The 46,193-nt window shown below is 59.0% G+C and carries 42 protein-coding genes and 1 pseudogene; 27 read left to right on the forward strand and 16 right to left on the reverse strand.

Annotated features, from left to right (window positions below; all coding sequences use genetic code 11):
- Both FHX09_RS27385 and FHX09_RS27390 read left to right on the forward strand, forming a co-directional pair.
- The coding region (locus tag FHX09_RS27385) for a DUF4082 domain-containing protein (protein WP_184450932.1) at positions 1-345 on the forward strand (345 nt) is incomplete at its 5' end.
- 101 nt (positions 346-446) lie between these two features.
- On the forward strand, positions 447-1,631 hold the full coding sequence (locus FHX09_RS27390) for a GTP-binding protein (RefSeq protein ID WP_132589558.1): 1,185 nt from the start codon (positions 447-449) through the stop codon (positions 1,629-1,631).
- Between the two features lie 316 nt (positions 1,632-1,947).
- On the opposite strand, the gene FHX09_RS27395 is transcribed toward FHX09_RS27390, so the two are convergent.
- Entirely contained in the window at positions 1,948-2,742 is a 795-nt protein-coding gene (locus FHX09_RS27395; protein WP_132589560.1) for a TIGR01458 family HAD-type hydrolase, read from the reverse strand.
- Positions 2,743-2,868: 126 nt separating this feature from the next.
- Between FHX09_RS27395 and FHX09_RS27400 the strand changes: the two genes are divergently transcribed.
- Positions 2,869-3,795, forward strand: a complete 927-nt coding sequence (locus tag FHX09_RS27400; RefSeq protein ID WP_184450933.1) for a cation transporter — start codon at positions 2,869-2,871, stop codon at positions 3,793-3,795.
- A 14-nt stretch (positions 3,796-3,809) separates the two neighbouring features.
- Here FHX09_RS27400 and FHX09_RS27405 read toward each other — a convergent pair whose 3' ends face one another.
- Positions 3,810-4,247: a VOC family protein gene (locus FHX09_RS27405; RefSeq protein WP_132589564.1), complete on the reverse strand. Its 438-nt coding sequence runs from the start codon at positions 4,245-4,247 to the stop codon at positions 3,810-3,812.
- Between the two features lie 222 nt (positions 4,248-4,469).
- On the opposite strand from FHX09_RS27405, the gene FHX09_RS27410 reads away from it, so the two are divergent.
- From FHX09_RS27410 to FHX09_RS27445, 9 genes and pseudogenes are all read left to right on the forward strand, one after another.
- A complete protein-coding gene (locus FHX09_RS27410) occupies positions 4,470-4,928 on the forward strand; it encodes a hypothetical protein (RefSeq protein ID WP_245505438.1) in 459 nt (152 codons plus the stop codon).
- A gap of 471 nt (positions 4,929-5,399) precedes the next feature.
- Entirely contained in the window at positions 5,400-6,788 is a 1,389-nt protein-coding gene (locus tag FHX09_RS27415; RefSeq protein ID WP_184450938.1) for a diguanylate cyclase, read from the forward strand.
- Between the two features lie 206 nt (positions 6,789-6,994).
- Positions 6,995-7,437 (forward strand): annotated as a pseudogene (locus FHX09_RS30180) (N-acetyltransferase); the annotation flags it as partial.
- Positions 7,438-7,733: 296 nt separating this feature from the next.
- On the forward strand, positions 7,734-8,660 hold the full coding sequence (locus FHX09_RS27420; protein ID WP_132589568.1) for a helix-turn-helix domain-containing protein: 927 nt from the start codon (positions 7,734-7,736) through the stop codon (positions 8,658-8,660).
- Between the two features lie 106 nt (positions 8,661-8,766).
- Positions 8,767-10,278 carry an alpha-N-arabinofuranosidase gene (locus FHX09_RS27425; protein ID WP_184450940.1) on the forward strand — a complete coding sequence of 504 codons (1,512 nt, stop codon included), beginning with the start codon at positions 8,767-8,769 and terminating at the stop codon, positions 10,276-10,278.
- A gap of 245 nt (positions 10,279-10,523) precedes the next feature.
- Positions 10,524-11,624: a sn-glycerol-3-phosphate ABC transporter ATP-binding protein UgpC gene (ugpC, locus tag FHX09_RS27430; protein ID WP_132589572.1), complete on the forward strand. Its 1,101-nt coding sequence runs from the start codon at positions 10,524-10,526 to the stop codon at positions 11,622-11,624.
- Entirely contained in the window at positions 11,617-12,552 is a 936-nt protein-coding gene (locus FHX09_RS27435; protein ID WP_132589574.1) for a sugar ABC transporter permease, read from the forward strand. The genes ugpC (FHX09_RS27430) and FHX09_RS27435 overlap by 8 nt, the downstream gene beginning before the upstream one ends.
- On the forward strand, positions 12,549-13,400 hold the full coding sequence (locus tag FHX09_RS27440) for a carbohydrate ABC transporter permease (protein WP_132589576.1): 852 nt from the start codon (positions 12,549-12,551) through the stop codon (positions 13,398-13,400). Before FHX09_RS27435 ends, FHX09_RS27440 begins: the two co-directional genes overlap by 4 nt.
- A gap of 67 nt (positions 13,401-13,467) precedes the next feature.
- Positions 13,468-14,793, forward strand: coding sequence for an extracellular solute-binding protein (locus tag FHX09_RS27445; RefSeq protein WP_132589578.1), 1,326 nt, complete (start codon positions 13,468-13,470; stop codon positions 14,791-14,793).
- Positions 14,794-14,891: 98 nt separating this feature from the next.
- Here FHX09_RS27445 and FHX09_RS27450 read toward each other — a convergent pair whose 3' ends face one another.
- The 6 genes from FHX09_RS27450 to FHX09_RS27475 form a co-directional block, all read right to left on the reverse strand.
- Positions 14,892-16,097: an MFS transporter gene (locus tag FHX09_RS27450; protein WP_132589580.1), complete on the reverse strand. Its 1,206-nt coding sequence runs from the start codon at positions 16,095-16,097 to the stop codon at positions 14,892-14,894.
- Between the two features lie 92 nt (positions 16,098-16,189).
- A complete protein-coding gene (locus FHX09_RS27455; protein WP_184450942.1) occupies positions 16,190-17,626 on the reverse strand; it encodes a M81 family metallopeptidase in 1,437 nt (478 codons plus the stop codon).
- Positions 17,627-17,634: 8 nt separating this feature from the next.
- Positions 17,635-19,554 carry a beta-N-acetylhexosaminidase gene (locus FHX09_RS27460; RefSeq protein ID WP_184450943.1) on the reverse strand — a complete coding sequence of 640 codons (1,920 nt, stop codon included), beginning with the start codon at positions 19,552-19,554 and terminating at the stop codon, positions 17,635-17,637.
- Between the two features lie 25 nt (positions 19,555-19,579).
- The gene (locus FHX09_RS27465) at positions 19,580-20,356 is read right to left on the reverse strand and encodes an SDR family oxidoreductase (protein ID WP_132589586.1); all 777 of its coding nucleotides are present in this window, start codon (positions 20,354-20,356) and stop codon (positions 19,580-19,582) included.
- A 27-nt stretch (positions 20,357-20,383) separates the two neighbouring features.
- Entirely contained in the window at positions 20,384-21,247 is an 864-nt protein-coding gene (locus FHX09_RS27470; RefSeq protein ID WP_132589588.1) for a MurR/RpiR family transcriptional regulator, read from the reverse strand.
- A 20-nt stretch (positions 21,248-21,267) separates the two neighbouring features.
- Complete coding sequence (locus tag FHX09_RS27475; RefSeq protein WP_132589590.1) at positions 21,268-21,657, reverse strand: RidA family protein; 390 nt, start codon at positions 21,655-21,657, stop codon at positions 21,268-21,270.
- A 111-nt stretch (positions 21,658-21,768) separates the two neighbouring features.
- Between FHX09_RS27475 and FHX09_RS27480 the strand changes: the two genes are divergently transcribed.
- From FHX09_RS27480 to FHX09_RS27495, 4 genes are all read left to right on the forward strand, one after another.
- Positions 21,769-22,254: a hypothetical protein gene (locus tag FHX09_RS27480; protein ID WP_132589592.1), complete on the forward strand. Its 486-nt coding sequence runs from the start codon at positions 21,769-21,771 to the stop codon at positions 22,252-22,254.
- A 20-nt stretch (positions 22,255-22,274) separates the two neighbouring features.
- On the forward strand, positions 22,275-23,735 hold the full coding sequence (locus tag FHX09_RS27485) for a M81 family metallopeptidase (protein WP_132589779.1): 1,461 nt from the start codon (positions 22,275-22,277) through the stop codon (positions 23,733-23,735).
- Between the two features lie 15 nt (positions 23,736-23,750).
- On the forward strand, positions 23,751-24,851 hold the full coding sequence (locus FHX09_RS27490) for a D-TA family PLP-dependent enzyme (protein WP_184450945.1): 1,101 nt from the start codon (positions 23,751-23,753) through the stop codon (positions 24,849-24,851).
- 107 nt (positions 24,852-24,958) lie between these two features.
- Positions 24,959-25,255, forward strand: a complete 297-nt coding sequence (locus FHX09_RS27495; RefSeq protein WP_007798758.1) for a hypothetical protein — start codon at positions 24,959-24,961, stop codon at positions 25,253-25,255.
- A gap of 28 nt (positions 25,256-25,283) precedes the next feature.
- Here the strand turns inward: FHX09_RS27495 and ugpC (FHX09_RS27500) are convergent, their stop codons facing one another.
- The 6 genes from ugpC (FHX09_RS27500) to scpA form a co-directional block, all read right to left on the reverse strand.
- A complete protein-coding gene (gene ugpC / locus FHX09_RS27500; protein ID WP_132589596.1) occupies positions 25,284-26,417 on the reverse strand; it encodes a sn-glycerol-3-phosphate ABC transporter ATP-binding protein UgpC in 1,134 nt (377 codons plus the stop codon).
- A gap of 94 nt (positions 26,418-26,511) precedes the next feature.
- Complete coding sequence (locus FHX09_RS27505) at positions 26,512-27,741, reverse strand: ABC transporter substrate-binding protein (protein WP_183722560.1); 1,230 nt, start codon at positions 27,739-27,741, stop codon at positions 26,512-26,514.
- A 33-nt stretch (positions 27,742-27,774) separates the two neighbouring features.
- Positions 27,775-28,635, reverse strand: a complete 861-nt coding sequence (locus FHX09_RS27510) for a carbohydrate ABC transporter permease (protein WP_132589600.1) — start codon at positions 28,633-28,635, stop codon at positions 27,775-27,777.
- Positions 28,632-29,516, reverse strand: a complete 885-nt coding sequence (locus FHX09_RS27515; RefSeq protein WP_007798769.1) for a sugar ABC transporter permease — start codon at positions 29,514-29,516, stop codon at positions 28,632-28,634. The genes FHX09_RS27510 and FHX09_RS27515 overlap by 4 nt, the downstream gene beginning before the upstream one ends.
- 13 nt (positions 29,517-29,529) lie before the next feature.
- On the reverse strand, positions 29,530-30,687 hold the full coding sequence (locus FHX09_RS27520; RefSeq protein WP_132589602.1) for a Gfo/Idh/MocA family oxidoreductase: 1,158 nt from the start codon (positions 30,685-30,687) through the stop codon (positions 29,530-29,532).
- Positions 30,688-30,947: 260 nt separating this feature from the next.
- Complete coding sequence (scpA, locus tag FHX09_RS27525) at positions 30,948-33,086, reverse strand: methylmalonyl-CoA mutase (protein WP_132589604.1); 2,139 nt, start codon at positions 33,084-33,086, stop codon at positions 30,948-30,950.
- 370 nt (positions 33,087-33,456) lie between these two features.
- On the opposite strand from scpA, the gene FHX09_RS27530 reads away from it, so the two are divergent.
- From FHX09_RS27530 to FHX09_RS27560, 7 genes are all read left to right on the forward strand, one after another.
- Positions 33,457-34,455 (forward strand): LacI family DNA-binding transcriptional regulator, encoded by a 999-nt coding sequence (locus tag FHX09_RS27530; protein ID WP_132589606.1) that lies wholly within the window; start codon positions 33,457-33,459, stop codon positions 34,453-34,455.
- A 38-nt stretch (positions 34,456-34,493) separates the two neighbouring features.
- Positions 34,494-35,789 (forward strand): sugar ABC transporter substrate-binding protein, encoded by a 1,296-nt coding sequence (locus FHX09_RS27535; RefSeq protein WP_132589608.1) that lies wholly within the window; start codon positions 34,494-34,496, stop codon positions 35,787-35,789.
- 74 nt (positions 35,790-35,863) lie between these two features.
- Positions 35,864-36,796 (forward strand): sugar ABC transporter permease, encoded by a 933-nt coding sequence (locus FHX09_RS27540; RefSeq protein WP_132589610.1) that lies wholly within the window; start codon positions 35,864-35,866, stop codon positions 36,794-36,796.
- The gene (locus tag FHX09_RS27545) at positions 36,789-37,673 is read left to right on the forward strand and encodes a carbohydrate ABC transporter permease (RefSeq protein WP_184450947.1); all 885 of its coding nucleotides are present in this window, start codon (positions 36,789-36,791) and stop codon (positions 37,671-37,673) included. The genes FHX09_RS27540 and FHX09_RS27545 overlap by 8 nt, the downstream gene beginning before the upstream one ends.
- 3 nt (positions 37,674-37,676) lie before the next feature.
- Entirely contained in the window at positions 37,677-39,386 is a 1,710-nt protein-coding gene (locus FHX09_RS27550) for a glycoside hydrolase family 32 protein (protein WP_184450948.1), read from the forward strand.
- A gap of 149 nt (positions 39,387-39,535) precedes the next feature.
- On the forward strand, positions 39,536-39,805 hold the full coding sequence (locus FHX09_RS27555) for a cyclase (RefSeq protein ID WP_184450950.1): 270 nt from the start codon (positions 39,536-39,538) through the stop codon (positions 39,803-39,805).
- A gap of 232 nt (positions 39,806-40,037) precedes the next feature.
- Positions 40,038-41,063: a hydroxyacid dehydrogenase gene (locus tag FHX09_RS27560; RefSeq protein ID WP_132589618.1), complete on the forward strand. Its 1,026-nt coding sequence runs from the start codon at positions 40,038-40,040 to the stop codon at positions 41,061-41,063.
- 459 nt (positions 41,064-41,522) lie between these two features.
- Here FHX09_RS27560 and FHX09_RS27565 read toward each other — a convergent pair whose 3' ends face one another.
- Positions 41,523-42,422 (reverse strand): LysR family transcriptional regulator, encoded by a 900-nt coding sequence (locus FHX09_RS27565; RefSeq protein WP_132589620.1) that lies wholly within the window; start codon positions 42,420-42,422, stop codon positions 41,523-41,525.
- 126 nt (positions 42,423-42,548) lie between these two features.
- Here FHX09_RS27565 and FHX09_RS27570 point away from each other — a divergent pair, with 126 nt between their 5' ends.
- The 4 genes from FHX09_RS27570 (at position 42,549) to FHX09_RS27585 (ending at position 45,409) form a co-directional block, all read left to right on the forward strand.
- Entirely contained in the window at positions 42,549-43,028 is a 480-nt protein-coding gene (locus FHX09_RS27570) for a carboxymuconolactone decarboxylase family protein (protein ID WP_132589622.1), read from the forward strand.
- 60 nt (positions 43,029-43,088) lie between these two features.
- On the forward strand, positions 43,089-43,841 hold the full coding sequence (locus FHX09_RS27575) for an SDR family oxidoreductase (RefSeq protein ID WP_184450952.1): 753 nt from the start codon (positions 43,089-43,091) through the stop codon (positions 43,839-43,841).
- Positions 43,842-43,902: 61 nt separating this feature from the next.
- Entirely contained in the window at positions 43,903-44,322 is a 420-nt protein-coding gene (locus FHX09_RS27580; RefSeq protein WP_184450954.1) for a cupin domain-containing protein, read from the forward strand.
- 76 nt (positions 44,323-44,398) lie between these two features.
- Complete coding sequence (locus FHX09_RS27585) at positions 44,399-45,409, forward strand: mechanosensitive ion channel family protein (protein WP_183722541.1); 1,011 nt, start codon at positions 44,399-44,401, stop codon at positions 45,407-45,409.
- On the opposite strand, the gene FHX09_RS27590 is transcribed toward FHX09_RS27585, so the two are convergent.
- Positions 45,392-45,880 (reverse strand): Rrf2 family transcriptional regulator, encoded by a 489-nt coding sequence (locus FHX09_RS27590; RefSeq protein ID WP_184450956.1) that lies wholly within the window; start codon positions 45,878-45,880, stop codon positions 45,392-45,394. The genes FHX09_RS27585 and FHX09_RS27590 overlap by 18 nt on opposite strands.
- Positions 45,881-46,193 lie beyond the last annotated feature (313 nt).

Raw genomic sequence — 46,193 nt, forward strand, 5'->3', positions numbered from 1 at the left:
GTCGACCTGTGGACCACCGCAGGCACCAAGCTCGCCACTGCCACCTTCACCAACACCTCGGCGAGCGGGTGGCAGACGGTGAACTTCGCGACCCCCGTCACGATCACCGCCAACACCACCTATGTCGCCTCCTACCACACGACCGGCGCCTATGTGGCGACCGATGGCTTTTTCACCAGCGGCGTCACCAGCGGTCCGCTGACGGCCCTGTCAAGTGCCGCCGCCGGTGGCAACGGCGTTTATGCCTACGGCGGGTCCGCCACCGCGGGTCTCTTCCCGACGAGCACCTTCGATTCAGCGAACTACTGGGCCGATGTGGTCTTCCGGCCGCAGCTCGCCGCATGAGGCATCGGACGAGATTACGGGTAGGCTCCGGACGCGAGTGATACAAAGCAGATTCTTGCGGTGGCAACGTCGTTCCGAAGGGCGACATTAAAGGGATGACGATGAACAGGACAGAAAGGCTACCGGTGACCGTGCTTGCCGGTTTTCTCGGGGCTGGCAAGACAGCGCTTCTCAGCCACGTGCTGGCCAATCGCGAGGGTCTGCGGGTTGCCGTCATTGTCAACGACATGAGTGAGGTGAATATAGACGCCAGTCTCATTCGAGATGGCGGCTGCAACCTGTCGCATACGACGGAGACATTGGTTGAGCTGAGCAATGGCTGCATATGCTGCACCCTGCGGAACGACCTCTTGACGGAAGTGCGGCGACTGGCCGAGGACGCGCGATACGACTATCTGTTGATCGAAGGGACTGGCATTGCGGAGCCACGCCCTATCGCGGCAACCTTTTCGTTCCGCGACGAGAACGGGGTTTCCCTCTCCGATTTTGCGAAACTTGACACGATGATCACCGTAGTCGACGCTGCGAGCCTTTTAGCCGACTACAGTAGCGCCGATCTCCTGCGTGACCGTGGCCTGGAGCGGGACAGTCAGGACCGGCGGACATTTGTTGATCTCTTGGTCGACCAGATCGAATTTGCCGATGTTGTGGTGATCAACAAGATTTCGGACACGACCGAGGAAATTCGCGCCGAGGTCCGCAAGGTGGTCGCTGCACTCAATCCGGATGCGCGCCAGGTGGAAACCGATTTCGGCAGGATTCCTCTTGCGAGCGTCCTCAACACCGGCCTCTTCGATGAGGCGAAAGCGGCTGCGCACCCGCTGTGGCACAAGGAGCTGTACAGCTCAGGCGCCCATGTTCCGGAGACAGAGGAATACGGGGTGTCGAGCTTTGTGTACCGCACAAGACGTCCCTTCGATCCGATGCGGTTTCGAGCATTCCTGGATGAGCCCTGGCCGGGCGTAATTCGCGCCAAGGGCCATTTCTGGCTTGCCACGCGCCCGCGTCATGTGGGGCTCATGTCGGCTGCCGGCGTGCAGCGGCGCTGCGAACCCATGGGGCTCTGGTGGGCGGCCGTTCCTTGGCAAGATTGGCCGAGCCATACGCAGTTTCATGAGCATCTGAAGAGCCAGTGGGACAGCGTCTGGGGCGATCGTCGCCAGGAGCTCGTGTTCATCGGTGTGGACATGGACGAGACAGGCGTCCGTGTCGCGTTGGACGGTTGTCTGGCCAGCGCCGATCCGCAGGACTGGTCCGCACTCGAAGATCCGTTTCCGGCCTGGTAGCGCGGGCAGCGCTGCTCGACATTGGCCTCGGCCTCGTCGATCTCGCAGTCTCTCCTGACCGGCACCGCGCAGCGTCGAACTGCTTGAGGACCTTGTAGCGAAGCACAGGCCGCCGGACCTGCCGTCTTCGACATGGGCCCCGAAGGCCGCGATGCGTCTTGGCCGCAAGGTTCTCGAGGAACAACACATTCATCGTCCCCTTCAGGCCGACATGTTGCTCGCCGATCTCTCCCCCGGCCACTGTGACGATCGGCACGCCTGCGACACCGGCCTCGTCGCGTGTCAAACCAGACAGCGCCGGCAGGCTGCGTTGATGTCAATCGCCCTTAGCAGACATTCCCAGGATGAGCTGGGTGGCCTCCTCGATACTTGCGACGATAGCCGTCGGTCGTGGTTCGACCTGCCTCTCGTCTCCGGCGCGGTATTTCCCCGTTCGAACCAGGATACCCGCGCCGATCCCCGCCCTAAGTGCTCCGGCAACATCGCTCTCGACGTCGTCCCCTACCATGGCGACATCGTGCGGGCGGCAGCCCATGCTTTCCACCGCTGCGGTGAAGAAATCTCGAGACGGCTTGCCAAACAGAATGGCTTTGGTGCCGGCGGCATATTCGAGCGCCTCGACGAAGGCGCCCGCGTCCAGGCTCAAAAGGCCGTCGTGATCCTTGAAAGCGCGATTGCGGGCCAGTGCCAGGAATGGCGCACCCTTCTGCAGCTTGCGGAAGGCCGCGTTCAGACTGTCATAGCCGAAGGCTTGTGCAGCATCACCGATGACGACAGCGCAGGGACCCGAGGTGCTGCACTCGGCGAAATCCTCTTCAAGGTCCGGATGAACCAGCAGATGCGGCGCGTATCCGTTCTTTTTCAGCCAAGCACAGGCAGCCGCAGCGGGGGCGAACAGTCTGTGCAGCTCAACCTCGATGCCATGAGATCGGAGATGTTGCGCAAGTTGGCGTTTGGATTGCCGCGTCGTATTGGTCACGAACCGGACAGGCAGGCCGGCCGATTCAAGGCTCACGATACACTGTGCTGCTCCCGGCAAAACCCTGTCGCCGTCGAGCAGCACGCCGGAAACGTCAAGAAGGACACCCTTGACCATAAGATAAGACTGCATGAGGGCGGCGCGTCGGTCAACGCACAACAAAGCAGGCGACGGGTCCGAATGGCTCCGGACGTCTTCACCATCGGTCCGGAAACGATAGAACGAATGCGGTGCCGTGCCATCGTGGGGGAAATGCGGATGTGGAGTGAGCAGGGTTTTTTACGCATTTCGATCGCTGCCACGGTTGTGGTTGCTGCGCTCGGTGTCGTCTTCGGCATATTGTCGGGCTCGTTTTCCATCGCCTTCGATGGCGTCTATTCGCTGGCGGACGCGGCAATGACGGGGCTCGCGCTGTGGGTTTCGAGCCTGATCGTCAAGTCGGCGCAGACCGATGCGCTCTCCGGCAGAATTCGCAACCGCTTCACCATGGGCTTCTGGCACCTGGAACCGATCGTCCTCATGCTCAACGGCTGCCTGCTCATGACGGTGGCAGTCTATGCGCTGATCAACGCGATCATCAGTATCCTCAACGGCGGTCACGAACTGCATTTCGGTGTCGCGATCGCCTATTGCGCGGCGACATTGCTCGTCTGTGTGGCCATGGCCGGAATGGGCATCAGGCTGAACCGCAGCCTGCAATCGAATTTCATATCGCTCGATATCACGGCCTGGATCATGTCCGGCGGGATCGCGCTCGCATTGCTGATTGCTTTTCTGGTCGGCCTTGCCGTCCAACCGACGCCCGCTGCCTGGGTCGCCAATTATGTCGATCCGGTCGTCCTGACGCTCGTCTGCCTGGTGATGATCCCGCTTCCGATCGGCACCGTCTGGAAGGCGCTGACGGAAATCCTGCTGATCGCGCCGGCCGATCTGAAGGACCATGTCGATGAGGTTGCATTGGAGACGGTTCGCCGCCTTGGTTTCCTCTCCTACCGCGCCTATGTCGCTCGCGTCGGCCGCGCGACGCAGATTGAGCGCTACTTCATCGTTCCAGAGGGCCTGCCGCCCAAGACGGTGGAGGAATGGGATGCGCTGCGCGACGAAATCGGTGCGGCAATCGGCGACGAGAGTGCCAATCGCTGGCTCACCATTGCCTTTACCGCCGATGTCGAATGGGCGGAATAGACGCCTTACTGCGCTCAGCAGAGTTCTTGGGCGAGTCCGATGAGAATCCCTTCAGGCCCACGGATGTAGCAGAGCCGATACGCGTCTTTATACTGGACCACTTCGCCTACGAGCTGCGCGCCGCGCGTGCGGAGCCGTTCAAGCGTCTCGTCGATGTCGTCCACTGCGAACATGACGCGGAGGTAGCCTAGGGCGTTAACCGGGGCTTTCCGGTGATCTGCGACGACAGGCGGCCTGATGAAGCGGGAAAGCTCGAGCCGGCTGTGGCCGTCCGGTGTGCGCATCATGGCAATCTCGACCTGCTGATCGCCCAGTCCCGTGACACGTCCGGCCCATTCTCCTTCGATCACGGCCCGTCCTTCGAGCTCGAGGCCAAGTTCGCGAAAGAAATCAATCGTCCCGCCGAGGTCTTCGACGACGATTCCGACATTGTCCATCCGCTTGAGGGCCATGTTTCCAATCTCCAAGGTGTCGTTTCAATCTGCAAGGTGTCGCCTCGTCTAACAAAGGACGTTTGAGGCAACCCAACACCGACAGCCATCTACGCCCAATTCGTTGTTTTCCACATCAGAAGCTTGAACCACGGGCCGCCTCAAATTTCCGCCCCGTTGTCAAACGGTCTCTAAGATCTGTCGGCTATCTGGTAAGCCGCGCTTGATGGTGATCAAGGGTAAATGTCTAGACGCAGCAACATCCAAACATGTCGCGTACGAAAACCGGTACCGTTTGGTACTTTTTTACTTGCTAGTAAGGCAGCGCGAAGTAGAGAGGTGCAAGTCGCCTATAACGAGGGTCGTATGGTCACCGCTATTTCGAATTCGTCGACATCGACAACGTTGCTTTCGACATCAGCTTCTTCATCTTCGTCGGACGATGCAGCGAGCATCAAGCAAGAGATCGCCAGCAAGAAGGCCGAACTTGCCAGCACGAAGGACCAGAACGAAGCGCAAGCACTGCAAGGCGACATTTCAACGCTTGAGGCAAAATTGGCCAAACTGGAGAAGTCTTCGAATACAGCCTCTGGCCAGCAGGGCGGCGGCCAGCCGCCAAGGCTCTCTGGTGAAGGTGACCGCATCGGAACCAAGAACTTTGATGACGACAGCGAATTCGGCGAGCGGGTTGCTTACGTCTGATTTCAACGCTCCCGCTCTAAAAGCAGAGCGCTTTGGTGACGAATTCGCCCCCGCCACCCTGCGCCTGACCGGCGGACAGATCGCCGGCTGCAGTGCGGTGCGAACGTGAAAACGTCCGCCAAAGCCGCTGGAAACCGGCAAAGGAATAGTTCCTTTCCCCAGACGATGACCGGGCCTCGGTTGCCTCTATCGGCATGGTGTGGAACACAGTCAGCCCCGCAACTGCGCCAACTCACTCGACTTCGATGGTATTTGGCGACCCCGAAGGAAAGGTGCACGGATTGCTCGCGCGCAATCTCAGTGAAAAATTGGCACGAGAAAGATTGAAACTGAGGCTCTTTCTTCACGACTTCTAAATTAAGCGCGTGCATAGGTCATCTGCAAATGGCGGGTGGTCACACAAGCCAAGAGCGCCGGGTTTTTGGATTGCGCGGCGACCTTCCGCGCAAGAAACGCTGTTCGTTGAGAAAAATGCCCAGACAAATCGATGCCACCCGGCAATTCTTCTTCAGGGTCATTCTGCCACTTGTGCTGCTGACCGCACTGCTGCTCGTTGGTTCGGCTGGCGGTTTGATCTGGCTCGCAAACTTTCAGACGAAGACCGCGATCAGTGAACAGGCACGATTGGCGCGTGCCGCAATTGACGTTCACGGCAAAGCCCTTGCCAAGGGAGCGTCAGATTATGGCCATTGGGATGAAGCCGTCGTTGCAATCGTCGATAACTTCGATTTTCCCTGGATCGACGGCAATATCGGCCACGCCGGCGAGGATAGCTACGGCTTAGCAATGTCGTTCGTGCTGGATCCAGAAAATCGCACCGTTTACTCTTATGTCGATAAAAAAGGCGGGGCGGTGGATGCCCGGTCTCTGTTATCGAACGGCTTCAACGAGATTGTTGCGCGCACTCGTGGCGGCGATCGCGTCAGCGCGACGTTTGGCCTGGTCAGCGCCGGAAATGAACTCGCTATGGTGGCGGTAGCGCCCCTGCGTCCTTTCGTTGACAAGACACGGCCTCAGGATACGGGCTATCTGGTTGTGTTTGTGGACGTCTTGACCGCAGCCCGCCTGGCCGACCTTGGAAATACCTATCTGCTGCCCAATCTGAGACTTGCCGATATTGATGACGAGAGTGTAGACCCTCGTGCGCGAATCCGCTTTTCCGACGAGATAAAGGCGACGGCCCGCTATCTGGCCTGGGATCCTGCGCGTCCCGGTGATGCGCTCTTGCGAACGGCCGGACCGATTCTTGTCATCACCTTATGCGCCTTCGTGGCTCTGTCGGTATTCGTACTTCGCTATTCGGGAGAGGCGGCACGGCTGATCCGCAGCAGCGAGGCGCGCGCCATGCGCGACGCACTTACGGGCTTGCCCAATCGCGTGCTGCTGCTTGATCGCCTGGATCGCCTCATTGGCCATCTGAAAAGCCGCCAGCCGGGCGTAGCCCTCATGTATCTTGATCTGGATGGCTTCAAAGCGGTCAATGACGGGCACGGCCATGCGGCCGGCGATGAGCTTCTCTGTCAGGTCGCGGAGCGGTTGCGATCGCTCCTTCGCGAGCAGGATACGGCGGCCCGCCTCGGGGGCGATGAATTTGTGGTGGTGATGCCGGGGCTGACAAACCGTGACGAGTTGCGGACACGTGCAAGCAGGATCATCGAGACTTTGCGATCCCCCTACAGGGTGACGGACACTGTCGTCGAAATCGGTGTCAGCATCGGTATCGCAGTCTCGCCCACCGACGGACGAGAAGGCGCCGATTTGTTACAGAAGGCCGATCAGGCGCTCTACCTGGCCAAATCCAGTGGCAAGGGAACAGCAAGATTCCACTCGGATAAGGCCCTTCAGGTGGTCGGCGGCTAGCGCATTTTGTGTAGGAAGTCGTCATGGAGCAGGTGCTGGTTCGCATGAGCCCTGAAGGATTCGCCGAATTTATGGAAGTCCTATCTCGTAAGGCAGCCCCAGGTCCCGAGATGGTGGAGCTTGCCAGGCGGCCCGCGCCTTTGGAACCTGGCTACGTGGCGAAGCGGTAAGACGTCTCGCCATCGGCTCGCGCGCTTACCACCACGCATGACGTTTCTAACTTCTCCTGCGGAAAACCCACGCTCGATCGCTGGTTGAAGACGCGCGCGCTCACCAATCAGCAAAAGGGCTTCACGGCCGTTCTCGTAGTCCACGAAGCCGGCCTGGTGGTCGGATGTTGTGGCCTTGCCCCTACAGCTGTGGTTGCCTCTATCTTGCCGCGCTCAATTCGCACGGGCCAACCACCCGATCCGGTTCCCTGCCTGCTTCTCGGTCAACTCGCTGCCGTCACGGCATGGGCGGGGTGCGGCATTGGCGCGGGTCTGGTCAAGCACGCCCTCCAGCGTTCGGGCCTTGATGGTCAACGCCATCGACGACGAAGCCGCTGAAATTTTGGCGGCGGCGAGGTTTCACACCTTCGAAGGATGATTGGTTCGTGCTCTTCCGCTCCATCGCAGACATCGCCGCATCGCTCGGAGACTTCGGCTAACCGTTCAATGGCGGCCCCGTCCTGATCCGTGTGACTTGCCTCCGCAGCGCACGCGCCCGTAACCTCGCCTCATACGGCAGCGCGCAGCAAGGCGCTTTGCGTATTCAAGCCGCTTCATGTCCCAGGCCGACGCAAGACAGCCCAGGCAGATAGAGTTGCCTGGAGGCCCGCCCTGATGCGTTTTCCTGCAGAACACGCCTGTGGTCGCTTCTGATCAATCAATCGCGATCGTCCAATTGATAACATCACATTTTCTGATATAAAACAACGATTGTGTTGTCGTAGATCGGAGTCCCATGAGCCGCAACTTTCTTGTCGTCGAGCCAGAAGAGGGGATGCCTATCCTCAAAGGGCTCGCATCTCCGGCTCGCATCGCCGTATTGAAGCTCCTGCACGAGAGGGGGGCGATGAACGTCAACGAAATTGCTGATATACTTGACCTGCCGCAGTCCAGCGTATCGACCAACGTGCAGATGCTCGAAGAGGCCGGGCTGATCCAGACGGAAACCCAGAAGGCACGCAAGGGCAACCAGAAGGTCTGCCGTAGCGTTTACGATGAGATTCTCGTCGTCTTCAAGAACGAAATCAAGGAAACCAAACCGGACGCGATCGAGGTGTCGATGCCGCTTGGGCTCTATACGAGCTTCGAAGTGACGGCGCCTTGCGGGCTCTGTTCAGCCGATGGCATCATCGGGCTACTCGACGTTCCCAATACATTCCTCGATCCGGACCGGATGAAAGCCGGGCTCATTTGGTTCACGCGAGGCTACGTCGAGTATCAGTTTCCCAACAACGCGCGACTGACGAATACCAGCATCCGCGAGATTGAGTTCGTGATGGAACTGAGTTCCGAGGTTCCTGGCACCAGCGCCGACTGGCCCTCCGACATCACCCTCGCGGTCAACGGTACCGATATCGGAACCTGGACGTCTCCGGGTGATTTTGGCGACAAACGTGGGGTTTTCACGCCCGACTGGTGGAAGCTGAAGGGTTCGCAGTACGGCAAACTGAAGAACTTCCGCATCAATGACGATGGCGCTTTCGTCGATGGATTGCGCATTTCCGATGTAACCCTTGCCGATCTGAAGCTGGACGAACACCATTCAGTCCGTCTGCGCATCGGTGTGCGCGACGACGCCAAGCATCCCGGTGGCATCAACATCTTTGGCCGCGGCTTCGGCAACTACGATCAGGACATTCTGCTGCGCCTGAAGACTCGATGAGTCTATCCGATTTTCTGAATTTTACGCTTGACCGCGCCTCGGGGTTCCGCTTTATTGATCTCAAATTGTGATATAAATCACAAAAGACGATACAGTGGAGGACACCATGAGGGCTGCGGTTACAGCGCACAGTAAATACACGATCTCTGACATCGATCCGCGCCTTTATGGCTCATTCATCGAGCACCTCGGTCGTGCCGTTTATACCGGCATCTACGAGCCTGATCATGCGACTGCTGACGAAAGCGGCATGCGCAAGGATGTCATCGAGCTCGTCAAGGAACTGAATGTTCCGATCGTGCGCTACCCCGGTGGCAATTTCGTGTCTGCCTACAATTGGGAAGACGGCATTGGCCCCAAGGAAAGCCGCCCGACGCGCCTCGATCTTGCTTGGCACACCTGCGAGAGCAATCAGGTCGGCATCCACGAGTTTGCCGATTGGTGCACGTCGGCCAACACCGAGATGATGCTTGCCGTCAACCTCGGCTCGCGCGGCCTCGATGAGGCGCGCAACTTCCTCGAATACGTCAATCATTCCGGCGGCAGCGAGTGGAGCGACAAGCGCATTGCCAATGGCCGCAGCCAGCCCTGGGACGTCAAACTCTGGTGCCTCGGCAACGAGATGGACGGCCCTTGGCAGATCGGCCACAAGACGGCGGACGAGTATGGCCGGCTAGCGCATGAGACTGCCAAGGCCATGCGCGCCTTCGACAACTCGCTCGAACTCGTCGTCTGCGGGTCGTCGAACGCACATATGCCGACCTATCCGGAATGGGAAGCAACCGTGCTCGACCACACCTACAATGAGGTCGACTACATCTCGCTGCATATGTATTTCGAAAACCGTGCCAAAAACACGGCCAACTATCTCGCTCGTAGTATCGAGCTCGACAATTACATCGGAACGGTCGCAGGCGTAATCGACTACGTCAAGGCGAAGAAGCGCTCCTCCAAGAACGTATACATCTCGTTCGACGAATGGAATGTCTGGTACCACTCTAAGGAGCGCGACAAGGCAACGCTTGCCGGCGCAAATGGTTGGCCGCATGCGCCGGCCCTCCTGGAGGATGACTATAACTTCGAGGACGTGCTGCAGGTCGGCTGCATTCTCAACACCTTCATCAACCGTGCGGATGTCGTCAAGATTGCCTGCTTGGCGCAGCTCATCAACGTAATCGCTCCGATCATGACGATCCCGGGTGGTCCGGCATGGCGCCAGACGATCTTCTATCCGTACTATTTCGCCTCCGTCTACGGACGCGGGACGGCACTGAAGCTGATGGTCGACAGCCCGACCTACAAGGTCGACGATCTAGGCGATGTTCCCTATCTCGACGTCTCAGCCGTGCATGATGCGGACAAGAAGACGGTGACCTTCTTCATCGTCAACCGCCATGGCACGGAGACGCTCGATCTCGACGCCAGCCTGCTCGAATTCGGTATGCTGCGGGTGATCGACGACCAGGTCGTCGCGCATAGCGATCTCAACATCACCAACACCGCCGATAAGCCCGACAATGTCGTGCCGAGGGCCGTGACCGGTTCAAGCATCGTCGACGGCAAGCTCAGCGCAAAGATCGCGCCGCTCTCCTACCGGATGATCCGCCTGCAAGTGTAATCTAAATCCTGTTTTCGGATACGTATCAAACGATATGTTGACAAAGCAATTGTATGATTTAACGTCAGCACACCGGTCTTGACGTGCCACTGGGAGGAAAAGATGGGAGCGAGCGCTTCTGTTTTGGCACTATCACTGACTGAGGGAGGTCCGTTTGTCATAGCGGACGCTCTTTCGGTGGAAGCATGCCATCTGCGTGTTCATATCGGTATTTCGGGTTCCGCCTGCAATTCAGGAGCAGTCGGATGACCGCCAATATTGAAATCCAGAATGTCACCAAGCGCTATGGCTCGATGACCGTCTTGGACGGCTTGTCGTTGTCAATCAAGGCGAACGAATTCCTGGTTTTCCTTGGCCCTTCCGGGTGCGGCAAGTCTACGCTTCTTCGCATGATCGCGGGCCTTGAAAGTGTGGATGGCGGGACGATCTCAATCAATGGCGAGCGCATCGATACACTGCCGCCCGGCCAGCGCGACATCGCCATGGTGTTCCAGTCCTATGCACTCTATCCGCATATGACGGTGGCCGACAACATGGCCTTCGGATTGCGCAACATCAACGTTTCGGCCGATGTGATCTCCGCGCGCATTGCAGAGGCGGCTCGCATGCTCGAGATCGGCCACCTCTTGGAGCGCAAGCCGGGCCAACTTTCCGGCGGTCAGCGTCAGCGTGTCGCCATTGGCCGCGCGATCGTCAAGGAACCAAAGGCCTTCCTCTTCGACGAGCCGCTATCGAACCTCGATGCGGCGCTGCGCGTTCGCACCCGCGTCGAGCTTGCACAGCTGCGCCATCGGGTCAGATCGACAATGATCTTTGTCACGCACGACCAGATCGAGGCCATGACGCTGGCCGATCGCATCGTCGTGATGAACAATCGGAAGATCGAGCAGATCGGCACGCCGATGGAGATCTATTCACGCCCGGCAAGTCGTTTCGTCGCCACCTTTGTCGGGTCGCCGACCATGAACTTCCTGTCCGTCGGCCTCTCGGAAGAAAATGGTTTCCTGCGTGCCAAACTTCCGGATGGCACGCAATTGCAGACGGCGATCCGTGCAGGTGGGGTCAAGGCCGGCGAACATTCGCTCGGCATCCGTGCCGAGGCCGTCAAGCTCGCCAATGGCGTCGCAGCAACGACGACGGGGAAGGTGGATGTATTGGAACGCCTCGGCGACCGGACGCTTCTCTATACCCGTCTCAAGGATGGCAGCGCAGTCGTTGCCGAGGACATCGGCAACAGTCGCGTCATGATCGGCGACGAGGTGGCACTGGTGCTCGATGGAAGTCGCGCGCATCTCTTTGATGATGCCGGTCACGCCTGGCACAATGAGGAGGCCGGTCATGGCTGAGGCGGCACTTTCCTCCGCCCGGTCTGCCGCTGGCATCACTGCCCGGCAGAAAGTGCAGAACATCAATGCGCCACTCTGGCGAAACGCACTCTTCGTGGCGCCCTACCTCTTCTTTTTCGTGACCTTGCTTGTCGTGCCGCTGTTCTGGGGCATCTGGCTCAGCCTTCACAAGGCTGACGCCTTCGGCGTCGGCCGCTTCGTCGGGGTCGATAATTACATCCGGCTCTTCAGAGACAGGGTCTTCATCCAGGCCGTCGGCAATACCTTCTACTTCGTGCTTCTGACAGTGCCGACGCTTGCTATCTTGGGTCTGCTTTTGGCGCTCGCCCTGAACCGAAAGACGAAAATGGCAGCCGCGCTGCGCGTCGTCTATTTCTCGTCCTCCGTCCTGTCCGTGACAATCGTCACGCTGATATGGCGTATCGTCTTTATCGGCAACTTCGGCCTGCTTGCCACCATCTACGGTTGGTTCGGCGTGCCAGCGCCGGCCTTTTTGTCCGACCCGAACCTCGCCATGATCGGCATAGCGATTGCCACTGTCTGGTGGTGCATCGGCCTGCCAATGATGCTCTTTCTCTCGGCACTGCAGCAGGTGCCGGCAGAAATCTATGAAGCAGCGGCCCTCGACAATGCCAGCCGCTGGCGAACGCTCTGGTACATCACGCTCCCTTCGATCCGGCGGACTTTCGTGCTCGTGCTGATCATCCAGGTCGTGCTGCAGTTCCAGCTCTTTGGCCAGGCAAAGCTGATGACGCTCGGTGGCCCGAACAACGTGTCGAAGCCTATCGTGCTTTACATCTACGAAGCTGCGTTCAGGCAGTGGGACCTCGGTCTCGGTGCCGCCGCCTCTGAAATCCTCTTCATACTGATCCTGATTGCTGCGATGGCGCAGTACTTCATCTCGCGACGCAAAGGAGAAGAAGGATGAGCGCTTTATCCGGTGGAAACATGGTCGGCCGCTCGAGCGGTGATCGCGTGGTTCTTCTCCTGGCACTTGTCTGCGCACTGATCATGATGGCGCCGGTGCTGTGGGTGATCGGACTATCCCTCAAGGACAACAAGGAGCTGATGGCGGACATGAACTCCGTCTTCCATGCGCCTTACACGATCAACAACTATATCAATATCCTGGCAACATCGTCGGTATTCCGCTGGATATTGAACAGCATCATCGTTGCCGGCGGCTTGACGATCTTCACGCTTTGCCTCTCGTCGCTTGCAGGCTACGGCTTCGCACGTCTGAACTTTCCGTTCCGTAACACGCTCTTCATCATCGTGTTGCTCGGACTTGCGATCCCTGAGCAGGCGGTGCTCATCGCTCGTCATCAGATTTTCTCCTGGCTGAAGTTTCACAACACCTATCACGGTCTGATCCTGCCAGGATTGTCGGCACCCTTCGGCGTGTTCCTGATGACGCAGTATTTCAGGGCCATCCCGAAGGAACTCGACGAGGCAGCACTGCTGGACAATGCCAGCCGTTTCAAGATCTTCTGGAAGGTGCTGCTGCCGTTGACGGTTCCCGCGCAGGCGACGCTCGGCATCTTCACCTTCCTTGGTGCCTGGAACGATTATCTCTGGCCGCTGATCTCCGGCACCAGGAAGGAAATGTATACTCTGACGATCGGTATCGCCTCGACGCAGACCAATTTTGCGCAGTCGGAAGGTCTCGGCTTTCTGATGTCGCAAGCGGTCTTCGCCGGCGCCCCGATCCTCGTTCTCTACCTGTTCTTCCAGAAATACATCGTCACGGCAGTGTCTGGCGCCGCCGTGCGCTGACGTCGAAACCGGCTCCCGGGGAGGGGGCCTAGCCAAGGGTCGCAGATCCAATGAGGAGGAGATGGAAATGACACATACTTTGAGAAAATACATGCTGGCGGCGGCCTCGGTGATCGCGCTTGCCGGCGCAAGTCCGGCCTTTGCCACCACCGAACTGACGGTGCAGCGCTTCTTCGGGGCTTGCGACGCCGATTTCGGTACCAACACCGACGTCAGCAAGGCCGTTGGCGAATGCGGCATCATCACCTCGCTCATCAACAAGTTCAACGCGGACAATCCGGATGTGCATGTGACGGTGACGACCGTCGAATGGCCAGGCTACGATCAGCTAACCGCACAGTTCGCCGCCGGCGATCCGCCTGACATTGTCACCATCCACCAATCGGTGCTCGCCGATTATCAGGCCAAGGGCCTGCTGATGCCGCTCGACGAGGTGCTGAAGTCCGTCGGTGTTGCGGCCACTGACTTTACCGACGCCAGCTTGAATGGCGTGACCAAGGACGGAAAGATCTACGGTCTGCCGATCGACAACTGGACCATGCTGTATCACATCAACATGGACCTCTTCAAAAAGGCCGATCTCGTCAATGCCGACGGCACGCCGAAGCTGCCGACGAGCGTCGACGAGCTCTTGGCTCAGGCTAAGCAATTCAAGGAAAAGACCGGCAAGCCTTACTTCGTCCAGAATCTCGCCAATGAAGTCGCGCTTTATACGCGCAACCTCTACACTTACCTGTTCCAGCAGAATTCAGACTTCTTTGCCGATCCGAAGCAGGTCAAGATCAATACGCCCGAGGCCAGGAAGGTCCTTGAGATGTACAAGGCGGTCTACGACAACGGCTACACGACCAAGGATCTGGACTACGCCGCTGGCATCAACGCCTTCCTCGCAGGCGAAGGCGGTGTTCACCTGAACGGGACCTGGGTCATCGGTGACTACACGGCATCATCGGAAAAGTCCGGCACAGCGCTCAACGCCGGCGGCTATGCCGTCTATCCCTATCCGCAGCTCTTCCCGGGCAAGAAGGCGCAATACGCCGACGGCCACAGCTGGGCCGTCTCGCAAAAGGACCGATCCGAGGAACAGACCGCTGCCATCGGGAAGTTCTTGAAGTTCTTCCATGACAACGATTTCGACTGGTCACGCACCGGCCATTTGCCGGCCGTCAAGGCGGTGTTGAATTCTGATCAGTTCAAGGCCCTACCGCATCGCGACACGATTTCGGCGATCGCCACGCTCGGCACGCCGCTTCCGTCCACCGTCCAGCGCCAGTTCGCGATCCAGGACATCATCGGCCAGGAAATGAGCGCAGCGATCACCGGTCAGAAGGAGATCGACGCAGCCCTCTCCGACATGGAACAGCGCATCAACGAGCTGCTCGCCAACATCTGAGGCTCATACTCTCTCCCGAGCCTGAGAGCAGATGCCCGCCGCCGGTCTCGCGGCGGGCATTTTCGGTGACGTGGCTGACGGTTAAAACATTGATCGTCTCAGCGCCGTCGTTTGGTTCCATCGAAGAAGAGCAGCAGAAAAAGGCCCGAGAGGCCGGCCACAGCACCGATGATTGCCGTTCCGGAATAGCCGCCGCCGAGGCCGGTGCCGATCGCAAAGAGGAGCGCGCTCAGCCCCGCGCTCAGGAAAATGTTGACGGATATCAGCGCACTGCCGAGACCCGGCCGCTCAGCAATCAGATCCTGCAGATAGGTGATCGGGATGCTGATGAGCGCCGCGGCGCCGATTCCACTGACGAGCGTCAACGCATAAGCATGCCATGGCGCGGACGCAAGGCCGAGCAGTACGAGGTAGACGACGTAGATGATCGTACCGATCGCCAGGGCCGTGACGGGGTTCATGATCCGTTGGGCACGGCCCCAGACGACGATAAAGACGACTTCGAGGAAGGCGACGATGCCGACCATGATCCCGACATCGCCAACGGTCCCATGCGCGGCTCCGGTAACGATCAGCGGCAGGATGGCGCCGTTAACATGAAGAGTGCTGCTGATCAGCGACACCGCGATCACACGAATGAAGACACGTGGCGAGATGACTTCTGCAAGCGCAGCAAGATAGGAAAGATGGTGTGTGGCCGCCTTGTCCGTGCCGTTCTGGCGCGGCAGGAAGGCTGCGATCAGGCCAAGACACACCATGCAGGCGAGGCTCGCAAAGAGATAGGCCGGCAGCATGCTTGTCGATCGCGACAGAAATATTCCGACAAGGCCCGGCACAAGTACCCAGGAGAGCGAGATCATCGCCCGCACACCTGAGTTCACCGTTGCCACGTCGCCGCGTGGCATCCCGTTGGTAGTGGCGCGTACATTGGCGAAGAGCAGGGAATTGAGTGCGTTGTAGATCGGCAGCAGCAACAAGGCACTGACGACGAACGTTGCCTGCGCGGGAAAGAGGTAGACCGCGCCGTAACCGAAGATACCAAAGACGGCGACCGTCACCATCAGCGACCGATACTCGCCAAGTCGGTCCGCGAGATTGCCAAGGAGAATGCTCACGGTGACGTTGACGGCTGCGGCGGCAAATATCAGCGCCGAGTAGAGGGTGTTGCTCAGACCCAATTCGCGAATGCCAATAACCGATTGGTACGGCGAGGTTGCCGCTCCGGCAAAGCCAAACGCAAAGATAGCAAGCATGCTGACCCGGATCGTCGGGTCGCGGAAAACATCGGGGAGGAGACGGCTCATGACATGTATCGTGCGGCGACAGGTCACCGGGTATTGCGGATGAAGGCGCCTTGGCAGCTTTGGCGTGAGGCCGAAGCCTGCTAAGCGATGGATCAGTCTTGCCAGCGCGCCGAAAGGCGCACATGTGGTTCGTATTCGAAGTTACGATCGAACGGGAAGATCGGTCGAGCGCGTCGGTTACTGACCAAGCCTTCGATGTCCTGGTTCACGACGCCCCCGGTCAATGCCATCAGGTTCGGATTGGCGATCGGCGCCAGTTCCGGGGAAAGATAACCGGACTTGACCACAAGCACCCGCACTGACTTCGGATCGAGCCCGAGCCGCTCGAAATCCGCTATATTGTGATAAGGACGCCGCCGTGCCGCGAGCACCACGGTCATGCCCGCAGTGCTTATGACCGCCTGACGCTCGGCGGCCGGGCCCGGGTCATCGAGGAAAAGGACTTCCGCTTCGATCTTGACAGGCGAGCTCGACACGTCGAGGGCTGCGCCGATGCGGAGTCCGATCCTTGCACCCTTGCCGGCTGCAAAGCATGCCGCGACGGCCGGTGGATCGGTGATACCGGCAACCAGCGCTCCTTCAAGTCCACGTGCCAGCAGTGCTCTCAGCACGTCGGCCCGGTCGCCAACGCCGCCACCTGTCGGGTTGTCACCGGAATCTGCCAGGATGACAGGTGCTGTCGAGGCGTTCACCACAATGTCGAGCATGGCGTCGAGCGGACCGGTAACAGGACCAAAGACAAAGTGGTCGCGCGCATTCCAATAGGATAGTGCGATCTCTTCTGCGGCTGTGACGGCCGCTTGCTTGTCCGTCGCTGTGACGACTGCGCAGGCGGTCGCCCGAGGTTCATCCGCCCACACATAGCCGATCATCAAATTGGCATCGAGGATGCCCTCGCGCTGATCGATTGCAGACAGTGCTTTGTACAGGCGCCTTGCGGGCTCGTCTTCGCTCGACGTTCGCTCGCCCGGCCAGAGAACCGGCACCGGAGCCCAGGCCACCCCTGGCCGCGTGCCCGATCTTAAGGTATCCACCAGCAGCGACCATGCACGCACCATCGTTTCGCGCACATCGATGTGCGGCGCGGTCCGGTAGGCCGCGAATATGTCGAGCTGGTCGACGATCCTCTGGCTGACATTGCCGTGCAAATCATAACTCGCTGCGATCACGCAATCAGGACCGACGACAGAGCGGGCAGCGGCAATCCAGTCACCCTCAGCGTCGTCCATTGCCTCGACATTCATCGCGCCGTGCATCGCAAGGTAGAGGCCTTCGAGCGGCAAGGCAGCTTTCAGCCGGTCAAGAAACTCGGTTTTGAATGCCGCGTACGCCACCCTGGAGATCGGCCCCCCGGGCACTGCGCGCGCATGCAAGAGCGGTAGGTGCTCAACCCCATCGGCTTTCAAAAACCCGAAGTAGTCCGAAGCCAGGAGATCCCCGCCGCGCAGAACGCGAAAGTCCTCGACTGTCATCAGCACCGGCGAATAGGTGCTGCATTCCGTGTGAATTCCGCCCACTGCAATCCGCATTCTCGGCCTCACAATTTCGGGCTCAGAGGCACGATCGCAGCGAAGCGATTCCAGTCCTTCATCGCCCGTGGCGTCCATGCGGCTTCGGCAATCGCCGGCAGGCGTGGGAAAACAAGCCGGTTGAAGTAGCCGCGTGACAGGAAATGTTCCGACCAGATGCAGGCCTGGACGCCCTTCATCTTGTCCTTCAGGTCCTCCGGAAAGTCGCCCTCAGCTTCATAGGCGTAGGTATGCGCCGGCGGCACGGTTCCGGCCCAACTTGCGCCGGGCTCCTGAAACGCCTCCGCCTGAACCATGTCGAGATAATAGGCCTGGCCGGGAGTCATGACGACCTCGTAGCCTTCCTTGGCCAGGTCGATGCCAACCTGCGGGTTCTCCCAGGCCATCAGCAGTGTGTCCTTGGCTGCAACACCGCCACCATGCGCCACTTCGTTCCAACCGGCGAGCTTACGGCCGCGCGCCGTCAGCATGTCCTTCACACGCTTGAGGAAATGGGATTGCAGTGCGAACGTGCCTGAGATTGCCTCCTTCTCCATCAATGCCTTGGCAAGCGGAGAGGCAAGCCACGAACCGTTCGCCACCTCGTCACCGCCGATGTGGAGGTAGGCGGAGGGAAACAGCTCGACCATCTCGTCGAGCACTTTTTCGAGAAATTCGTAGGTCAGTGGCACCGCGGGATTGAGCGCATTGTTCGGATATCCCTGTACGGAATGATAGCTCTCCGGCGCTTCCTGGCCGTCGGTCAGACCGGGCAGTGCCGTCAACGTCGCCGTGCTATGACCGGGGATATCAATTTCGGGGATGATCTCCACGTTCAATTCCGCAGCATGGCCGACGATGTCGCGCACATCAACCTGGGAGTAGAAGCCGCCGACAGGTTCGGCAGCGTTGCCAAGCTGCGGCAAGAGAGGCTCGTCCGGACCGCGAAGGACGCCTGTCGTCGTGAGTTCGGGATAAGCCTTGATTTCCAGCCGCCATGCCTCGTCGTCGGTCAGATGCCAATGGAAGATATTGAGCTTCAGCCAGGCGAGGATGTCGATCAGCCGCTTGATGTCGGCTGTCGGATAGAACTGACGCGAAACGTCGAGATGGCAGCCGCGCCAGCCGTATCGCGGCCGATCCGAAATCGTACCGGAGACCGGAAAGCGAAACGTTTGCGGCTGGCTGCGAGCCCCATGCAAGAGCTGCGCAAGCGACGTCAGTCCATATTGACGCCCAGCGGCATCGGCAAATGACAATGTGATGCGCGTGGCCTTGAAGCCGAGCTTGTAGCCTTCAGGGGCAACCGTCGTATCGAGCAGAAACTGCAAGGGCCGTCCCTGGGCCGAGGCAGCGAGATTGAACGGCGCATGATCACTCTCGAACAGACGATGGCAAAGGGAAAGCACCGTCGAGACTGCCCGCAGATCGTCTGTCGACGATCCTTCCGCGGGATAGAGAACGACGGGGAAATCCCAGCCTGGCTCGGCGTCGATTTCCGCCGGCCAGGGCTGCAATGAGAACGGCAGTGAAAGCTTGCCTTCAGGAAGAAGGACCGGCGGCGGCTCGTTCACGCGTCCTTCAAGAAGCAAATCGGAAACGGCAACCGTGATGTGCTTGCCATCCTGAAGCGTCACATAGGCGGACTTCGCACCATCGGTGCAATGGCGAGCCGGCCGGTGCAGGCCGCTGACCGTAAAAGTCCAGCTCTTTCCCGGCTCGAGAAGAAAGCCCTGCGGCGGAGCAAACTCATGGAAATTGGCGTTGCGACGCAGAAAGGTTGCGTTCCCACAAGCCTTCGCATCGATGACGCGCGTCAGCGAGGTATAGACCAGCGTGAAGCCAGAAAGCGCGACCTCGCAGAGATTGAAAAGGGAAAAGCTAAAGCGGCCGTTCGGACCACCATCGGGCTGCCACGAACTCTCCAGGCGAAAAGGCGCCAAAGTCATATCGGTTCCTCTCTTAATATGTCTCTTAATAGTGCTCGGACTGCGAGAATGTCCGAGCGATCTCAGCCTGACCGGCAGTCAGCCCGCAATCCACCGGCAAGCAGACGCCGGTAATCGCGGCAGCCTGCGGTCCGGCAAGAAACGCCACGGCGTTAGCGACATCGCTAGGGTCGACGACCCGCTGGAGCGGGTACCAGCGGCGAGCCTCTTCGAAGACGTTGGGGTTAGTGGCTGCACGCGCCTCCCATGCCTGCGTACGTACAGTGCCGGGCGCAACTGCGTTCGAACGGATACCGAGCTTTCCGTATTCTACCGCCACCAACTTGGTGAAATGCAGCAATCCCGCCTTCGCTGCGCTATAGGCGGGGTGGCCAAAGACGTTCATGCCGTTGACGGATGCGATGTTGATAACCGAGCCCTTCGACGCCTCGAGCAGACCTTCGACGGCGCGGAAGCACAAGAAGGCAGCCTCGAGATTAAGCGCATTGTCCATCCTCCAAATCTCGGGCGTGGTATCGTGGAGGCTGACGGCGCGTGCGGCCCCTGCATTGTTGACCAGCGTACGAACCGAACCAAACGAGGCGGCCTGCTTTGCCATTTCCGCGACGCTTGCTTCGCTGGTCACATCGCAGCCGTGCGCGGCAAAGTGCTCGACTGGCCCCAAAGCGCGGGCGGCCTTCTCGGCGGCAGCAACGTCGATGTCGACCATCAGGATGACATCGTGATCTTCCGCAAGCCGCTCAGCAATAGCCCGTCCAATATCGCCCGCAGCACCGGTTACGATCGCTACCGTCTGTGTCATTTTGCATCCCTTTTTGGCATGGAATTGTTAGTCCCCGAGCAGTTGCCGGTCGTCGCCATCGCGGTGGGCAACGAGCTGTTGCTTGATGCGACGCAGGGCCACCGCGGCCTTTGGTTGGATCGCGTAAGCAACGAGGCTGGCGAGAATATCGACGACAGCCAGATAGGCGATCCGCGTCGAGGTGGGCCGGAAGATATTGCTTCCTTCCTGTAGGTCGATAGGAACAACAATTTCCGCTACTTGCGCGACCGGGCTATTACTCTGGGTGAGCGCGATCGTCGTCACCTTGGACTCACGCGCAAGCGCGAAAGCGCGTACGAGCTCGGTGTTTCGCCCGGTGAAGGACGACCCGATCAACACGTCGGTCGACTTGGCGGCAGCGGCCATCATCAATTGCATGCCATGGTCGGAGCTTGCCGTCACATGCAAGCCGAAGCGAAACAGGCGGTTTTGCAATTCGCTGGCAATCATGGACGAGTTGCCGCCGGAGCCGAAGGCATAAATCATGTCGGCGCGCGAAAGCCGTTCAGCAGCCAGTTCGATTGCAGCAACGTCCAGCGAACGATGAAGCAGGAAAAGTGCGTTCTGTGCCTTGGTGATAATGTCCTGCGCGACATCACCGGGGTTGGTGCTTTTGGGCTCCGGCTTCAGGTAACGCATACCGACATAGGCTGTCCTTGCGAGCTGGACCTTAAAATCGGAAAAGCTCTCGCAGCCTAATCGCCGGCAGAAGCGCGTGACCGTCGGCGGCGACACATCGGCCTTTTCAGCAAGCTCGATGATCGAGGCGTTGACCGCAAACTCGAAGTCATTGAGGAGGATATCCGCGATGCGGTTTTCCGAGGGCGAAAGCCTGGCCTTCTCTTCTTGCAATGTCGAGAAAATGTCCATCCCGCCCTCCGTCGTTTGCGCTACTGGTCCTTCGGCCTATACGCTACGCAGTCGATTTCGACCTTGCAATCGACCATCATCGACGACTGAACACAGGCCCTTGCCGGCGGGTGTTCGCCGAAATACTGCTGGTAGATCGCATTGAAGGTCCAGAAGTCGCGCGGATCATCGAGCCACACGCCGCAGCGCACCACGTGCTCAACGCCGTATCCGGCTTCTTTAAGAATCGCCAGCATATTCTCGATCGTCTTGTGCGTCTGCGCGACGATATTTCCATCGATGACTTCGCCATTTTCCATGGCAACCTGCCCCGAGACATAGAGCCAACCGTCGGCTTCGACGGCACGCGCAAAGGGCAGGGGCTTACCGCCGGCACCTTTTTGAACCGTGCCATAACGCTTGATGGACATCGATCGATCCTTGCAAATTATTTTCGTATTAAGTTGACAAATGACCATAGAAAGCAGAATTTGACCAGTGAAAACTGCCATTAATGAAAAGAATTTCAATCCGGGGGAGATATGCGCGATCCGTTCAAGAACCCATTTCCTGCGTCCGACGTTACGCGGCACTCGATCTGGGAGATGCTGGTTTCCCGTGACATCGATGCATTCCTCGCCGCCGACTGGTCGATGGTGGAGCATGATTTCGTCGAGGAAGGCTTTATCGGGATCGATGGGCGCAAGCAGGTAAGCCCCGACAACTGGCGTCTGGCATTTCCGACGCTATCGGCCTATCGCGACGAGTGGCTGCGCCAGGCAAACGACTTTGCGACGCAATCTTTCGCTGAAGATGCCCGCACCGCGATCTTTGCGACCACCACGCTTGAAGACATCGAGGTTGAGGGCGACATGGCGCTGGTGCGCAAGAAGTTCGACGGTGGGCTCACCAAGGCCGACGGTACGCGTGATGTGATGCAGTGGCAGACGCTCTACTATTGCCGCCTGCATGAAGATCGCTGGAAGATATGCGGCTTTACCGGCTACCTGCCGAACCCGATGGGCTGATCAACACAAAGGCCGAACCCTTGCGCATATTCACGGCGGCGCTCGCAACCGAGACCAATACCTTTTCTCCTATCTGCGTCGATCGGCGCGCGTTCGAGGCGTCTCTGTATGCGCCTCCCGGCCAGCATCCGCAAACCCCAACCCTGTGCTCGGCGCCCATCACGGTTGGGCGCCGGGTCTGCGCAGAGAAGGGATGGGAGCTGATCGAGGGTACGGCCGCCTGGGCTGATCCGGCCGGACTGGTGAACCGATCGACCTACGAGGGTCTGCGCGACGAGGTGCTGAACCAGCTCAGGGCTGCTATGCCGGTCGATGCCGTTGTCCTCGGTCTGCACGGCGCCATGGTTGCGGCCGGCTACGAGGATACGGAAGGTGACATATTGGCGCGCGTGCGCGAGATCGTCGGGCCGGACATCCTCGTCTGCGCTGAGCTTGATCCGCACAGCCACCTCACAGCCAAACGGCTCGCGGCCGCAGATTTCTTCGTCTACTTCAAGGAGTTCCCACACACCGACTTCGTCGATCGAGCCGAGGACCTCTGGCGGATTGCCGTCGAGACCCTGGAAGGCCGGCTGGCCCCTGTCATGTCCGTATTCGACTGCCGGATGATCGACGTCTATCCGACCTCGCGCGATCCGATGCGATCCTTTGTCGACAAAGTCATGCGCCTCGAGAAGGAAGACGCAGACATCGTGTCCATCTCGGTCATCCATGGCTTCATGGCGGGTGACGTACCGGAGATGGGGACCAAGATGCTTGTTGTCAGCAACAACAAGCCGAAGAAGGGCGAGGCCTTAGCGCGTGAACTCGGCCTCGAGCTGTTTTCCAAACGCGGCACCTTCATCATGCCGCAGATCGACGAAATTGAGGCTGTGACGCAGGCCGTCGCTGCAACCTCCTGGCCCGTGGTCATCGCCGACGTTTGGGATAATCCCGGCGGCGGCACCGCCGGCGACGCTACCGTGCTTCTCCAAGAGCTCTTAAATCGGAAGGTAAGTGACGCCGCGATCGGCACGATCTGGGATCCGATGGCTGTGCAGATCTGCATGGCGGCGGGGCAGGGCGCCGAGATTCCATTGCGTTTCGGCGCAAAGTCTGCACCCGGCACCGGCAACCCGGTGGACGGTGTCGTCAAGGTGGTGAAGCTCGTCGAGAACGCACAGATGCGGTTCGGTGAAAGCTATGCGCCGTTCGGGGATGCCGTGCACATCACGCTCGACGGCATCGATATCATCCTGAATTCGACGCGCGCCCAAAGTTTCGATCCAAGCCTTTTCTCCGTCATGGGGATCGATCCGACGTCCAAGAAGATCCTGGTCATCAAGTCGACCAATCATTTCTACGCCTCCTTCTCGAAAATCGCCGCGGACATCATTTACTGCTCGGCCGGAACGCCTTATCCCAACACTCCAGCCAAGACAGCCTATCGTCGGGCGCCGAAGAATATCTGGCCGATGGTCGCCGACCCTCACGGCCGCTAACGCGGAGAGCGTCATATGCAGGAAAATCCGTTCGCCGTTGTCGCCAAGCCGGGCGACAGGGTCGCCGATCTCTCGACGCCGCGGCCAATCATCGACGAGGATCGGCTGGCGGCAAACATCGCCCGCACGCAGGCCTACATGGATAAGCACGGTCTGGACTTCCGACCGCATATCAAGACGCACAAGATCCCAGCGCTCGCCGCCGAGCAGATCGCGGCGGGTGCGAAGGGCATCAACTGCCAGAAGATCAGCGAAGCGGAAGTCTTCGCTGCGGCCGGCTTTGAAGACATCCTGATTACCTTCAACATTCTCGGCCCGCAAAAGCTCGAGCGTCTTGGCGCGCTCAACGCGCGGATCTCCGGTCTCAAGGTGGTTGCCGATAGCGCGGTGACGGTCGATGGTCTGTCCTCCTATTTCGCATCCTCTAAGCCATTGACTGTTCTCGTAGAATGCGACACCGGCGGCGGGCGCTGCGGCGTCCAGACGCCGGAAGAAGCACGAAGCCTGGCAAAGCGGATCAACGACTCCCCGGGTCTTACGTTCGGTGGCCTCCTTAACTACCCAAAGCCCGCCTCCGCTGAGGCGGTGCAAGCCTTCCTCAGCAAAGCACTCTCGCTCCTAAAGACCGATGGGATCGCGTGTCCAATCGTTAGCAATGGCGGCACGCCCAGCCTCTTTGAGGCGCATCTCGTCACGGCCGCGACCGAGCATCGCGCAGGTACCTATATCTATAACGACCGCTCCATGGTCCGCGCCGGCCACTGCAGCGAGGCCGACTGTGCCATGCATGTGCTGGCAACGGTGGTGTCCCGTCCAACGGCTGATCGCGCGGTCATTGACGCCGGATCAAAGGCTCTGACCTCCGATCTGCTTGGCTTTGCGGATTTCGGGACAGTTGTCGGCTATCCTGAGGCGGTGATTACAGGACTGTCCGAGGAACATGGCGTCATCGACCTGTCGAGGTGCGGCGACCGTCGTCCTGAGATCGGCGAGAAGATCCGCATCATCCCCAACCACACCTGCGTCGTCTCCAACCTGTTCGACACGATGGTCTTTCATCGTGACGGCGTGGTAACGCGCATCGAGGATGTTGCCGCCCGCGGCCTCGTCTGGTAGCAACACAATCGCTCCAAGCGCCTTCCTTTGATGTAGAGCCCTTGACCTTACGCAATTGAAAAACATCTTCTTTCGCGCGAGCATTGGGCGCGCGGGAGGTCAAATCGATGAGAATCTCGGTTGCATTGGGAGTAGCAGCAAGTCTGTTGGCGATCTCGGCGGCTGAACCGCCGGGGCAATGGCAAACCTATCATGGCGTACGGATGGATTCCGATCCGGTGCTGTTGGCCCGGTTCGATCGGGCGTATCGCTATTGCGAGCCCGAAGCCGTCTATCGTGGCTCACCCTATCCGGCAAATCCTTGGCACGTGACCGCACTTAGAAGCTGCATGTACAGATTGGGGATCGTGGACCGGGGCGCCTATTCCTACCCCGCCAATAGGCTGTTTTATCCTCTGTATTGAAGAGGCGACACCACACGGTCGGGAATGATCATGCCGCTGTCGGATTGATGAGGTTCATGTCGATGTCCGTCAGTTCCACATGACGCTCGAATGATATGCCCGCCTCATCGAACAGATGGCAGTCTGCAAGATTGATCCCGGCCCCCAGCGGCTGATCCGGGCGAACTGCCGCGCTCCCTGGTAACATTGCACAGAAATTCTCGCCTTCGCCGTCAAGCGACGCATAGGCCACCGTCTGTGCGCCAAGCCGCTCGATGACTGTCGGCGTAACAGTGAGCGTGATGTCGCCTGTGCCAATCTGGATGTGCTCGGGCCGCACGCCGAGCGTAAGGGATTTGCCAACGACACCCTGACGCTGCGCGACCGGGATCACCGCCTTTTGCCCCTTGTAGTCAATTTCGACGCCGGCATCGCCGACGCCGGTGCAGGTGACATTGAGGAAGTTCATCTTGGGATTGCCGATGAAGCTTGCGACGAAGATATTCGCAGGCTTGTGGTAGAGTTCCAGTGGCGCACCGGTCTGTGCGATCTCACCCGCATTCAGCACCACGATCCGGTCTGCCATCGTCATCGCCTCGATCTGGTCGTGGGTGACGTAGATCATCGTCGCCTTTAGCTGACGATGCAGCTTGGCGAGCTCAATGCGCATGTCGGCGCGCAAGGCAGCATCGAGATTGGAGAGCGGCTCGTCGAACAGGAAGATCTTCGGCTCGCGCACGATCGCGCGACCGATCGCCACGCGCTGGCGCTGACCGCCTGAAAGCATCCCGGGCTTCTGCTGCAGGCGCTGATCGAGGTGAAGGATGCGCGCGGCATGCTCGACCTTGGCCTTCAGCTTCTCCTCTTCCATCTTTTCCACACGCAGCGGGAAGGCGATGTTCTCGAAGACGGACATGTGCGGGTAAAGCGCGTAGGACTGGAACACCATGGCGATTCCGCGCTTGACCGGCGCCAGGTCATTCACCCTGAGCCCGTCGATGACGATGTCGCCCGCCGTCGTGGCATCAAGGCCGGCGATCATGCGAAGAAGCGTCGACTTGCCGCAGCCAGACGGGCCAACGAAGACCACGAACTCGCCATTCTTCACCTCGAGCTGGACACCCTTGATGACTTTGAAATCGCCAAAGAACTTCTGGACCTTGTTGAGATGGAGCTGTCCCACAGTGCTTTCCCTGGCCGCCGGCAAGGCGGCTTGCTGTTTGATGCGGTAAGAAAGGGGTCGCGCGAAAAGCGCGGCCCCTCGCTAAAGCAGCGGCCTATTTGTACTGCTCAAGATCGGTGGCGGCCTTCTTCAACGCGTCCGCCGGCTCAGCCTTGCCGGTCACGACCGACTGAACCATTTCAATCATGACATTCTGGAAGCCCTTGTAATCCTTGAAGAGCGGCTCCGGTCCGCCATAGGAGATGCCGTCGATCAGCGGCTTCCAGGATGGATCCTCCTTCACGAATTCATCAACCTTTGCGGACGGACGCAGCGGCGTCAGGCCTGCACCACCCTGGAGCTCGTACTCACCCTGTGGGCCGGGAGCGGTGATGTATTTGGCAAATTCGATCGCCTTGTCTTCAACACCCGATCCCTTGAAGATCGCCAGGCTGTCGGTGATCAGCAGCGTACCTTCCCCCTTGGCCGATGGACCGAGCGGCAGCGGCGCGATACCCCAGTTGATCTTGGTGTCCTTCAGACGGGAAGCCGCACCAGAGCCGGCCTGGATCATCCCGACCTTGCCATCGAGGAAAATGGCGCGGATTTCGTTCTGCTCGTAAGCCGTTGCGCCCTCGACGGAATAAGGCGTGATGTCCTTGTAGGCCTGCAGGGCTGCAAGAACTTCCGGGCTATCGGCGACAATCTTGTCACCATCGATGATCTTGCCGTTGTTGCTGTAAACCCAATGCATGAACTGATGCATGGTGTTGTCGAAGGTTTTTGCCGGTAGGCCGTAACCAGCAATTCCGGTCTTCTCCTTGATGGCCTTTGCATCGGCGATTTCTTCGGCCCAGGTGGTCGGCGGCTTTTCGGGATCAAGACCGGCCTGCTTAAAAAGATCCTTGTTCCAGTAAAGTGCCTTGGTCGAGAAAGCGATCGGAACGCCCCACTGCGTGCCATCCGAGGTCACTGTATCGACAATGTTCGGATAATAGCTCTTCTTCTCCTCGTCGGTCATTGGAACAGGAACGATGAGGTCGTTTTCGGCAAATTCCTTGAGCGTGCGCGAGCCGACGTAAGCCATCGCGACCGGCGTGCCCGCGGCTGCCAACGTTGTTGCTTTGTCCTGGCACTGTTCCCAGCCGACGACCTCCGGCTTGACCGACCAGCCAGGGTTCTTGCCCTCCCATTCCTTGATATACTTCTCATGGATCGGATCGATCTTGTCGCCACAATAGATCCAGCTGATCTCCTTGTCGGCGGCCTGAGCGGTCACGGCGCTGAGCGCGCTAGACCCGAGCAGGGCAAGGGCCATCAGCCCGGTCTTGAATTGAATTGTCACTTTGTTAGCTCCCTTTTTTCTCTGGTGGTTGACTTACTGTTTCACCGCGCCCGCGGTCAGCCCGCTGACGAGATACCGTTGAAGGAAGAAAATCACGATCATGGCCGGCGCGATGCCGACGAAGCTTGCAGCCATCAGTTCGTTCCAGACCACTTCTTGACGGCCGAAATAGGCGAAGAGTCCCACGGGCAACGGCGCATACTCGGTTTTCGAGTTGAAGGTCAGCGCAAAGATGAACTGCTGGGCATAAGAGCCGATGAAGGTGGTGATTGCGACCACCATAATGCCGGGCATGGCGATCGGCAAAATGACGCGGCGCAGCGTATAAAAGTGGCTGGCACCATCGACGAAGGCGGCTTCATCCAACTCCCTGGGAATGCGCATCATGTAGGTTCTAAGCAACCAGATCGCCGACGGTATCAGGAAGGCAACGCCAGGAACCATGATTGCGAAATAGGTATTGAGCAGGCCGAGCGAGCGCATCAACCGGAAGAGCGGAATAAGCAGCACTGCGCCCGAGAACATGTTGACCGCCAGAAACGCGCCGAGCAGCAGCCCGGCGCCCTTGAAATCGAAGCGGGCAAACGCGTAGGAGGCAGGGATGACGAGCACCAGAACGACAGCGGTCACGACTGTCGAAATGAAGAAGGAATTGAAAATGTAGCGCGCAAAGCCTGGCACGCTGATCCACATGGTCCGGTATGCCTCGAAGGAGCCATTCTCGGGGATGAAACGATAAGGCGAGGAAAAGAGCTGGCTGAGCGGCTTCAGCGATACAAGGAAGCCCTCGACGAACGGGGCAAGCACGAAGGTAAGAAACACCAGAATGCCGGCATAGATGCCGATGATCTCGTACCACGTGTACCGATTGATCAGCAGATGGGGTTGTTTCATCGCTTGTCTCCGGAAGCAAGGCGGCTGGTCAGTCGGAAGTAGCAGACGCAGAAGATCGACAGGAAGATGCAGATCAGCACGGCGCGCGCGGCGCCTTCCCCGTATTTGTTCGAACCGATCGCCGTGCGGTAGGTGTCGATGATCATCGTCGTCGTTTCGCCGCTTGGACCACCACGCGTCAGGATCCAGATGATGTCGAAGGAGTTGAAAGTGGCGATGAGTGACAGCATCGACATGGTGATCATCGACGGGACGATCAGCGGCAGGGTAATGCGCCGGAAACGATAGAAGCGGCCGGCCCCGTCAGTCCAGGCGGCTTCATAGAGATCCTGCGGAATCGCCTGCATGGCCGCCAGCATGTAGAGCGTCACCAGGGGAACGCCGATCCAGACGTCGGTGATGATCGTCGCCCAGAACGCCGTGGAACCCTGTGCGAGAAACGCGACGGGAGCATCCACCAAGCCAAAGCGTTGCAGCATGCCGGAAATCATTCCGAACTGCCCATTGTACATCCAGCCCCACATGAAGATGCCGATCGCCATCGGGACAATCCACGGTGGCATGGTCAGGACACGGAAGAGCGCCCTGCCAGGTACCGCGGAGTTCAGCATCGTCGCCCCGAAGACACCGATGATCATCTTGATGGAGACGGAAAAGAACGTCCAGATGAAGGTGCGAATGATGACTTCGGCGAAGGTCTCGTTGAAGATCTTCTGATAGTTGACCCAGCCGACCCAATTGGTCACCTTCTTCAGTGACGCATCGGTGAAGGAGAGGATGAACGTGTCGACGAGGGGATAGGCGACGATCACCGCGACGTAGAGCACTGCCGGAAGGAGAAGGATCCAGGCGAAGATGACTGCGTTGCGTTGGACGCTCATCTTGGCGCCCTCCTCAAGCCGCTCTTGCGTGCAGGGCTTCGTCGAACCTGTCCCACACGGGACGCAGATCGATGACCGCCTTCTTCATGCGCGCCTCGTCCATGGATAAGGCGAGAATGCCGGCTTCGAGGGCGTTAAGCGTAGAGACGGGAAGGTCCGTGCCTGTGCGCACACTGTCGAGGAGGTCGGCGGCCATCTGTTCATCGGCACCGTAATGCTGCGACAGCTCGGTCGCCACGTACTTGTTCTCGACCACCTTCTTGCCGGTCAACTGCTCATGAACGTCGAGATAGCCGCGAACGAAATCGCCCTCGGCCATGCCCCGTGAGCCCATGATGGCAAAGCGGCGAAACTGATCGGGGACGTTGAGGTTGGTATGGAAGTTCATACCGACGCCGTTGGCATATTCGACGATCGCCACCTGATAATCGATGATGTCGGCATCGCTGTCGAACACCTTGTCGGACCCCATCCAGCCGCTCGGCTTGCGGTGGAAAAGCTCCAGATCATTGATGCCTTCTCGGGCGGGATCGTTGGCGGGCGTGAAGCTCTTGCGGCCGCCGAAGCTTGCAACGCGCTCCGGCCGCGCGCCGACGACGCCATTGTAGAGATCGAGGTCGTGGCAGCACTTCTCCAGCATGAAGCTGCCGGAATAGCGTTCGTAACGGCGCCAGTCGCGCATGAAGAATGCGCCGTGGTAAGGCTCGATATGCTCCGAGGCCTCGATCGAAACGATCTGGCCGAGCTTGCCAGCAGCCTGGATAGCGCGCAGATCCTTGTAGAGCGGTGAATAGCGCAGAACGAGACCGACCATCAGGCGCTCATGGCCGAACTTTGCCATCAGACGCGCGAGCTCGATGCTCTCGGCGATCGTCGTGACAATCGGCTTTTCACAAAAGACCTTCAGGCCGCTTTCGAGACCCAGCCTGATGTGGTCGAGATGCATGTGGTTCGGGGAACCGATCATCAGCAGATCGAGCTTTTCGCTGGCGATCAGCTCTTCAGGGGAGGCATAGGCCGTACCGGTTCGAATGCCTTTTTCGACGAGGCCTGGAAGACCCGCCGGATCGGGATCAACATAACCGACGATCTCGAAACTTTCGTCGACAGACTTGAAGACGTAGCCAAGGTAGCCGAGCCGGAAACCTAGCCCGATAATTCCCACGTTCATGCTGCTCTTGTTCCCACTTACGTAATTTATTTTCGTCAAGTTGGGACAAAAATTCGAACTCGTCAACACGAATCCCGCGAAAAGTTGAAGCTATGAAATTAATTTTCATCCTGGCCCGTTTCCTGGGCTTATCAACTTTCCGCTGAAAATATGGAATCGATTTCGCCGCCCACGAGCAGCAAACAACGAGGCTCCGTTGCCGCGGACGATGGTTGCAAAGGCGAGGGCGATGCCCCGGAAGGCGCAGCAGCACGTAAAATCTAGCGATTTCGTCGCTTGCCCTCGAGCAGATCGAGAACCGAATTTGCCGCATCCAGCACATTCGTTCCGGGGCCAAAGACGGCTGCCACGCCATGGTTGATCAGGTACTCGTAGTCCTGCCGCGGAATGACACCTCCGACGACGACAATGACGTCGTCAGCGCCCCGCACCTTCAGTTCCTCAATAAGTTGCGGTGCCAAAGTTTTGTGGCCGGCGGCAAGCGACGACATGCCAACCACGTGCACCTTGCTGGCGACGGCGAGGTCGGCTGCTTCCTTCGGCGTCTGAAAGAGGGGGCCCGCCAACACGTCAAAACCGATGTCTCCAAACGCCGAGGCGATCACTTTCGCGCCGCGGTCGTGGCCATCCTGACCAAGTTTCGCAACCATGATCTTCGGCCTGTGTCCAAGGATCCTGCCGATTTCGCCCATGCGTTCCTTCAGCACCGCCAGCTCGGGCTCGTCGCGATAGGCTTGACCATAGACGTCCTTGATGACTTCAGGCTCAGCCACATGATCCCCGAAGGCGCGACGCATGGCATCCGAGATCTCGCCAACCGTCGCCCGCGCGCGCGCCGCTTCAACGGCTGCCGCAAGCAGGTTGCCGTTGCCGCTACTTGCCACGTGCGCAAGCGCATCGAGTGCTGCTTGCACGGCGGCTCCATCGCGGCGGCGTTTCGTCTCTTCGATCCGCTTGATCTGGGCGTTGCGCACCGCAGCGTTGTCGATCGCCAGGATCTCGATCTCCTGCTCTGTCTCAAGGCGGTATTTGTTGACGCCGACAATGACCTCGTCACCCCTGTCGACGGCCGCCTGCCGTCGCGTCGCCGCTTCCTCGATCAACCGCTTGGGCAAGCCATCGTTGACGGCCTTCGTCATGCCGCCGAGCGCCTCGACCTCCTCGATCAGATCCCACGCCTTGTCGGCAAGCTCCTTCGTCAGGGTCTCGACGTAGTAAGAGCCGGCAAGCGGATCGACGACCTTCGTCACGCCCGTCTCGTGCTGAAGAATGAGCTGCGTATTGCGCGCGATGCGTGCCGAAAATTCTGTTGGCAGGGCGATCGCCTCGTCGAAAGAATTGGTGTGAAGTGATTGTGTGCCGCCCAGTACTGCCGACATCGCCTCAAAGGCGGTGCGGATAATATTGTTGTAGGGATCCTGCTCCTGCAGCGACACGCCCGACGTCTGGCAATGGGTGCGCAGCATCAGCGACGAAGCCTTCTTTGGCTCGAACTCCTCCATGATGCGCGTCCACATAAGACGCGCGGCCCGCAGCTTTGCCGCCTCCATGAAAAAGTTCATGCCGATGGCGAAGAAGAAGGAAAGGCGACCGGCGAAATCGTCAACGTTCAACCCCTTGGCGAGCGCGGCGCGAACATATTCGCGCCCGTCGGCAAGGGTGAAGGCAAGCTCCTGAACGAGCGTCGCACCCGCCTCCTGCATGTGATAACCGGAGATCGAGATCGAGTTGAACTTTGGCATCTCCTTGGCGGTGTATTCGATGATATCGGCAACGATCCGCATCGAGGGTTCCGGCGGATAGATATAGGTGTTGCGGACCATGAACTCCTTGAGAATGTCGTTCTGGATGGTCCCGGAAAGCTCGGCGCGGGACACGCCCTGTTCCTCACCGGCAACGATGAAACTCGCCAGTATCGGGATAACCGCACCGTTCATCGTCATCGAGACCGAGACTTTCTCCAGCGGGATGCCATCGAACAGGATCTTCATGTCTTCGACACTGTCGATCGCAACGCCCGCCTTGCCGACGTCGCCGACGACGCGCGGATGATCGCTGTCATAGCCGCGGTGGGTTGCAAGGTCGAAGGCCACCGAAACGCCCTGCTGCCCGGAGCTAAGCGCCTTGCGGTAGAAGGCGTTGGAGGCTTCCGCGGTGGAAAAGCCGGCATATTGGCGGATTGTCCACGGCCGACCGGCATACATCGTGGCACGCGGTCCGCGGGTGAAGGGCGCAAAGCCTGGAAGCGATCCCAGGTGCTCGGTGCCTTCGATATCGGCCTCGGTATAAAGCGGCTTGACGTCGATCCCTTCGGGCGTGCTCCAGACGAGCGTTTCGGGCGAGACCTTCAGCTCTCGTTCGGCTAGCGCCTTCCAATCGCCAAGCGTCTTCTTCGTCATGTCATCCTCCGGCATTGTTCTTTGCCGCAGGCTAGCACTTTAACAGCCTGGGGCGCGATAGAGCCTTCGGATATTTTATAAAGGGTTTCCCGTGTTCATCGGCGTTGCGTCGAGCCGTTAGTCTCGATTCCGACGGCCGAACACACGTTCAGTCCATTGCGTTAGCCTATGGACACCAGGAGGGGTGGCAGAACGTGAGGCAAGACTTGCGGCCCGGGCGCGCCCGGATCAACGTCGCGGGTCTCGGCGAGACAACCCACTTATTCCTTGCCGGACGGTGAAATGATTGGCCGCGCCTATGGGGCGCACCTTGACACAGACAGGAGAAGAAGATTATTGGGTAACCGATAACCCACGGGAGGAGCCAAGATTGACGACATCGCTGTCTGATATCGCAGAAAGGGCGGGAGTCTCTGTAAAGACGGTCTCAGGCGCGCTCCATGGCGGCTCGGCTCGGATGTCAGACGAGACCCGCGCAAGGATCAAGGTGATTGCCGACGAGCTCGGCTATGTCACCAATCTTGCCGCACGCGGTGTTCGACAAGGATGGCTGCCGCTCATTGGCGTCATCGCTGACGAGCTCATCACGTCTCCTTTCGCAACGGAAATCATTCGCGGCCTCGACGGTGCGGCCCGGAGTGCGCAAATGGCCGTATTTGCCATGAACCTCAGCGGAAATCGCGACGTCGCGTCAGTACTAGAGGAAGTTCGCCGGTTCCGTCCGCGCGCAATCGCATTCGCCGCCATGTATCACAAGACAGTGGCGCTGGCCCCCGAGCTTTCCAAGAGCGTCGGCGTCATGATCAATTGCCGAGAGGCTGCAGGTCGTGTGGCGTCCCTGGTGCCGGATGAGGAGGAGGCAGCGGCAGAAATAACCAGGTACCTGATTGCTGCCGGACGCCGCCGCATTGCCTTCGTCAACCTTCCCGGCATCCTGGCAGGGCAGTTGCGTGAAAAGGGCTTCAGAAGGGCGTTGGACGAAGCGGGGTTTGCTCCTGTTGCCGTTCTTCCAGCTGCGCGGCGGAGCATCTACAGTGATCGCGCGCCAAGTCTTGTCCTGTCTCATGTGGCAACGCTGATGGAAGCAGGCGAGCGTCCCGACGCGATATTGTGCGGCAACGACCGCGTTGCCATGGAAGTCTACGCCGCGCTGCGTCGCCAAGGCGCTGCAATCCCGGACGACGTCGCCGTAGCAAGTTTCGACAACCAGGTCGAAATAGCCTCGCGTCTTGATCCGCCCTTGACGACCATGGCGCTGCCGCATCGCGCCATGGGTCGGCTTGCCGCCGAGATTCTGCTGGCCCCGCATGCCGGGGAACCGAAGCTGCGAAAACTCCCGTTCCAACTCGTGGAGCGGTCTTCCGTTTAAAATGCCGTCGTACCATGTCCATCAAGGAGGAGACTAACATGGGTAAACGTTTACTATCTGCATTGCTTTTGACCTCGGCCTCGCTTGCCGCGTCCACCGGCTGGGCCGATGCAAAGACCGTCATCCACATGATGCACCAGGGCGATCCGGGTTGGGTCAAGGCCTATGCGGACGTCGCAAAACGCTTTGAGGCAGCCAATCCGGATGTCGACATCGAATTCATCTATGCGCCACACGACGCCTACAATGAAAAGTTCAGCGCCGCCGTCATGTCCAAGCAGTTGCCTGATATCATGGAAATCGATGCGCCCTTCCTCGCCAACTATGCCTGGTCGGGCTATCTGCAGCCGATCAAGTCGCTGATCGATAAGGACGTCATCGACGACATGACGGGCTCAAACGTGTCGCAGGGAACCTATCCCATCGACAAGGAACTCTATGCTGTTGGCCTCACCGACTCCTCCGTCGTGCTTTACGGCAACAAGAAGTACCTGGAAGCCATCGGTGCCCGCATTCCGAAGTCGGTCGACGACGCCTGGACCAAGGAGGAGTTCGAAGGTTATCTTGAAAAGCTCTCCAAGCTCGACGGCGTGAAGTGGCCAATCGACACCTTCCGCGGCTACGGCATCAAGACCGAATGGATCACCTATGCCTACGGGCCCTTGCTTGAAAGTGCCGGTTGCGACTTGATCGATCGAAAAACCTGGAAGGCGACCGGAACACTCGACAGCGATGCCTGCGTCGGCGCGCTTGCGATGATGCAGACATGGGTGAAAAACGGTTGGGTGGTCCCTGGATCGTCTGGCACCAACCAGTTCTATGCGGAAGGCCGTCCGGCTGCTCTGGCGCTTGGCGGGCACTGGTTCTACGCGGAAGCAGCCGCGGCAATGAAGGACGACATCGTCGTCATGCCGCTGCCGAAGCTCGGCGACAAGGGTGTCAGCCCCAACGGCACCTGGATCTGGGGGATCACCAAGACCTCCGAGCATCCTGATGTTGCCGGAAAATTCCTGAGCTTCTTGCTGAAGGACAAGGATTATCGCGAATACGCAAAGCACGAGTCGGCCTTTCCCGGCCTGAAGAGCTTCGCCGAATCCTCCCCGCTCTATGCGCCGGGCGGTGCAATGGCGGTGGCCTTCGAGCAGGCCTCGAAGACTGCAGTCGCCCGGCCGCCGCATCCAGCCTATCCGGCCATTACCTCCGCCTTCATGCAGGCCGTCGACAAGGCCTTCAATGGTGGCGACGTGAAACAGGCGCTGTCTGAGGCCGCTCAGAAGATCGACGAGGATATCGACGACAATGACGGCTATCCGCCGTTCAACGCCCAGCAATAAGCGCCGAGCACGGGGCCGGGAAGCCCGGCCCCGAAAGCGCTCGTCATGACAGAACAGACTGCGAGGAGGAGACGATGACACTGCAACAATCAATTGCCTCTACCCGACCGCGCGTCGGCAGGCGCCGGGATCCCGGCCGGCTCATGCAGGAACTGCTGATGATTGCGCCAGCAGTCATCCTGCTCGCCTGCTTCCTGATTGCACCGTTCCTGTTGTCGTTCTGGACGTCGATGACCAATCAGCCGCTGGTGCCGCGCCCGACACCGGTGCGCTTCATCGGCCTGCAGAACTTCGTCCGCATCTTCAACGACCCGCTGTTTTGGACCTCGTTGTGGAACGTGACCCGTTTCACCATCTGGGTACTGCCGGTCCAGTGCGGCATGGCATTTGCCACGGCGCTACTGCTCCACCAGAAGATTCCCGGCCGCAACGTGCTTCGCGGCATGTTCTTTCTTCCCGCCATCACGTCGATGGTCGTCGTTTGCGTTATCTGGGGTACGCTGTTCCAGTATCCGAGCGGTCCGCTGAACCAGATCGTCGGCTTTCTGTCCGCTGGCCACATCCAGCCGATCGATTGGCTCGGTAATCCCAAGTGGGCGATGTTCTCTATTGTCCTTCTGTCGGCCTGGCAGGCCTACGGCTTCCAGATGATCGTCTATCTCGCCGGTCTTCAGGGAATTCCTGATGAACTGTACGACGCGTCACGGATTGACGGAGCCAACGTCTTCCAGCGCTTCTGGCACGTTACGATGCCGGGCTTGCGACCGACCCACGTCTTCGTGCTTGTGATCACCACGATCCAGGCCTTCAAGCTCTACACACAGGTCGCCATCCTGACGCAGGGCGGACCGAGCGGAAGCACCGAAACAGTCGTTCACTACATGGTGAGGACCGGATTCGAGCAGCAGAAGCTCGGCTATGCCTCCGCCGTCTCGGTGATCCTCTTCGTCATCGTTCTCGTAATCGCGCTGCTGCAGCGCCAACTTTTGAGACGCTTCGATGTCTGATATCGCTCTTCCTCGTGTCGTACCCGCCGAACGCTCCGGCAAGATCTCGCTTCGCATCGTTCAGACGGCCGCAATCTTCTTCATCGCGCTCATCGTGATCTCGCCGCTCTTCATGCTCTTGATCGCGAGCCTCAAGGACGACCGCTTCCAGATCTTGGCGGACATGGGTAGTTTCCGCGCTTTCTGGGTCTCCAATCCAACGCTCTCCAACTTCAACGAGATCGCCCATTTTTCCGGCGAACTCGCCTATGGCCGCTATCTTTTCAATTCGCTGGTGATCCTCGCCGTTACTGTCGCGTCGGGCCTTGTCGTCAATTCCATGGCCGGCTTCATCCTCGCTTGGGGTTCACTGCGCGGCAAGGCAGTGCTTTTGTCACTCGTCGTCGCACTCTACGTCATCCCCCAAGAAAGCATCATCATGCCGCTGGTGGTGATGATGTCGCGCGCAGGATTGACGGACACATTCGCGGTCCAGATCCTGCCCTGGGTCGCAAGCCCCTTGTATATTTTCCTGTTCTACCAGTTCTTCGCCCAGCTTCCGAAGGAGCTCTATGAAGCAGCCGAGATCGACGGAGCGTCGATCTTCAGGATCTACCGTTCGATCTACCTGCCGCTCAGCCTTCCCGCTCTTGCAACGGTATCAATCCTGATGGGTATCGAAAGCTGGAACCAGTATCTCTGGCCGACGCTGGTGACGCAGACCGATTATGCCCGACCGATCTCCGTCGCGATTGCCACCTTCTTCGGCCAGGACAGCATTTATTGGGATCGCGCCATGGCAGCCTCGGTCCTGATGATGATCCCCATTCTCGCTCTCTATCTCGCGTTCCAAAGGTGGTTCGTGAGCTCGTTCGTCGGCTCCGCCGTGAAAGGTTGATTGATGACTTACCAGGCAACGTCCACTCTCTCGGTCCGGGAAACCGTGCGCGTCGAACTCGATGCGGGAGCAATGATACACCTCTGGCTCAAGTCGCGTCGACCAAACATGGCGGCTGACCTCAAGGTCAGGATCGACGGCGTCGACCTAAAGCAAGTGATCGCGACGCAGACGGAAGAGTTCCAGTTTAACGAGGTGCTACTGCCCCATGCCGGAAACGTAGAGCTGAGCTACAGCCCCTTAGACGCCGCAGTCTCGGTCATCTACGCGTTCCACCCAGGGCGCGTTCAAAAAGAGGGTATTCACATTCTGCACCATGCAGCCGAGAACGCTCCACCGGCACTCCTGGACGGCTATCATTTCAGGCCGCCCTTTGGTTGGATGAACGACCCGAATGGCTTCGGCCGCTTTGGCGGCAAGGCGCATCTCTTCTACCAGCATTATCCGCACAGCCTTCGCTGGAATACGATGCACTGGGGGCATGCGGTCTCAGATGACTATATCCGTTGGAAGCATCTTCCGATTTTTTTGTTTCCCTCAGATCAACTATCGCAACGAAACGACGGAAGGGGCGGCGCGTTCTCCGGCTCAGCCATACCGGGAAACGGACCTGATGGTTCCATCCGCGTCTTCTTCACCGAGCAGGTGCGCGACCGCAAACCGGAGGAGCAGATCCAGCTCTGCGCCTTAAGCGGGGACGGTCTCGTCGCGCAAGCACCCTCGATTGTATTGCGGGAGCGGCCGCAGGGGTTGGACCTGACGCTCGATTTCCGCGATCCATATGTATTCAAGGGGCCGGACGGATACTGGAAAATGCTGCTCGGCAGTCGCGACAAATCCGGCGGCGTAGTTCTGCTCTACGAGACGCTCGATCCCCGGGGCGCGGAGGGATGGACTTTTGTCGGCACACTTCATCGGGAGGACCGCTACGGCATGACGGCGGCGGAATGCCCATGCATCGTGCCACTCGGCGACATCGAGCCCCCGGAAACGCGCTGGGCGTTGATTTTCGGTCTCCTCACCAGCCGCGATCCGGCAACAGGCCGCCGCAATTTGACCAAGGTAACGATCGGCCGCTTCGATGGCCGAACCTTCAAACCTGAAACCGAGCAGGAGCTCGATTTTGGCTCCGACGCATACGCATTCCAGGCTTTTGTCGACGATGGCGGTCCAATCGGAGTCGCCTGGTTGGCAAACTGGACGGATGTCTCGAAAAAGGAGGACTTTCCGACGGCCATGACGCTGCCCCGCCGGGTTCTATGGGACGGTTCTGCCCTTCTTACACCTCCTATCGAGAGCGTCGATAGCCTTCGGCATCTGGCACTCGACGCCAGCCGTCTTACTTCCGGCGAACAACTAGCCTTGGAAACCGGTGCGATCGAGATCGAGATCGATCTTGTGGCACCCGGGGCGCCGTTCGAGCTCCGTTTCGGACATCCCGACATCGATCTGGGAGTAAGGCTCAACGAAGACGGATTGGAGGTGCTGTTTTCTGATCGAAGCGGCAACGCTTCTCCACGCTATATCGCGGCGGGCGCGCGACCGTCACAAGTGCGCATCTTTCTCGATGCCGGCTCGATCGAAGTGTTCGCCGATAAGGGCCGCTGGGCCGGGACAAAGCGGCTACCAAGCTTTGCAGGCATAAGCTCGGTGCAGCTTCTGGCCGAAGAGCGCACGATTTCGGCCGCGCGCATCTGGCAACTCAAGATTTGATGGTAAGGGAGGAATTTATCGCATGGCATCTGTCGCAATCGACGAAGTGCGTAACGCCGCGCGCGATACTTCTCCCAGCGTGGACGCCCTTTCTGTGATACGGTGACGAGGCAGCATACAACTTGTAAACTCAATAGTGGGAGGGTGAGATGACGACGTTGTTCGTAAGGCACGAGGTCTCGGACTACGCGACCTGGCGCCAGGTGTACGACGATCTTAGGTCCGTGCAGAAGGCAAATGGAGTTACGGCGGAAGCAGTCTATCAAGCCGTCGACAACCCCAACGACGTGACCGTCACCCACGAGTTTGCCACGAGTGAAGCAGCTCAAGCCTTCGGTCAGCTTCAGGAGTTAAGGGCTGCAATGCGTGCGGGGGGCGTACTGGGTGCACCGACGGTATGGCTCACCAACAAGGCCTGAAATCAGCTTACAATGTCGCTCGCATAGGCATGATGGAAGCTTTGGCTGCGCCTCTTTGGGTGCGAAGAAGACTAAGCAGACGTCTGCTGATGGCGCGTCTCGCGTGACATGGCTGGCGGCTCAACAGCACTAAAAACGTCCCTCCTATCCTCAATCGGCAGATCACGGTGAAAGGAGAGGACCGTCGACATACCCTTAATGCCGTTCACTTTTTTATGCGTGGGGAGGAAGCATGAGCCGCGCTGTAGTCATTGTCGATCCATTGCCACGGACCCTTGGCCTCATCATGGGGCCTGACGTCCGCACGAGGTTGGAGCGGCTAGGGGAGGTCGTCATTTCTGAGGAACAACAGATGTCCCCGGAGCTCGTGGACGAGCTTTTGCCAGACACAGTGCTGATCTTCGGGCAGACGGACATGCCAAGGGAGCGCTTGGATCGAGCGCCGAAATTGAAAGCGATTATCAACGTCGAATCCAACTTCTTGCCGAATATCGATTACAAGACTTGTGTGGAGCGGGGAATTTGGGTCATCACGCCTGCTGCAGCGTTTGCCTCACCGGTAGCCGAGGCGGCGTTGGCGATGGGGCTGGACCTTGCGCGCGGCATCACTCAGGCGGACCGAGATTTCAGGGCAGGGGTCGAGCAATATGGTTTGGCCGGCAACGCAACGACCTTCAGATTCGCCGGAGCGCCGGTGGGTATCATCGGGTTCGGCGACCTTGGGCGACAATTCAGGGAGCTGATCCGGCCGTTCAAGAATACAGTTCGGGTTTTCGATCCGTGGCTTCCTCTGGAGATCATCACAAATGCGGACTGCACTGCGAGTTCCATGGAAGAGGTGCTGACCGACAGCCAACTGGTTTTTGTCTTTGCCAGCGTGACAAGCGAAAACCAATCATTCCTGGGCAGGCGGGAGTTCGCGATGATGAAGAGAGGCGCCGCCTTTCTACTTATGAGCCGCGCCGCGGTGGTAGACTTTCCCGCCATGTTGGCGGCCGCTGAATCGGGTCACATCCGTGTCGCTACCGATGTCTTTCCTGAAGAGCCGGTTCCCGCAAATGACCCCGTGCGATCTGTACCAGGGATGCTTCTTTCGGCACATCGCACCGGCGGAACGCGTGATGCGTTCTATGCCCTGGGCTCCATGGCCGTTGCCGATGCCGAACTGATTATGAGAGGATTGCCTCCGCAACTTTGCCGGCGGGCAGATCTGGCGACGGTCAATCGGCTCCGGTCGAAACCTGTCACTGTGTCCTAATATCCGTTCGTCCCCGCGCCGGCAGAAAATAGGTGATTGATTTCAACACCATGCCAGCGACCGTTCGATCATACTCAGACGTGGCAATCGCAACCGCCCTTACGAGCGACATTCGGTGTCGACCTGACGGGAGGCTTTCGGAATATGCCCGGACTTTTCGTTATCCGATCTGTCGTTGGCTCGCAACGAGCAGTTGTTCGGATCGATAGCTGCTGCTGGAAATTTAGTCCCGAATGGTTGTGGCCGTCAGTATCTTCTTGAATCCTTGCCTCCGGCGATGCCCTTCGGGCCGCTTGACGAAGCGATTCTAGGACCGGCACAGTCTTTTCGTAGTCCATATCCAGAACTTTGGCCGCATGGCGAAACGCCTTACGGTCTAAAAATAGATAAAGTACGCGCGTCCTGCCAATTCGCCTGCAGAATGAAAATGCCCGCAGATTCTCGCCAGAGCTTTGTGTTCTACGATCCCATAAATGGATCCTCTCTGACCGCCTGTGCCAGGAAATCGAGGACAGTACGGACCCGCAACGGCAGGTTTTTGCGCGTGGGGTAGACGACATGGATTGGCAGGCGCGCGGGAGGGAATTCAGGCATCAGCTTCACCAGCCTGCCAGCCTCTATGTCGTCGCAGGCAAGGAGATGCGAAAGCACCGCAAGACCGCCCCCGGCCAACACCGCGCGATGTACCGCCACGGCATTGTTGGCGATCAGGCGCGGTGCGATGCGCACGGAAATCTCATCCGATCCATCCGAAAACGTCCACGATCGTCCATCTCCGGCGCGGCTGTAGCAGATGCATTCATGACCACTGATCTCATCCGGCGTCCTAGGCATACCATGTTGCTCCAGGTAGCAGGGTGCTGCGACGAGGAAGGCCGTCGTCCAACCGATCCGCCGGCACATCAAGCTACTGTCTGATACTGCGCCGAGCCGCACTTCGAGATCGATGCCATCGCCGATCAGATCGGACGGCTCCTCTCGGAAGATGAGTTCGACCGACAGTCCGGGATGGCGTTCGAGCAGCCCCGCAAGACGCTCGCTGACATAGAGACCGAGAGGCGCGGGCAGGGTAAGCCGCACCCGGCCGGACGCCATGGCTGTCTCGACGCAGGAGGCTTCGTTGAGGGCGTCCACCGCCTCGACCACCCGCAGCGCCATCGCGATCATTTGTTCGCCTTCTGCGGTCAGGGCAAGCGCATTTGTGCTACGATGCAGCAGGCGCGTGTTGAGATGTCCTTCGAGTGCGGAAACCTGCCGGGAAACTGCTGGCTGTGTGAGATCGAGATCGATTGCCGCTGCAGAAAACGAGCCTGTCTCTGCCACACGCAGGAAGGCTCTCAGCGCAGATACGATATCCATCTGTCCCCCCATACGTTTCGACATAAGCCTTATGTCGCAGTTTAGGTCGGAAGAGCTTTACTGTCCAGATATTACGGATATCGTGTGTCCATAAGGATGCTAGATATCCTTAATAAGGAGAAAGACATGACACAGCGCCTCAACTACGCACAGCAATCACCCGAATTCTTCAAGAAGCTTTCAGACCTGAGCATGGGACTAAACGACAGCGTCATCGAACAGAAACTCCGTGACCTCGTCAACATCCGCGCCTCACAGATCAATGGCTGCGGCTTCTGCCTCGACATGCATGTCAAAGAGGCCAAGATCCACGGCGAAAGCGAGCTGCGCCTGTATCACGTCGCGATCTGGCGTGAATCGAACCTCTTTATCCCACGCGAGCGGGCGGCCCTTGCGTGGACCGAAGCCGTCACGAACCTTCCCGAAGGCGGAATCCCCGACGAACTCTACGAGCGGGTCCGCGGCCAGCTCTCGGAGAAGGAAGTATCCGACCTGACCTTCTCGATCATGGTGATCAATGCCTGGAACCGCGCCAGCATCGCCTTCAAGGCAGTCCCCGGTTCCGCAGACAAGGCCTACGGCCTCGACAAGGCCGGTCTCAACTAAGCCTACGACCTCAAAGCCATCAACACCGCGGCCGACAGCCGCCCTGAAGGGAGAAATCCTATGAAGATCGTCATCATCGGCGGGACCGGCCTTATCGGTTCCAAGACAGTTGATCGCCTTAGCAAGCAGGGCCATGAGGTGATTGCCGCCTCTCCAAACACCGGCGTCAACACGATCACCGGGGAGGGGCTGGCCACGGCACTTGCTGGCACCGAGGTCGTTGTCGATCTCGCCAACTCGCCATCCTTCGAAGACAAGGCGGTGCTGGAATTCTTCGAGACCTCGGGCCGCAATCTGTTTGCGGCTGAAAAGGCTGCTGGCGTCAAACACCATATAGCGCTTTCGGTCGTCGGAACCGAGCGACTGCAGGAAAGTGGCTACTTTCGCGGCAAGCTCGCCCAGGAAAAGTTGATCAAGGCTTCCGGCGTTCCGTACACGATTGTTCATTCGACGCAGTTCATGGAGTTTTTGAGCGGCATCGCACAATCCGGCACGCTCGGCGACACAGTTCACCTATCATCGGCCTATGTGCAGCCGATCGCCTCCGATGATGTCGCCGACGCGATGGCAGATGTGACCCTTGCCGCCCCCGTCAACGCAACGATCGAAATTGCCGGCCCTGAGCGCTTCCGGCTCAATGAACTCGTTGCTCGCTACCTCAAGGCGATGGGCGATGCCCGCAAGGTCGAACCGGATCCCGAGGCGCGTTATTTCGGGGCCCGGCTGGAGGATGGTTCGCTGGTCTCCGACAACAACCCACGTCTGGGGCGGATCACCTTCGAGCAATGGTTCGCAACCTCCGCGCGGAAATGACCGAGCGCCGCTGCGCCATAGCTCTTAAGCGCAGCGCCCAACCCTTGAAAGGAATCTCGATATGATGAAGTCGATTCTTGTCACGGCTGCCCTTGCAGCGGTATCTTTCAACGTAGCCGTCGCCGATGACGCCGGCGGCAAGGCTTCCAAGGTCACGCTCGTCTATGAGCATGAACTGCCGAACGTTCCGGGCAAGAGCATTAAGGGTGTCCTGGTCGAATATGGTCCAGCCGGGTTTTCCGAGGGCCACACCCATCCGAACTCCGCCTTCATCTACGCAACGGTTCTGGAAGGCTCCATCCGTAGCCAGGTCAATGATGGGCCGGTGAAGACCTACAAAGCCGGAGAGAGCTTTTCGGAGATGCCCGGCGATCGTCATGGCGTCAGCGCAAACGGCAGCAAGACAAAGCCTGCAAAGCTGCTTGCGGTCTTCGTGGTTGACACCAACCAGAAGGAACTGACTTATCCCCTGAAGAAGTAAGTCAGTGCGGGCCGGGTGTTGATCGCACACGCGGCCCTTCCGCATGAGGCCGCAACTATCGCGATTGGAGCCTGCCATGTTCAACGAACAACTCTCGTTGCCGCTTGTTCTGATCAATCTTCTCGGAGTTGCCGGCATTGTCGTATGGCATCTCCAGGGTCGCGACCGTCCAACTGCTCGGCTGGTCGTTCAGATCCTGTTTTTCTCTAGCATGACTGCCGTCCTCGCCCTTGCAGGCATTCTGCCGCATCGCGTTGACGAGACGCACTCAACCGGCCTCATGGCATTCCTGTCCATCTCAGCCAGGGTGCTGTGGTGGACACATCTGGCGTGGACGCTCATCGGCTTCGTGCGTATCTATATCGTTCTGGAGCGAAGGCCGCAGGAGGCGCGACTGCTGCAGGATCTGATCGTTGCCGTTGTCTATCTCGGGGTGGCCTTGTCCATCCTGGGCTTCGTCTTCAAAGCGCCCATCGGCACCTTGGTGGCAACCTCCGGCGTCGTCGCCATCATTTTCGGCCTCGCGCTGCAAAATACGCTCGGCGATGTGTTTTCGGGCATCGCACTGACATTGGGGCGCCCTTTTGCCATCGGCGACTGGATCGTGCTCAGCGACGGTACAGAGGGACGTGTCATCGAGAACAACTGGCGCTCCACATTTCTGCTCACCGGCGCTCACAACGTGGTCGTTCTGCCAAATAGCGCCCTGGCGAAAGTGGGCCTTACCAATCTAAGCCGTCCTGACGAGACGCATCAGATCACTCTGCTTATCCGGGTTGCGGCAAGCCACAGTCCGCAGCTCGTCGAGGAGGCGATGCGAACCGCCCTGCAACGCTGCACATACATCGTCCAAGACCCGCCGCCGATCGTCGCTCTGAAGGGGATCGACGCTGTAGCAATCGAGACCGAATTGCAGTTTCGCGTGACCAGTCCGGCAAACAGGACGCCAGCGAGGAATGAAGTCATCGACCTTGTCCACAATCACTGCCGGGAAAGCGGCCTCTCCCTTGCGATGCCGCCCCAGAGCTATCTCTACGCATTGCCGGGCGCAAGCGACGTCAAACTGCGCTCATCCGGCTCTCTCTAGCACCCATTCGAAGCTGCTCTTCCAAAGCTGCGCCGGGATATCCCTGGACAGCGTCTCGATCAGATCGGATAGCCTGACGCTGCGTAGTTTCTGGCGCCACGCTTCGTCGGCTTCCCACATGATGCGCGCCACGGCGCAGGGACCGCTTTCACAGTAGCCGAGCGGCCGGCAGGGGTTGTTGGCTCTGATATTGTTGCAAACAAAGGTCCGCGCGTTGCCCTCGACCGCCTCGACGATATCAAGAAACGTCAGCTCTGCCGGTGCCTTTGCCAATCGATAGCCGCCCGACGGACCGAGGGTCGTATCGACGAGACCGGCTTGCGAAAGGCTCTGCAACGCCTTCGAAAGATATTCCTTGGGAAGTCCGTGGAACTCGGCCAGCGCCTTGGTGGACAGAAAACGGCCCGCAGGCAGACCGGCGAGTATGGCGCAACAATGTAGCGCCCATTCGACTTGGCTTTTCAGGATCATCATTTCAGTCCGGATCGATGCTGAACCGCATCTATTAAGGATATAAAATATCCCTATTTCACCGTGAAGTAAACAGACTGAGCTGTGCCGCAATAAAACTTGCCCGCATGCCTCCAACGATCCAGCAGTATCTCGATACCACTAGGACCAGCCAAGCGACTTACGGCTGCCAATACGCTCGACGCAGCGCTGTCGGAGGGCAGGGGCACAAAGCCTCGCTAGTGTCCCATCTCAGAGATTATGACGGGTTGGTCTATGCCCAGAATTGGCAGCTCTTGCGGGGGGACGAGCAGTTGGATGCTGCGCGCGACGC

This window comes from Rhizobium sp. BK538 (assembly GCF_014197575.1).
In the GTDB taxonomy this organism is placed as follows: domain Bacteria; phylum Pseudomonadota; class Alphaproteobacteria; order Rhizobiales; family Rhizobiaceae; genus Rhizobium.

Bases quoted from the DNA above. Each gene is read 5' to 3' on its own strand.
- FHX09_RS27390 (WP_132589558.1), top strand. From the start codon at position 447: ATGAACAGGACAGAAAGGCTACCGGTGACCGTGCTTGCCGGTTTTCTC.
- FHX09_RS27395 (WP_132589560.1), bottom strand. From the start codon at position 2,742: ATGCAGTCTTATCTTATGGTCAAGGGTGTCCTTCTTGACGTTTCCGGC.
- FHX09_RS27400 (WP_184450933.1), top strand. From the start codon at position 2,869: ATGTGGAGTGAGCAGGGTTTTTTACGCATTTCGATCGCTGCCACGGTT.
- FHX09_RS27405 (WP_132589564.1), bottom strand. From the start codon at position 4,247: ATGGCCCTCAAGCGGATGGACAATGTCGGAATCGTCGTCGAAGACCTC.
- FHX09_RS27410 (WP_245505438.1), top strand. From the start codon at position 4,470: ATGTCTAGACGCAGCAACATCCAAACATGTCGCGTACGAAAACCGGTA.
- FHX09_RS27415 (WP_184450938.1), top strand. From the start codon at position 5,400: ATGCCCAGACAAATCGATGCCACCCGGCAATTCTTCTTCAGGGTCATT.
- FHX09_RS27420 (WP_132589568.1), top strand. From the start codon at position 7,734: ATGAGCCGCAACTTTCTTGTCGTCGAGCCAGAAGAGGGGATGCCTATC.
- FHX09_RS27425 (WP_184450940.1), top strand. From the start codon at position 8,767: ATGAGGGCTGCGGTTACAGCGCACAGTAAATACACGATCTCTGACATC.
- ugpC (WP_132589572.1), top strand. From the start codon at position 10,524: ATGACCGCCAATATTGAAATCCAGAATGTCACCAAGCGCTATGGCTCG.
- FHX09_RS27435 (WP_132589574.1), top strand. From the start codon at position 11,617: ATGGCTGAGGCGGCACTTTCCTCCGCCCGGTCTGCCGCTGGCATCACT.
- FHX09_RS27440 (WP_132589576.1), top strand. From the start codon at position 12,549: ATGAGCGCTTTATCCGGTGGAAACATGGTCGGCCGCTCGAGCGGTGAT.
- FHX09_RS27445 (WP_132589578.1), top strand. From the start codon at position 13,468: ATGACACATACTTTGAGAAAATACATGCTGGCGGCGGCCTCGGTGATC.
- FHX09_RS27450 (WP_132589580.1), bottom strand. From the start codon at position 16,097: ATGAGCCGTCTCCTCCCCGATGTTTTCCGCGACCCGACGATCCGGGTC.
- FHX09_RS27455 (WP_184450942.1), bottom strand. From the start codon at position 17,626: ATGCGGATTGCAGTGGGCGGAATTCACACGGAATGCAGCACCTATTCG.
- FHX09_RS27460 (WP_184450943.1), bottom strand. From the start codon at position 19,554: ATGACTTTGGCGCCTTTTCGCCTGGAGAGTTCGTGGCAGCCCGATGGT.
- FHX09_RS27465 (WP_132589586.1), bottom strand. From the start codon at position 20,356: ATGACACAGACGGTAGCGATCGTAACCGGTGCTGCGGGCGATATTGGA.
- FHX09_RS27470 (WP_132589588.1), bottom strand. From the start codon at position 21,247: ATGGACATTTTCTCGACATTGCAAGAAGAGAAGGCCAGGCTTTCGCCC.
- FHX09_RS27475 (WP_132589590.1), bottom strand. From the start codon at position 21,657: ATGTCCATCAAGCGTTATGGCACGGTTCAAAAAGGTGCCGGCGGTAAG.
- FHX09_RS27480 (WP_132589592.1), top strand. From the start codon at position 21,769: ATGCGCGATCCGTTCAAGAACCCATTTCCTGCGTCCGACGTTACGCGG.
- FHX09_RS27490 (WP_184450945.1), top strand. From the start codon at position 23,751: ATGCAGGAAAATCCGTTCGCCGTTGTCGCCAAGCCGGGCGACAGGGTC.
- FHX09_RS27495 (WP_007798758.1), top strand. From the start codon at position 24,959: ATGAGAATCTCGGTTGCATTGGGAGTAGCAGCAAGTCTGTTGGCGATC.
- FHX09_RS27510 (WP_132589600.1), bottom strand. From the start codon at position 28,635: ATGAAACAACCCCATCTGCTGATCAATCGGTACACGTGGTACGAGATC.
- FHX09_RS27515 (WP_007798769.1), bottom strand. From the start codon at position 29,516: ATGAGCGTCCAACGCAACGCAGTCATCTTCGCCTGGATCCTTCTCCTT.
- FHX09_RS27520 (WP_132589602.1), bottom strand. From the start codon at position 30,687: ATGAACGTGGGAATTATCGGGCTAGGTTTCCGGCTCGGCTACCTTGGC.
- scpA (WP_132589604.1), bottom strand. From the start codon at position 33,086: ATGACGAAGAAGACGCTTGGCGATTGGAAGGCGCTAGCCGAACGAGAG.
- FHX09_RS27535 (WP_132589608.1), top strand. From the start codon at position 34,494: ATGGGTAAACGTTTACTATCTGCATTGCTTTTGACCTCGGCCTCGCTT.
- FHX09_RS27540 (WP_132589610.1), top strand. From the start codon at position 35,864: ATGACACTGCAACAATCAATTGCCTCTACCCGACCGCGCGTCGGCAGG.
- FHX09_RS27545 (WP_184450947.1), top strand. From the start codon at position 36,789: ATGTCTGATATCGCTCTTCCTCGTGTCGTACCCGCCGAACGCTCCGGC.
- FHX09_RS27550 (WP_184450948.1), top strand. From the start codon at position 37,677: ATGACTTACCAGGCAACGTCCACTCTCTCGGTCCGGGAAACCGTGCGC.
- FHX09_RS27555 (WP_184450950.1), top strand. From the start codon at position 39,536: ATGACGACGTTGTTCGTAAGGCACGAGGTCTCGGACTACGCGACCTGG.
- FHX09_RS27560 (WP_132589618.1), top strand. From the start codon at position 40,038: ATGAGCCGCGCTGTAGTCATTGTCGATCCATTGCCACGGACCCTTGGC.
- FHX09_RS27565 (WP_132589620.1), bottom strand. From the start codon at position 42,422: ATGGATATCGTATCTGCGCTGAGAGCCTTCCTGCGTGTGGCAGAGACA.
- FHX09_RS27570 (WP_132589622.1), top strand. From the start codon at position 42,549: ATGACACAGCGCCTCAACTACGCACAGCAATCACCCGAATTCTTCAAG.
- FHX09_RS27575 (WP_184450952.1), top strand. From the start codon at position 43,089: ATGAAGATCGTCATCATCGGCGGGACCGGCCTTATCGGTTCCAAGACA.
- FHX09_RS27580 (WP_184450954.1), top strand. From the start codon at position 43,903: ATGATGAAGTCGATTCTTGTCACGGCTGCCCTTGCAGCGGTATCTTTC.
- FHX09_RS27585 (WP_183722541.1), top strand. From the start codon at position 44,399: ATGTTCAACGAACAACTCTCGTTGCCGCTTGTTCTGATCAATCTTCTC.
- FHX09_RS27590 (WP_184450956.1), bottom strand. From the start codon at position 45,880: ATGATCCTGAAAAGCCAAGTCGAATGGGCGCTACATTGTTGCGCCATA.